This is a genomic window from Methylobacterium frigidaeris (genome assembly GCF_022179185.1).
Lineage (GTDB): Bacteria > Pseudomonadota > Alphaproteobacteria > Rhizobiales > Beijerinckiaceae > Methylobacterium > Methylobacterium frigidaeris.
Window position 1 is genome coordinate 171,646 of sequence record NZ_BPQJ01000006.1, and the last position, 55,739, is coordinate 227,384.

Annotated in this window: 51 protein-coding genes (2 of these 51 only partly in view); 28 read left to right on the forward strand and 23 right to left on the reverse strand. The window is 71.4% G+C overall.

Translation table 11 applies throughout. The features are described 5' to 3' along the window. Positions 1–185, reverse strand: the 5' end (the start) of a protein-coding gene (gene mfd, locus MFF64_RS08770) for a transcription-repair coupling factor (RefSeq protein ID WP_099899140.1). The gene continues 3,418 nt to the left of window position 1, outside the view; the window shows 185 of its 3,603 coding nt (coding positions 1–185); it begins with the start codon at positions 183–185; its stop codon lies off the left edge, out of view. A 278-nt stretch (positions 186–463) separates the two neighbouring features. After that, complete coding sequence (locus MFF64_RS08775) at positions 464–760, reverse strand: FAD assembly factor SdhE (RefSeq protein ID WP_099899142.1); 297 nt, start codon at positions 758–760, stop codon at positions 464–466. Between the two features lie 180 nt (positions 761–940). Between MFF64_RS08775 and recG the strand changes: the two genes are divergently transcribed. Then, positions 941–3,055: an ATP-dependent DNA helicase RecG gene (gene recG / locus MFF64_RS08780; protein WP_238190460.1), complete on the forward strand. Its 2,115-nt coding sequence runs from the start codon at positions 941–943 to the stop codon at positions 3,053–3,055. Positions 3,056–3,135: 80 nt separating this feature from the next. On the opposite strand, the gene MFF64_RS08785 is transcribed toward recG, so the two are convergent. Further along, entirely contained in the window at positions 3,136–3,480 is a 345-nt protein-coding gene (locus MFF64_RS08785) for a hypothetical protein (protein WP_099899144.1), read from the reverse strand. A 195-nt stretch (positions 3,481–3,675) separates the two neighbouring features. After that, a complete protein-coding gene (locus MFF64_RS08790) occupies positions 3,676–5,046 on the reverse strand; it encodes an AMP-binding protein (protein WP_238190462.1) in 1,371 nt (456 codons plus the stop codon). Between the two features lie 299 nt (positions 5,047–5,345). Here MFF64_RS08790 and MFF64_RS08795 point away from each other — a divergent pair, with 299 nt between their 5' ends. After that, positions 5,346–6,095 carry an invasion associated locus B family protein gene (locus tag MFF64_RS08795; RefSeq protein WP_099899148.1) on the forward strand — a complete coding sequence of 250 codons (750 nt, stop codon included), beginning with the start codon at positions 5,346–5,348 and terminating at the stop codon, positions 6,093–6,095. A gap of 183 nt (positions 6,096–6,278) precedes the next feature. Here MFF64_RS08795 and MFF64_RS08800 read toward each other — a convergent pair whose 3' ends face one another. The 3 genes from MFF64_RS08800 to MFF64_RS08810 form a co-directional block, all read right to left on the reverse strand. Then, positions 6,279–7,088, reverse strand: coding sequence for a class I SAM-dependent methyltransferase (locus MFF64_RS08800; RefSeq protein WP_099899150.1), 810 nt, complete (start codon positions 7,086–7,088; stop codon positions 6,279–6,281). Positions 7,089–7,346: 258 nt separating this feature from the next. Continuing rightward, the gene (gene hspQ / locus MFF64_RS08805; protein WP_099899152.1) at positions 7,347–7,712 is read right to left on the reverse strand and encodes a heat shock protein HspQ; all 366 of its coding nucleotides are present in this window, start codon (positions 7,710–7,712) and stop codon (positions 7,347–7,349) included. Between the two features lie 143 nt (positions 7,713–7,855). After that, positions 7,856–8,911, reverse strand: coding sequence for an HpcH/HpaI aldolase/citrate lyase family protein (locus MFF64_RS08810; RefSeq protein WP_099899154.1), 1,056 nt, complete (start codon positions 8,909–8,911; stop codon positions 7,856–7,858). Between the two features lie 519 nt (positions 8,912–9,430). Here MFF64_RS08810 and MFF64_RS08815 point away from each other — a divergent pair. The 3 genes from MFF64_RS08815 to MFF64_RS08825 all read left to right on the forward strand — a co-directional run bounded on the left by MFF64_RS08815 (position 9,431) and on the right by MFF64_RS08825 (position 13,612). Continuing rightward, a complete protein-coding gene (locus MFF64_RS08815; RefSeq protein WP_238190464.1) occupies positions 9,431–10,714 on the forward strand; it encodes a patatin-like phospholipase family protein in 1,284 nt (427 codons plus the stop codon). 451 nt (positions 10,715–11,165) lie between these two features. After that, entirely contained in the window at positions 11,166–12,476 is a 1,311-nt protein-coding gene (locus MFF64_RS08820) for a lipopolysaccharide biosynthesis protein (RefSeq protein ID WP_238190466.1), read from the forward strand. Continuing rightward, positions 12,473–13,612, forward strand: coding sequence for a GNAT family N-acetyltransferase (locus MFF64_RS08825; RefSeq protein ID WP_099902938.1), 1,140 nt, complete (start codon positions 12,473–12,475; stop codon positions 13,610–13,612). The genes MFF64_RS08820 and MFF64_RS08825 overlap by 4 nt, the downstream gene beginning before the upstream one ends. Here the strand turns inward: MFF64_RS08825 and tsaA are convergent. Beyond that, on the reverse strand, positions 13,590–14,117 hold the full coding sequence (gene tsaA, locus MFF64_RS08830) for a tRNA (N6-threonylcarbamoyladenosine(37)-N6)-methyltransferase TrmO (protein WP_099902940.1): 528 nt from the start codon (positions 14,115–14,117) through the stop codon (positions 13,590–13,592). The two genes, MFF64_RS08825 and tsaA, sit on opposite strands and share 23 nt — an antisense overlap. 93 nt (positions 14,118–14,210) lie before the next feature. Here tsaA and MFF64_RS08835 point away from each other — a divergent pair, with 93 nt between their 5' ends. The 3 genes from MFF64_RS08835 to MFF64_RS08845 all read left to right on the forward strand — a co-directional run bounded on the left by MFF64_RS08835 (position 14,211) and on the right by MFF64_RS08845 (position 18,826). Further along, entirely contained in the window at positions 14,211–15,701 is a 1,491-nt protein-coding gene (locus MFF64_RS08835) for an AMP nucleosidase (protein WP_369010713.1), read from the forward strand. A 4-nt stretch (positions 15,702–15,705) separates the two neighbouring features. After that, on the forward strand, positions 15,706–16,209 hold the full coding sequence (locus MFF64_RS08840; protein WP_099899441.1) for a hypothetical protein: 504 nt from the start codon (positions 15,706–15,708) through the stop codon (positions 16,207–16,209). 271 nt (positions 16,210–16,480) lie between these two features. After that, positions 16,481–18,826, forward strand: coding sequence for a putative bifunctional diguanylate cyclase/phosphodiesterase (locus MFF64_RS08845; RefSeq protein WP_238190470.1), 2,346 nt, complete (start codon positions 16,481–16,483; stop codon positions 18,824–18,826). A gap of 47 nt (positions 18,827–18,873) precedes the next feature. On the opposite strand, the gene MFF64_RS08850 is transcribed toward MFF64_RS08845, so the two are convergent. The 3 genes from MFF64_RS08850 to flhA form a co-directional block, all read right to left on the reverse strand. Next, complete coding sequence (locus MFF64_RS08850) at positions 18,874–19,404, reverse strand: gamma carbonic anhydrase family protein (protein WP_099899443.1); 531 nt, start codon at positions 19,402–19,404, stop codon at positions 18,874–18,876. 116 nt (positions 19,405–19,520) lie between these two features. Beyond that, positions 19,521–20,645, reverse strand: a complete 1,125-nt coding sequence (locus tag MFF64_RS08855) for a Gfo/Idh/MocA family protein (RefSeq protein WP_165795511.1) — start codon at positions 20,643–20,645, stop codon at positions 19,521–19,523. A 252-nt stretch (positions 20,646–20,897) separates the two neighbouring features. Beyond that, positions 20,898–23,030: a flagellar biosynthesis protein FlhA gene (gene flhA, locus MFF64_RS08860; protein ID WP_099899445.1), complete on the reverse strand. Its 2,133-nt coding sequence runs from the start codon at positions 23,028–23,030 to the stop codon at positions 20,898–20,900. A gap of 338 nt (positions 23,031–23,368) precedes the next feature. On the opposite strand from flhA, the gene MFF64_RS08865 reads away from it, so the two are divergent. The 4 genes from MFF64_RS08865 (at position 23,369) to MFF64_RS08880 (ending at position 26,695) form a co-directional block, all read left to right on the forward strand. Then, entirely contained in the window at positions 23,369–23,761 is a 393-nt protein-coding gene (locus MFF64_RS08865; RefSeq protein WP_099899447.1) for a hypothetical protein, read from the forward strand. Positions 23,762–23,811: 50 nt separating this feature from the next. Continuing rightward, positions 23,812–24,612: a hypothetical protein gene (locus MFF64_RS08870; protein ID WP_099899449.1), complete on the forward strand. Its 801-nt coding sequence runs from the start codon at positions 23,812–23,814 to the stop codon at positions 24,610–24,612. Positions 24,613–24,892: 280 nt separating this feature from the next. Continuing rightward, positions 24,893–25,516, forward strand: a complete 624-nt coding sequence (locus MFF64_RS08875; protein WP_099899451.1) for a LysE family transporter — start codon at positions 24,893–24,895, stop codon at positions 25,514–25,516. Between the two features lie 63 nt (positions 25,517–25,579). After that, positions 25,580–26,695: an NHL repeat-containing protein gene (locus MFF64_RS08880; protein WP_238190471.1), complete on the forward strand. Its 1,116-nt coding sequence runs from the start codon at positions 25,580–25,582 to the stop codon at positions 26,693–26,695. Between the two features lie 6 nt (positions 26,696–26,701). Here MFF64_RS08880 and MFF64_RS08885 read toward each other — a convergent pair whose 3' ends face one another. Continuing rightward, the gene (locus MFF64_RS08885) at positions 26,702–27,826 is read right to left on the reverse strand and encodes an FUSC family protein (protein WP_099903665.1); all 1,125 of its coding nucleotides are present in this window, start codon (positions 27,824–27,826) and stop codon (positions 26,702–26,704) included. Positions 27,827–27,974: 148 nt separating this feature from the next. On the opposite strand from MFF64_RS08885, the gene MFF64_RS08890 reads away from it, so the two are divergent. After that, complete coding sequence (locus MFF64_RS08890; RefSeq protein ID WP_099903667.1) at positions 27,975–28,739, forward strand: transporter substrate-binding domain-containing protein; 765 nt, start codon at positions 27,975–27,977, stop codon at positions 28,737–28,739. A gap of 204 nt (positions 28,740–28,943) precedes the next feature. Here the strand turns inward: MFF64_RS08890 and MFF64_RS08895 are convergent, their stop codons facing one another. The 7 genes from MFF64_RS08895 to MFF64_RS08925 all read right to left on the reverse strand — a co-directional run bounded on the left by MFF64_RS08895 (position 28,944) and on the right by MFF64_RS08925 (position 36,659). Next, positions 28,944–30,827: a TRAP transporter large permease gene (locus tag MFF64_RS08895; protein ID WP_238190473.1), complete on the reverse strand. Its 1,884-nt coding sequence runs from the start codon at positions 30,825–30,827 to the stop codon at positions 28,944–28,946. Positions 30,828–30,839: 12 nt separating this feature from the next. Beyond that, entirely contained in the window at positions 30,840–31,853 is a 1,014-nt protein-coding gene (locus MFF64_RS08900; RefSeq protein ID WP_099904852.1) for a TRAP transporter substrate-binding protein, read from the reverse strand. 265 nt (positions 31,854–32,118) lie between these two features. After that, positions 32,119–33,009, reverse strand: coding sequence for an NAD(P)-dependent oxidoreductase (locus tag MFF64_RS08905; RefSeq protein ID WP_099904854.1), 891 nt, complete (start codon positions 33,007–33,009; stop codon positions 32,119–32,121). Next, the gene (locus MFF64_RS08910) at positions 33,000–34,052 is read right to left on the reverse strand and encodes a transketolase family protein (protein ID WP_099904856.1); all 1,053 of its coding nucleotides are present in this window, start codon (positions 34,050–34,052) and stop codon (positions 33,000–33,002) included. The genes MFF64_RS08905 and MFF64_RS08910 overlap by 10 nt, the downstream gene beginning before the upstream one ends. After that, positions 34,049–34,918, reverse strand: coding sequence for a transketolase (locus MFF64_RS08915; protein WP_099904858.1), 870 nt, complete (start codon positions 34,916–34,918; stop codon positions 34,049–34,051). Before MFF64_RS08915 ends, MFF64_RS08910 begins: the two co-directional genes overlap by 4 nt. 11 nt (positions 34,919–34,929) lie before the next feature. Next, the gene (locus tag MFF64_RS08920; protein WP_238190475.1) at positions 34,930–35,679 is read right to left on the reverse strand and encodes an SDR family NAD(P)-dependent oxidoreductase; all 750 of its coding nucleotides are present in this window, start codon (positions 35,677–35,679) and stop codon (positions 34,930–34,932) included. A gap of 497 nt (positions 35,680–36,176) precedes the next feature. Continuing rightward, positions 36,177–36,659, reverse strand: a complete 483-nt coding sequence (locus MFF64_RS08925; protein WP_099906600.1) for a peroxiredoxin — start codon at positions 36,657–36,659, stop codon at positions 36,177–36,179. A 325-nt stretch (positions 36,660–36,984) separates the two neighbouring features. On the opposite strand from MFF64_RS08925, the gene MFF64_RS08930 reads away from it, so the two are divergent. Further along, on the forward strand, positions 36,985–37,530 hold the full coding sequence (locus MFF64_RS08930) for a YqgE/AlgH family protein (protein WP_238190528.1): 546 nt from the start codon (positions 36,985–36,987) through the stop codon (positions 37,528–37,530). 76 nt (positions 37,531–37,606) lie between these two features. On the opposite strand, the gene MFF64_RS08935 is transcribed toward MFF64_RS08930, so the two are convergent. Beyond that, positions 37,607–38,602 carry a hypothetical protein gene (locus tag MFF64_RS08935; protein WP_099906598.1) on the reverse strand — a complete coding sequence of 332 codons (996 nt, stop codon included), beginning with the start codon at positions 38,600–38,602 and terminating at the stop codon, positions 37,607–37,609. A 388-nt stretch (positions 38,603–38,990) separates the two neighbouring features. On the opposite strand from MFF64_RS08935, the gene dnaK reads away from it, so the two are divergent. The 3 genes from dnaK to MFF64_RS08950 all read left to right on the forward strand — a co-directional run bounded on the left by dnaK (position 38,991) and on the right by MFF64_RS08950 (position 43,066). Next, positions 38,991–40,910 carry a molecular chaperone DnaK gene (gene dnaK, locus MFF64_RS08940; RefSeq protein WP_099906596.1) on the forward strand — a complete coding sequence of 640 codons (1,920 nt, stop codon included), beginning with the start codon at positions 38,991–38,993 and terminating at the stop codon, positions 40,908–40,910. A gap of 147 nt (positions 40,911–41,057) precedes the next feature. Then, a complete protein-coding gene (dnaJ, locus tag MFF64_RS08945; protein ID WP_099906594.1) occupies positions 41,058–42,227 on the forward strand; it encodes a molecular chaperone DnaJ in 1,170 nt (389 codons plus the stop codon). A 194-nt stretch (positions 42,228–42,421) separates the two neighbouring features. Continuing rightward, positions 42,422–43,066 (forward strand): class I SAM-dependent methyltransferase, encoded by a 645-nt coding sequence (locus MFF64_RS08950; RefSeq protein ID WP_238190477.1) that lies wholly within the window; start codon positions 42,422–42,424, stop codon positions 43,064–43,066. A 236-nt stretch (positions 43,067–43,302) separates the two neighbouring features. Here MFF64_RS08950 and MFF64_RS08955 read toward each other — a convergent pair whose 3' ends face one another. Then, positions 43,303–44,352: a hypothetical protein gene (locus MFF64_RS08955; protein WP_099904103.1), complete on the reverse strand. Its 1,050-nt coding sequence runs from the start codon at positions 44,350–44,352 to the stop codon at positions 43,303–43,305. 181 nt (positions 44,353–44,533) lie between these two features. Between MFF64_RS08955 and MFF64_RS08960 the strand changes: the two genes are divergently transcribed. The 6 genes from MFF64_RS08960 (at position 44,534) to MFF64_RS08985 (ending at position 50,456) form a co-directional block, all read left to right on the forward strand. Further along, positions 44,534–45,850, forward strand: a complete 1,317-nt coding sequence (locus tag MFF64_RS08960; protein ID WP_099904101.1) for a replication-associated recombination protein A — start codon at positions 44,534–44,536, stop codon at positions 45,848–45,850. A gap of 101 nt (positions 45,851–45,951) precedes the next feature. After that, entirely contained in the window at positions 45,952–46,782 is an 831-nt protein-coding gene (locus MFF64_RS08965; protein WP_099904099.1) for a ParA family protein, read from the forward strand. 60 nt (positions 46,783–46,842) lie between these two features. Further along, a complete protein-coding gene (locus tag MFF64_RS08970) occupies positions 46,843–48,336 on the forward strand; it encodes an RluA family pseudouridine synthase (RefSeq protein WP_238190479.1) in 1,494 nt (497 codons plus the stop codon). 127 nt (positions 48,337–48,463) lie between these two features. Beyond that, complete coding sequence (locus MFF64_RS08975; RefSeq protein WP_238190481.1) at positions 48,464–48,901, forward strand: hypothetical protein; 438 nt, start codon at positions 48,464–48,466, stop codon at positions 48,899–48,901. A gap of 60 nt (positions 48,902–48,961) precedes the next feature. Next, the gene (locus tag MFF64_RS08980) at positions 48,962–49,624 is read left to right on the forward strand and encodes an HAD-IA family hydrolase (protein ID WP_099904824.1); all 663 of its coding nucleotides are present in this window, start codon (positions 48,962–48,964) and stop codon (positions 49,622–49,624) included. Between the two features lie 43 nt (positions 49,625–49,667). Then, positions 49,668–50,456 carry an ATP12 family chaperone protein gene (locus MFF64_RS08985; protein WP_099904822.1) on the forward strand — a complete coding sequence of 263 codons (789 nt, stop codon included), beginning with the start codon at positions 49,668–49,670 and terminating at the stop codon, positions 50,454–50,456. A gap of 34 nt (positions 50,457–50,490) precedes the next feature. On the opposite strand, the gene MFF64_RS08990 is transcribed toward MFF64_RS08985, so the two are convergent. After that, entirely contained in the window at positions 50,491–50,781 is a 291-nt protein-coding gene (locus tag MFF64_RS08990) for a hypothetical protein (RefSeq protein ID WP_099904820.1), read from the reverse strand. Positions 50,782–50,871: 90 nt separating this feature from the next. Next, on the reverse strand, positions 50,872–51,189 hold the full coding sequence (locus MFF64_RS08995) for a hypothetical protein (RefSeq protein WP_238190482.1): 318 nt from the start codon (positions 51,187–51,189) through the stop codon (positions 50,872–50,874). Between the two features lie 465 nt (positions 51,190–51,654). Here MFF64_RS08995 and MFF64_RS09000 point away from each other — a divergent pair, with 465 nt between their 5' ends. From MFF64_RS09000 to MFF64_RS09020, 5 genes are all read left to right on the forward strand, one after another. After that, positions 51,655–52,842 carry an aminotransferase class V-fold PLP-dependent enzyme gene (locus MFF64_RS09000; RefSeq protein ID WP_099904818.1) on the forward strand — a complete coding sequence of 396 codons (1,188 nt, stop codon included), beginning with the start codon at positions 51,655–51,657 and terminating at the stop codon, positions 52,840–52,842. A 200-nt stretch (positions 52,843–53,042) separates the two neighbouring features. Next, positions 53,043–53,981: a D-2-hydroxyacid dehydrogenase gene (locus tag MFF64_RS09005; protein ID WP_238190484.1), complete on the forward strand. Its 939-nt coding sequence runs from the start codon at positions 53,043–53,045 to the stop codon at positions 53,979–53,981. 79 nt (positions 53,982–54,060) lie between these two features. Then, complete coding sequence (locus MFF64_RS09010; RefSeq protein WP_099906365.1) at positions 54,061–54,921, forward strand: NADP-dependent methylenetetrahydromethanopterin/methylenetetrahydrofolate dehydrogenase; 861 nt, start codon at positions 54,061–54,063, stop codon at positions 54,919–54,921. Next, positions 54,921–55,550 carry a methenyltetrahydrofolate cyclohydrolase gene (gene fchA / locus MFF64_RS09015; RefSeq protein WP_099906367.1) on the forward strand — a complete coding sequence of 210 codons (630 nt, stop codon included), beginning with the start codon at positions 54,921–54,923 and terminating at the stop codon, positions 55,548–55,550. Before MFF64_RS09010 ends, fchA begins: the two co-directional genes overlap by 1 nt. A 130-nt stretch (positions 55,551–55,680) precedes the next feature. Continuing rightward, positions 55,681–55,739: the start of a malate--CoA ligase subunit beta gene (locus MFF64_RS09020; protein WP_099906369.1), read on the forward strand. It continues 1,111 nt past the right edge of the window; 59 of the gene's 1,170 nt are visible here — the first part of the coding sequence; it begins with the start codon at positions 55,681–55,683; its stop codon lies off the right edge, out of view.

The following is a 55,739-nucleotide window of genomic DNA, read 5'->3' on the forward strand; positions in this document are numbered from 1 at the left end:
GCGAGGTCGGCCACCACCAGGGCGTCGAACCCGTCCGGCACGCGCGCCAGCGTCGCGCTGTCGCCGGCCTTCAGCGCCTCCACCGCCCGGGTCAGGGCCGCGGATTTCGGCAGGGCGAAGCGGGCGACCGTGGGCTTCTTGGGCGGGACGGGCGGGGCGGGGGGCTTGGGAGCGGGCTTGGCCATCGGGTCTTGCGGAGTCTTCGAACAGGCGGGGCGTGGATGGAGTCGGTCGAGGTCGATCAACGCTTCAGGATGAAACGCGCAAACCCTCCCCCCTCTGCGGGGGAGGGTGCCCCACGAAGTGGGGCGGGAGAGGGGACGCTGCTTCCGGAGAGGTCGCGACCGTGGTGACGGGCGCCACCTGGATCAGCGTCGCGCTGCCCCTCTCCCGGCTCGCTCCGCTCGCCACCCTCCCCCGCGGAGGGGGGAGGGTTGACCCGTGCCTCACCGCGAAGCCTCTCTCACAGATCCACGGGCGCCCCGTTCTGATGGAACGCCTTCAACCGCCGAAAGACCGGCGTGTCGTAGTTCGACGGCGTCTCGGCCTCGTCGGTGATCCAGCGGAACAGGTCGCGGTCCGGCACCTCGATCAGGAGCTCGAAATCGTCGAGCTCGTCCTCGGTCAGGGTGCCGATCTCGGCATCGGCGAAGCGGCCCATGATCAGGTCCATCTCGCGGATGCCCCGGTGCCAGGAGCGGTAGAGGGTGCGGCGGCGGCGCGGATCGAGGTCGGCGCTGGTGCGGGTGGTGCCGGTCATCGCGAGACAAATCCTCGGGCTGGTCCGGTGCGGCTTTACCGCCCGGGGCGCGGGTGCGAAACCCTTCGCCTGATATGGGGCGTGAGGCGTGGGATGCGACACTCATTTGGCGAGCCGGCGCGCCCGCACCGGCCACGCCGTGGTGTATAGAGCCCCCGATTCCCCTCCGTTCCCGTCCCGATGTCGCTGCGTCCCTCCCTGCTCGATCCCCTGTTCGCCCCCGCGACCGTGCTGCCGGGGGCCGGTCCCAAGGTCGCCGTGCTGATCGACAAGCTCGTCGGCACGCCGGAGCGCCCGGCCCGGGTGGTCGACCTGCTGTTCCACCTGCCCCAGCGCGGCATCGCACGGCAGCTGCGCGGCTCGATCGCCGAGGCACCGCCCGGCGAGCCGGTGACGCTCGGCGTGACGGTGGTGGCGCACCGCCCGCCGCAGATGACGGGCGGGCGAAAGCCGTTCCGGGTGCTGGTCGAGGACCAGACCGGCGACATCACCCTGGTGTTCTTCAACCTGCCGCGAGCCCGCATCGAGAAGATGCTGCCCCTCGGCAGCCACCGCTACGTCTCCGGGCGGATCGAGCTCTGGGACGGCTTTCGCCAGATGGTGCATCCGTCCCGCATCCTCGACGAGAAGGGCCTGGCCGACCTGCCGGCGGTGGAGCCGATCTACGGCGCCACCGAGGGGCTGACCTCGCGGGCGATCGGCAAGCTCGCGGTCGCCGCCCTCGACCGGTTGCCGACACTCCCGGAGTGGCAGGACCGGTCCTGGCTCGACCGCCAGGGCTGGCCGGCCTTCGCCGATGCGCTCCGCACCGAGCACCGCCCGGCGGAGGCCGCCGAGACCGAGGAGGACCTGAAGACCCCGGCCCGACGTCGCCTCGCCTACGACGAATTGCTCGCCTCGCAGCTGGCGCTCGCGCTGGTGCGCAGCCGGATGCACCGCCCGCCGGGCCGCACCAATGTCGGCGACGGCACCCTGTCGCGACGGATCGAGGCGGCCCTGCCGTTCGGCCTCACCGGGGCGCAGACCCGGGCGCTGGCCGAGATCCGCGGCGACATGGGCTCGGACCGGCGCATGCTCCGCCTGCTCCAGGGCGATGTCGGCTCGGGCAAGACCGCGGTGGCGCTGCTGGCCATGGCCTCGGCGATCGAGGCCGGGCGCCAGGCGGCGATGATGGCGCCGACCGAGATCCTGGCTCGCCAGCACGCCGAGCGGCTGCGGCCGATGGTGGAGGAGGCGGGGTTGCGCCTCGCGCTGCTGACCGGTCGCGACCGGGTGGCGGAACGGCGCGCGACGCTCGCCGGCCTCGCCGACGGCTCGATCCATATCGTGGTCGGCACCCACGCCCTGTTCCAGGACGACGTGGCGTTCCACGATCTCGGCCTCGCGGTGGTGGACGAGCAGCACCGCTTCGGCGTGCACCAGCGCCTGGCGCTCGGGGGCAAGGGCGCGGCGGTCGACATCCTGGTGATGACCGCGACGCCGATTCCCCGCACCCTGGCGCTGACCTGTTTCGGCGACATGGAGGTCTCGGTCCTCGACGAGAAGCCGGCCGGCCGCCAGCCGATCAAGACGGTGCTGGTCTCGACCGACCGGGTCGAGGAGGTGGTGCTCGGTCTCGAGCGGGCGCTCGCCAAGGGCGACAGGGTCTACTGGATCTGCCCGCTGGTCGCCGAATCCGAGTACGTCGACCTCGCCGCCGCCGAGGAGCGTTTTTCGGCGCTCCGCGAGCGCTTCGGCGACGCGGTCGGGCTCGTCCACGGCAAGATGCCGGGCAAGGACAAGGACGAGGCGATGGAGCGTTTCGTCGTCGGCGACACCAAGATCCTGGTCTCGACCACGGTGGTGGAGGTCGGGGTGGACGTGCCGCAGGCCACCGTCATGGTGATCGAGCATGCCGAGCGCTTCGGCCTCGCGCAATTGCACCAGCTGCGCGGCCGGGTCGGTCGCGGCTCGGGCGCCTCGACCTGCCTGCTGCTGTTCAAGGGGCCGCTGGGCCAGGTGGCCCGAGCCCGGCTCGAGATGATGCGCGAGACCGAGGACGGCTTCCGCATCGCCGAGGAGGATCTGCGCCTGCGCGGCGAGGGCGAGGTGCTGGGCACCCGCCAATCCGGCCTCGCCGCGTTCCGCCTCGCCCGGCCGGAGGCGGACGGGGACCTGATCGTCGCGGCGCGCGACGACGCTCGGCTGACCGTCGAACGCGATCCGGGGCTCAAGTCGGAGCGTGGTCAGGCCTTGCGGGCGCTGCTCTACCTGTTCGAGCGGGATGCGGCGGTGAAGCTGCTGCAGGCGGGGTGAGATTGTCGGAGATCCAGAATCAAAGACCTACGCACATCCCACTCTCGCCCTCATCCTGAGGTACGATCCCGACGAGTTCCTCAGAATTCCGGCTCGTTCAGCACACGCGTGCCGATGCGGCTCTGCAGGTCGATCGGCGCGCCCGTCTGCTGGCCTGCGGCGTCGACCTCGATCACCGGGACGCCAGCGCCGCGCATCCGCTCGCGGAGGCGCTCCGACAGCATCCGAAAGGCACCGCCGGTGTCGCGGGGCGGAACGTGCAACAGAACTGCCGCCGGACGCGGCATCATCGCCAGGACGTCGTCCGCCGCCTCCAGGGAGGCGGTGACGCTTGCATAGCCCAGCTCGGCCAGTTCGGCGGAGAGGGCCCGGTCGACGGCGCGGTGGCCGTCGTCGACGACGAGAACTTTTTGCAGCGCACCCATGTTCAAGCGTTAACCGATCGCGCGCCTCTCGTGAAGGCACCGCGGCAGTAACGTCGTGCGCCGACGAAGGTTCACCGCTGCCGCTGGGTGAGAACCGCCGGACGGCCCGGGACCGGCCGCGGCATCGTGCTGCCAAACGACTGGCGGAGCAAGCGTTTTCCCGATTTTGAGGGGCAGAAAAAATGTGCCGGTGCGCTACGGGATCTCCGTGATGGCGGTTGCGACGCCGGCGAAGAGCGACGCGCGGAAGCGCGAGGTCATCCACCCGTCCGGATTTTCGTCCGCGGTGATGCCGCGGCGCAACATGCGGGCGGCGCAGGCCGGACCGCGGAAGCTGAGGCGCCCGTCGGGATCGCGGCGGAGCTGGATCAGGCCGCCACGGTCCGACGCCGGAGCCGCCCGCTCCGGGACCAGGGCAGCTCTTTCCGGGGCCGCCAGGACGAGGCCGACATCCTGGGCGTCGCGTCGGCCGGAGAGCAGGGCGACCTCGTCGAAGGCCACGATGTCGACCACGCCGGGGCGGCCCGGCAGGCGGGTGCTGAGGCGGCAGGGCGCCCGATGGACGTAGGCCAGGGTGCGCAGCCGGCCCGGCACGGTGGTGCGGGAAAAACCCGCCTCCATCCAGGCTGGCGCGACGAGGTGGGTCGGCACCGGCTGGTCGAGAGCAGCCGAGAGGGTGCCCGCATCGAAGACCGGGTGGCATTCCAGGGTGGCGCCGGCGAGCAGGGCGGCGGCGAGCCCGGTGGCGAGGCCCTTCAGGTCGCTCGGCGGCAGGAGGCTCAGGATCCGCTCGCCCGGCTCGACCCGCAGGGGCACCAGGCAGCCGGCGGCGGCGGCCGTCAGCGCCTCGGCCTCACGCCGCACCGGCAGGGGGGCGCCCTCGGGCTCGGGCGGGGGTGCGGAGGTGCGGGCCGGCGCGGGCCCCGAGGCGCCGCCCGGACAGGCGAGGGTGACGAGGCCGGCGGCCGGCCCGGTGCCGAGCGACGCGGCGTCGCCGCGGTGGTCGAGGACGACCTGATCGAGGCCGAGCACGCCGTCCGGCACGTGCGGCCCGAAGGCGGCGATGAAGCGCAAGGGGAAGTAGCGCATCGCGACCCGGCACAGCGTCTCCGCCGGCCGCTCGGCGCCGAGCACGCCTTGGGTCAGGACGGCGAGAATCTGGGCCGCCTCGACGGCCTGGAGCAGGCGGTCCTCGTCCCAGGTGACCGGCAGCGGGCAGGGGATGTGGCCCGCCTGCTCGATGGCCAGGAAGGCGAGATGCGCCTCGGCCATGCCGGCCATGCACAGGCCGACGGGACTCCGCGGCGGCAGCCGCAACTGCTGCAAGCCTTCCGCCAGGCGGGCGGCGATCTCGCGGGCGGCGGCGTAGGTCCAGGCAATGGCGGGACGGCCGCACCAGACGGGCTTGCTCGCCTGGTCGATGAACGCGATGCGGGCGGGGTGCCTGTCGGCGACGGCGGCGAGGAGTGCGCCCAGGCCCATCGGGGCCGGAACCGGCGCCTCGTTTCCGGCCGGGACGGTCGCCTGTGCCGGACCGGGCCGGGACGACGCGTCGTCCCGCCTCATCGTCGCCTGAGCCGCCAAAGCCGTCACCCCGTCCGCCTACCGCACCGGGCATCCTGCCCGCACATGGTTAAGGGCGTTTTAAGCCTGCGGGCCCCTCGCGGTCCGCGATGGGATCGGCTAAGGGGCCCTCGGTCGGGGGCCGAGGCCTTGCCTTCGCCTCAATCCGGGGGAAAGCAGGCGCCCCGGAGGCCGGGCGGAGCCCTTCGGCCGCGCTCCGCCTGCTGCCGGCGCACCCGCATCCCAGCGGGCTACGCGCGCAAAGGCCACCGACGTCCTGCCGTTTGAGGGGTCCACTCCTGATGTTCTTCGCGAATCGTCCCGCGCGCCCGAACCAGGCCGCCATCGCTTTCGCCCTGGCCGGCCTCGGGCTCGGTCTCGCGGCCGCCCCGGCGCTCGCCCAGCCCAAGAAGCCCGCCGCCCCCGCGCCGGCTCCCGCCCAGCAGGCCGCTCCGGCCGCGCAAGGCCAGCAGACCGGCCCGATGGTCGTGCAGGTGAAGCCCGAGCCGTCCCAGGCGGACTGGACCAAGGTCTGTGGCAAGGACCAGGGCAGCGGCAACGAGGTCTGCTACACCACCCGCGACTTCGTCTCCGACCAGGGCCAGGCGGTGCTGGCCGTGGCGGTCTACGACATGAAGGGCCCGCAGGGCGCCAAGGTCGTGCGCTTCCTGATGCCGCTCGGCCTGCTGCTGCAGCCCGGCATCCGCTTCACGGTCGACAACACCCAGCCGACGCCCGGCCGCTACGCCGTCTGCTTCCCGAACGGCTGCTTCGCCGAGGCCCCGGGCCTGAAGGACGAGGTCGTCGCCGCGATGAAGAAGGGCACGACCCTGAACGTCAGCGTGCAGAACCAGATGCAGCGCGAGGTCACCTTCGCGGTGCCGCTGGCCGGCTTCGGCAAGGCCTTCGACGGCGCCCCGATCGACCCGAAGGTGCTCGAGGAGCAGCAGAAGAAGCTCCAGGCCGAGCTCGAGAAGCGCAGCGAGGAGATGCGCAAGCAGCTCGAGCAGAAGGGTGGCGCCGCCCCGGCCGCCGCGGCTCCGGCCAAGTAATACCGCCGCGCCTTCGAACGGGCACCGGCGCTGATGCGCCGGTCGCCGTCGCATCGACGTGTCGATGCGAAGGCGGGAGAGGGTAAAAAGGTCGCGGCCCGCCGGGCCTCAAGCACAAGCGCCTCCCTCGGGAGCCCCCGCATCCCCGCCCCCCTGCCGGGGCGTCCGCGCGTGGCCGAAGCCTCACCGCCGCAGGCCGCGTGTCACCCAGTATTCGCGGGGCACGCAGATGCCGAGCGGAGTGGCGAACCGGGCGTGGAAGGCGACGAAGTCGCGGCGCAGCTCGGCCCGGCGGCTCTCGTCCAGGCTGGCGGCCAGGGCCTTGGTCGGCCCATAGCCGGTGGAGAAGGTCTCCCAGGCCGCGTCCGGGCTCGGCTCGCGGTAGAACGAGACGCCCCTCTCGAAGGCGAGGTCGAAATCCCGGCCCAGCAGCTCCGCGATCCGCTCGGTGCGGCCCCACTCGAACGGCGAGGGCGGGGCCGGCACGGGCGGCGGCGGCATGTAGGCTTTCATCACCCGGAACATCTCGAACACGGCGCCGTCCGGCGTCCAGGTGGTGAGGGCCACGCGGCCGCCCCGGCGGCAGACCCGCGCCAGCTCCGCCGCCGCGTCCTCCGGACGGCTGGCGAACATCACCCCGCAGGTCGAGATCACCGCGTCGAAGGCGCCGTCCTCGAAGGGCAGGCTCTCGGCATCGCCGACCCGGTAGGTGACGGACAGGCCCTCGGCCCGGGCCTGCTCGGTCGCGAAGGCGATCAGGTCGGCGCCGAGATCGACGCCCACGACCTCCGCCCCGCGGCGGGCGACCTGGCGCGAGGTCCAGCCGGTCCCGGTGGCGAGGTCGAGGATCCGCTCGCCCGGCTGCGGATCCAGGCGCAGCACGCAATGCGCGATGCTGTCGGCGATCCCCCGGCTGATCTCGTCGTAGCGGCCGCCGCCGGAATTCCAGATTCCGGCCGGCCGGGCATTGTGGGGCTGGATCCCGCTGCTCATGACCATCTCCCGGTCGCGCAGGAAACATCACCGCGACGATCGATACAATCGCCGCGATCAGTGACGGACAGTCGAATGCTTGCAGGACTGGTCACCGTGCAAGACCGGTCACAGTCTATGACAAAGCGGCCGATCTTCGTTCACATAAGTTGCTCAGGCATACGGCCGGCACGGACCCGAGACGCGGCACGGGCCGGACAGCGACATCCGCCCCGCGTCATGCCGTGACGACGTCGGAGTGTGCGGGGGCGGGCGGCTTCAATTCGCCGCGTCGCCCCGCATGCGGTACCCACCCTCACCGTCGCGCTCGAACATCTCGGCGATGCGGGCGTGGCGCAGGGCCTCGCCGGAGCGGTCCGGCACCAGATTCTGCTCCGAGACGTAGGCGACGTACTCGGTGTCCTGGTTCTCGGCGAGGAGGTGGTAGAACGGCTGGTCCTTGGACGGCCGCACCTCCTCGGGGATCGCCTGCCACCATTCCTCGGTGTTGGCGAAGACCGGGTCGACGTCGAAGATGATGCCGCGGAACGGGTAGATCCGATGGCGCACCACGTCGCCGATGTTGAACTTGGCGAGGCGGATGACCGCGCCGGACGGCGCGGCGTCGGGCTGCGGGGCGGGCATGGCGGAGGAGGTCTGTCCGGAGGGCATGGGCGTCACATAGGGTAACGAGGGCGGGATTGCACCAGCGCGAGGCCTGCACGCGGCGCAAAGGCCCGCCCCCGGGGGGCTCAGGGCACCAGGAGGTCGGCCTCGTCCCGGAGGCCTCAAGCGTCGAGGCCGTAGGCCCGGGCGAGATCGGGATCCTTGGCGGCGACGAGCCGGGCGAGGTTCACGATCACGCTGGCCTGCTTCCAGGTGGCGTCGTCCTGCATCTTGCCGTCGAGCATGACCGCGCCGGTCCCGTCGGGCATCGCCTCGAGGATGCGCTTGGCGAAGGCGACCTCGGCCGGATCGGGCGCGAAGACGCTTTTCGCGATCGCGACCTGGCTCGGATGCAGGGTCCAGGCCCCGGCGCAGCCCATCAGGAAGGCGTTGCGGAACTGCACCTCGCAGGCGGCCGCATCCGAGAAGTCGCCGAAGGGGCCGTAGAACGCCTTGATGCCGTTGGCCTGGCAGGCATCGACCATCCGGGCGATGGTGTAGTGCCAGAGGTCCTGCTGCACGCTCGCCCGCTCGGCGATGCCGGGCGTCGGATCGGCGATGACCCGGTAATCCGGGTGCCCGCCGCCGACCCGGGTGGTCTTCATGCCGCGCGACGCGGCGAGATCCGCCGGGCCGAGGCTCATCCCGTGCATGCGCGGCGAGGCGCAGGCGATGGCGTCGACATTGGCCACGCCCTCCGCCGTTTCCAGGATGGCGTGGACCAGGATCGGCTTCGTGACGCCGGCCCGGGCCTCGAGCTGCGCGAGGAGCTGGTCGACGTAGTGGATGTCCCAGGGCCCCTCGACCTTCGGCACCATCACGACGTCGAGCTTGTCGCCGACCTCGGCCACGATCTCGATCAGGTCGTCGAGCAGCCACGGGCTGTTGAGGGCGTTGACGCGGGTCCACAGGCCGGTGCCGTGAGCGGCGAAGTCCGTGTCCCGCGCCATGGCGATGAAGCCCTTGCGGGCATTGAGCTTCTGGTCGGCCGGGACCGCGTCCTCGAGGTTGCCGAGGACCACGTCGACCTGGGTCGCCAGCTCCGGCACCCGGGCCCGCACCTTGTCGTTGTGCGGCGGCACGAAGTGGATCATGCGCTCCAGGCGCACCGGCAGCTCGCGGAACGGGGCCGGGGCCCCGGAGGCCAGGGGCTGGAAGAAGCGGCGCGGCAGTTTCATGGGCGTGTCTCCAACCTCCGGCACGGCGCGCATCACGGATGCCCAGCCGTGCCGGAGGGTTAGTGCAGGGGCGGCTCGGCCGTAAAGGGGCCGCATCTCGGCAGATGGTCGTGCCCGCACGAAAGCCGGCGCCGGATCGCCCGCGCGAAGCAGGTCCGGGGCGGATGTATCGCCTTCGGCGTAGGCGCGACCTCCCGCTTTCGAGGCATCGTCCCGGTCCCGTACTCATCGAGAGACGCCCGGAGCTCATCACGACTTGGTTTCAAGTCTTTTCCGCAAGTCACCGCATGTCGACTTGCGGCGCTTGATTTCGGCGTTATCATCGTGGCGGCCGGGAGGGGACAGCAGAACCCGGACGGTGCGGCGGCCGGATTGATCGTCGGCGAAGGACCTCGGCGCCATGACATGGCGAGCATCGAGGGAAGACCTGTGCGCGGGTGCCTTTTCGCACATGCGTGATGGAACGCGCGCATACTCCCGGCGTTCACCGGGCGAGGCGGGCGGCGGAGGACACGAACCATGTCCCGAGTGATGGATCGGCGCGGGTTTGCCGGCGCCGCGATTCTGGTGCTCGCCCTGGGCGCCGCAGGGCCGGCCGGGGCCGGCACGGTGGCGGACCGGCAGCGCTCGACCGTGCGGGCGAGCTTCACGGCGGGGGACCTCGCGGCGGCGCGGCCGGAGGGACTGCCCGCCTCGGTGCGGCTGCCGGGCGACGACCCGGCGGCGTTCCGGGCCTTCCTCGACGGCGCCCCGATGGCCTCGCGCGCGCCCTGGCTCGCCCTGTCCGGCGGCGGCGAGAACGGCGCCTTCGCGGCCGGTCTGCTGAAGGGCTGGACCCGGTCCGGCACGAGGCCGGATTTCGGCGTCGTCACGGGCGTCTCGACCGGTGCGCTCATCGCCCCCTTCGCCTTCGTCGGCGCCTCGCAGGACGAGGCCCTGGAGAAGGCCTATACGGAGACCTCCGCGGCGGACGTGTTCGAGTTCGGTGGCGGTCAGGAGAGCCTCACCGACACCTGGCCGCTCAAGCGCGGCATCGAGCGCAGCATCACGCCCGCGCTCCTCGAGGCGGTGGCGGCGGAGCACCGCAAGGGCCGGCGCCTCCTCGTCGTCACCACCGAGCTCGACTCCCTGCGCCCGACCCTGTGGGACATGGGCGCCATCGCGGCGGCCGGCGGCCCCGCCGGGCTCAAGCTCTTCCGCGAGGTGCTGCTGGCCTCGGCGGCGATCCCCGGCATCTTCCCGCCGGTGATGATCGATTCGATCGGCCCCGGGGCCAAGTCCTCCCAGGACAAGTCGTCCCAGGATAGGCCCTCCCAGGACAAGTCCTCGCAGGGGAAGCGCTTCCAGGAGATGCACGCCGATGGCGGCGCCACGGCGCCGTTCTTCGTCGCCCCCGGCCGCATGCTGCTCGCCCCGATGACTGGCGCCCCCGCCGGGGAGGACCGCCTGCCCGCGCCCGAAGTCTACGTCGTCGTCAACACCTCGCAGGCGCCGGACTTCCAGGTCGCCCAGCGCTCGATGCTGAGCATCCTCGGCCGCTCGCTCTCTGCGATGATCAAGGCCCAGACCAGCGGCGCCATCGCGGTGACCAGGGCGTTCGCGGCGCGCACCGGCACGGCCATCCACATCGCCACCATCGACCAGCGCTTCCCCCAGACCTCGCAAGCGCCGTTCGAGCAGGGCTACATGCGGGCCCTGTTCGCCCATGGCGAGCGGCTGGGGAGAGCCGGCACCGCCTTCGACTGGTCACCCGACACCATCACCACCAGCGCCACGGGGCGTAGCGCCAGCAACACGCCGTAGAGCATGGTCCGACGAAGCGCATAACAGCTCACCGGAGAACGACGGGCAGATCAAGACTCCCGAGCGCCCCCCCTGCCGCCACGTCATAGCGCATGACGGCGAGGGGTGACCGCATCGGCGGAGGCGCCCGCATGATGCCCCCGTTCCCGGAGGACGGGAGCGAAGCGGGGGGAGATCCGGAATCCAGCACAAAAGGCCGCGAAGCGTCCGCATGTCGGCAACGGGGCGTCGTACAGAGCCGCTTCGCAGCACTCCCTCTGCGGATCCCGGATCTTCTTCTGCTGACGCGCGTCGTGCGGAACGGGGATCGGGCAAAACGGAGCCGTTTGCCGGTGTGACACGGCCGCATGCCGCTGGCGTGCCAGTGCGCGGACGTTTTGCGCGGTGCACTTAACCCCCCCGCAAGCCCGACCCGCTAACCAGGAGCCTCGCGCGGCGAAGGAGCAGCGGGATGGCGGCCGGGGCTTCTCTCGGCGAGGCGGAGGCGGGCGGTGGCGCCGGCACCGCGCTCGCGGTGTTCGGCGTGCGGATCGCCGCGGCGGGCTGCGCCTTCGTGGCCCAGGTGCTGATGGCCCGGCTGATGGGCAGCGAGGAATACGGGATCTTCGCCACGATCTGGGTCTGGACCACTCTGCTCGGCCACGCCTCGACCTGGGGCCTGTCGCAGGCCGCCTGCCGCTTCCTGCCGACCTACCGGGCGCAGGGCGCCGCGGGGCCGGAACGCGGCTTCCTCGCCTTCGGGGCCTTGTTCTCGCTGGCCGCCGCCGCATGCCTGGCGGGACTCGGCGCGGCCCTCCTCTGGTTCGTCCCCGGCCTCGTCCCCGGCGACTATGCCGGCCCGCTGCTCGTGGCGGCCCTGGTGCTACCGCTCTTCGCGCTCCAGGATTTCTGCGAGGGCGTGGCGCGGGGCCGCAACTGGACGCTGCTCGCCGTGGCGCCGCCCTACCTGCTGCGCCAGGGACTGATCATGGCGCTGATGCTGGCGGCGGTCGGGTTCGGCGCGCCGGCCGAGGCCGCGATCGCCGTCGCCTGCACGCTCGCCGCCACCGCCCTGTCGCTGGCGCTCCAGGCCGCGATCCTGATGCGGCGCCTGTGGGAGGAGCGGTCATCCGTGCGCCCCCTCTACCCTTACCGCGACTGGCTGCGGGCGGCCCTGCCGATGGCGCTGATCGATCTCGCCGGCTCCGGCTTCAATTTCGTCGACGTGCTGGTGCTCGGTTTCCTGCTGCCGCCGGCGGAGGTCGGGGCGTATTTCGCGGCGACGCGGCTCGTGCAATTCGTGGTCTTCGTCCAGTACGCCGCCTCCTCGGTCACCGCGCAGCGTTTCGCTGAGGCGCAGGCGCGGGGCGACCGGGCCGGGCTCGAGACCCTGGTCCGGCGCTGGTCGCGGCTGACGCTGCTGGCCACGGTGACGACGGGCCTCGCCGTGGTGGCGGCGGGACCGCTGCTGCTGGGCCTGTTCGGGCCGGATTTCCGCGCCGCCCTGCCGCTCCTCGCCCTGCTCGTCGCCGGCCACGGCCTCGCCGCCGCCTGCGGGCCGGCGGAAGACCTCCTGACCATGCTGGGGGCCGAGCGCGCCTGCGCCGCCGTCACGGTCGGTCTCCTCGTGGCGGCCATTCTCCTCACCCTGGCGCTGGTCCCGCTCCTCGGCCTTGCCGGCGCGGCCCTGGCCGCCGGCCTGGTGACCGCCGGACGGGGCGTCGTCCTGGCGGTGCTCGCCTATCGCCGTCTCGGTCTCCTCACTCCGGCCTTCGCCCGATGAACGCGCACGCGATCCCGCTTCCCACCATCGCCCTGGCGCCGACCTGCGGCCTCACGACCCTGGCGCGCTTGAGCCGGGAGCCCGCGGCCTGGGACGCCCTGGTCGCCCGCGCCGCCGGGCCGACGCCCGATTACGCGCGCCGCGTGCTGGAAGCGCATCGCGACCACGGCCTGGCACCGGCGGACCTGTCCTGCCTCGCGGTGCGCGCCGGCCCGGACCTCCTGGCGCTGCTGCCGTTCCGGATCGGGCGCGGGCCCCTCGGGCTCGGCCGGATCGCCCGGCCCTTCGCCTCGCCCTACCTCACCGTGACGGCGCCCCTGGTGGTCGCCGGCCCCGAGGGCGCCCCGGCCCTGGCGGCGCTCGTCGCGGGCATGCGCGCCCTCGGGCTCGCGTGGTGGTGGCCGCTCCTGCCGACGGAGGGGCCCGTCCTCGCTGCGCTCGCCCGCGACAGCTGGAGCATCGCCGAGGTCTCGGGTTTCTCGCGCCCGGTGCTCGACCGGCGCGCGAGCCACGACGCGTTCCTGCGTGAGCATCCCCACAAGGGCCGGCTCAAGGACCTGCGGCGGCGGCGCCGGCGCCTCGACGAGGCCGGCACCGTGACGGTCGAGGCGGTCGGGCCGGACGGGAACCTGGTGGGCGCGGTCGAGGAGTTCCTCACGCTGGAGCAGCGCGGCTGGAAGGGGCGGGCCGGCACCGCGCTCGCCTGCCGGCCGGAGACCGTGGGTTTCGCCAAGACCCTCTTTCGCGCCGGCGACGGGCCGGTGACGGCGCGAGCCGACCTCCTGCGCCTCGACGGACGGGTGGTCGCCGCGAGCCTCGCGCTGGTCTGCGGCGGGACCGCGACGCTGCTCAAGACCGCCTATGACGAGGATCTGCGCGCGCTCGCCCCGGGCGTGCTGCTCGAGGCCGAGATCGTGCGGGCCCTGCACGAGACCCGCTTCGCCGACCGGCTCGATTCGGCGACGCTGGCGAGCGCGGTGCTCGACGACCTCTACCCCGAGCGCACCCGCATCGTCGGGATCGTGGTCTCGCCCCCGGGCGGCCCCTCGCCGGAGCGGATCGCCGTGCGGGCCCGGCGGCAGCACGCCGCGAAGGCCTGGATCAAGGCGCGGCTCACGCGCCTTCGCGGTCGCTGACCGCGGCGTCCCGCTCCGCCTCGCGCCAGCCGACCCGGGCCTGCGGCCGTGCGTCGGTCGAGGCGAAATAGGGCTTGATGTCGAGGAGCGGCGTGCCGTCGAGGCAGTCGAGCCCGCGTACCTGCACGGTGCCGCCCTCGATGCCGAGGAGCTCCACCACCGAGACCGCGACCGGGTTCGGGCGGGCCGGCGAGCGCAGCGCGAAGGTGCCGCGGGGCGCCGGTGCGTGGCGGGGCTGCTGCGCCACGAGGTTCCGCGGCGCCCGGTCCATCCAGTAGAGCACGATCAGGTGGGTGGTGCCCGCGAGGCTCCGGAGGGCCGGGACGAAGCGGGGATCGACCTCCAGGGTGCAGACCGCGTCCGACTGCGCCGAATTGCGCGGGCACTCCGCCCGCACGGTCCAGGGCGTGCGCACCCGGCCGACGAAGTAGAGCCCGGCGTCGAACGCCGCCGGCAGGTCGACGCTCTCCTCGCCCGGCCGCGGGCCGAAATCCGCTTGCGTCATCTGGCATCCCATCGATGCAGGCGGGATCCGGGTCGCCCCGCCGCTCCTCCCAGTATAGGCTGGCCCCCAGGGCATCAGGGAGACCGATCGACCGTGTTCGCCGACGAGCTGAGACCGATGGAGACGGTAGCCGACCCCGAGACGGCGGTCGACCGCCTGGCGGCGCTGCACGCCGCCGCCACCGGGAGCCTGCGGGACGCGCTGACCCGCTTCCTCGCGGACGGTGTGCCCCCCGACGCCGCCGAGCGGCTGACCTTCCGCTACCCCGAACTGCGCCTGACCTACCGCCCGACGGGCCCGCTGCCGCGCATCACCCGCGCGACCGCGAAGTTCCAGGGACCGGGTGTCTACGCCACCACCCTGACCCAGCCGGCGCATTTCCGCGCCTACCTGCTCGAGCAGCTGCGCCCGCTGGTGCAGGATTACGGCGCCACGATCGAGGTGGGCCTGAGCGCCCAGGAGATCCCGTACCCCTACGTGGTCGAACCCGGGGCGGAACTGGCCCGCGGCGTCACCTCGAGCGACCTCGCGCGCTACTTCCCGACCCCGATGCTGTCGAGCGTCGGCGACGAGATCGCCGACGGCTTGTGGCTGGAGTCCGGCGACGAGCCCCGGCCGCTCGCCCTGTTCGACGGGCCGCGGGTCGATTACTCGCTGCGCCGCCTCGTGCACTATACCGGGGCCGACTGGCGCCAGATCCAGCCCTGGATCCTGCTCACCAACTATCACCGCTACGTCGACCAGTTCGTGCGGGTCGGCCTGAAGGCGCTCGCCACCGAGCCGGAGCGCTACGCCCGCCTGGTGCTGCCCGGCGGCATCGCGGTGGAGGCCGGGGAGGCGGCCGGCGCGCAGGCCGACGCGCTCATCGCCGCCTCGCCCTGGCACCGGTTCCAGATGCCGGCCTACCACCTCGTCGCACGGGACGGGCAAGGACAAGGACAGGGGACCAGCCTCGTCAATATCGGCGTCGGCCCCTCCAACGCCAAGACGATCACCGATCACCTCGCGGTGCTGCGGCCGCATTGCTGGCTGATGGTCGGCCATTGCGGGGGCCTGCGCCAGTCGCAGACGATCGGCGACTACGTGCTGGCCCACGGTTACCTCCGCCGCGACCGGATCCTCGACGAGGTGGTGCCTCCCGACGTGCCGATCCCGGCTCTCGCCGAGGTGCAGGTGGCGTTGCAGGAAGCGGCCGCCAGCGTCACCGGCGAGCGAGAGGAGGCCTTGAAGCAGCGCCTGCGCACCGGCACGGTCGTGACGTACGACGACCGCAACTGGGAGCTGCGCTGGTCGCAGGAGCGGCGGAGGATCAACCTGTCCCGGGCGATCGGCGTCGACATGGAGAGCGGCACCATCGCGGCTCAAGGATATCGCCTGCGGGTGCCCTACGGCACCTTGCTCTGCATCTCCGACAAGCCGCTGCATGGCGAGATCAAGCTGCCGGGCGCCGCCAACGCCTTCTACGAGCGGGCGGTGGGCGAGCACCTCCTGATCGGGCTCGCGACCCTCGATTCCCTGCGGCGCAACCGCCACGGCTTGCACTCGCGCAAGTTGCGCAGCTTCGACGAGCCGCCGTTCCGGTAGCCCCGTGCCGCTGCCGATCTCGAACAGCCGCCACGTCGCCGTGGCCGAAGGCGGCCTGACCCGCGTCGTGGCGGTCGCCGACCTCGCCGCGTCCCTGGGCGTCGACGCGCTGATCCGCCTGCACGAGGAGGATTTTTCCGGTCTCGCCCAGATCGGCCGCGACCTCGTCCACTTCAACCTCGAGCGCACGATCAACCGGGTCGGTCTGCGCTACGCGCTGCTGCCGATCCTGCGGCCCGGATTCCGGCGGTCGGGCGGGCCCGAGGAATTGCCGGTCCTCGATCCGACCCGGTTCCGCACCGGCCTCTGCGTGGAGGTGCGCCAGCGCGTGCCCGTGACGGCAGTGACGCCGGAGTCGTTCGGAGCCTCGCTGCCGGCGATCCGCGACGCCGGCGCCCTGTCGGCGGCCCTGGTGCGCCGCTACGCCGGCCTGTTCCCCGACCTCGACCCTTCGGGCCTCGTTGCGCGGGGCTGCGCGATCACGCGGCTGCGACTTCAAGAGCGCTGAGCGTCGATCCGCGCGGTCGATCCGTGCGTCCCCCGATGACGAGACGCGATCTTCCTCTGGGTTATATCTCGGCTGCAGCTGGGCGAGGTTTTGCTCCTGACCATGCGTCCGTCTCCCCGGCGGCGGGACATCCGTCGCCGCCCACTCAATCTAAACGGTGCAAGTCTGTGCCGTTCGCGCCTGATCGACGGAATTCACCGGCCTATTTTACCGCTTCGCAACCGGCTCTCCGCCACGGTAGGGGAAGCCGAGGCTGGATCGCGAACCTCCCATGCTGCAGACCGCCCACTCCCTGCTCGCCCTGCATGAAGGGCGGCTCATCGGTCTGTCGCTGCTGATCGGCGTCCTCACGGCAATCACCACGATCGACCTGCTCCACCACGCCCGCGCCACGAGCGGCGGCAGCCGGGGGATCTGGATCTCGGCCGCCGCCATCGCCGGCGGGTTCGGGCTGTGGGCGAACCAGTTCATCGCGCAGGCCTCGATTCGCCCCGCCGCCGAGATGCTGCGCGGGAGCGAGACGCTGCTGCTCAGCCTCGTGCTCGTGGTGCTCCTCGCCGGGGCCGGCCTGCGGGCCGCCGTCTCGACGCCCCGGCGCGTCGGGCCCGCCCTCGGCGGGGGCCTGATCGGCTCAGGGCTGGCGGCGGTCGGCGCCGCGGTGTCGGCGAGCCTGCCCGGGGCGGGCGGGCCGGCCTGGGTCGCGGGCCTCCTTTTGTCCGGCGGCGCCGGAATGGTCCTGTCCGGTCTCGCCTTGGGCTTCAGCCTGCGGGAGAGCCCGGCGAGCCGCGCGGCCGGGGCCCTGTTCCTGTCCTGCGCCGCGATGCTGCCGCACGCCGTCGGCCTCGTCGCGGCCGGCGGCGGGCTCGTCCCCGTCGCCGTCGACGGCGAGTTCGCCGCCTCGCTCGGCTTCGCCAGCCTGACGCTGCTCGTCCTCGCCTTCCTGGGCCAGACCCTGGACGTCCGCGCCCGTCGCCGGCGCGAGTCGCAGGACCTGATGAGCAGCCTCGCCGATGCCGCGGTCGAGGGCATCGCGATCTGCGAGGGCCGGCGCATCGTGACCGTCAACACCAGCCTCGCCGAGCTGATCGGCCGGGCGCCGGCGGCGCTGACCGGTCGGTCCGTCACCGAGATCCTGCCCGAGGCGGCGGTCGCCCGCCTCGAGGCCGGCCCGGACGGCCAGGCGATCGAGGCCGAGCTCGTCGGTGCGGCCGGCGAGGCGCTGCCGGTCGACGTGATCCGCCGGGGGCTCGGCAGCCGCCCCTGCCACGCGATCGCCGTGCGCGACCTGCGGGCGCGGCGCCAGGCCGAGCGGGACATCCAGTTCCTGGCCCACCACGACACCCTGACAGGCCTGCCGAACCGGGCGACCTTCCGCACCCGCCTCGACGAGGAGATCGCCCTGGCGCGGGCCGGGGGCCGGCTGGTGGCGGTGCTCTGCCTCGACCTCGACCGGTTCAAGGACGTCAACGACCTCTACGGCCACGCCATGGGCGACGCGCTCCTCCAGGCCCTGGCACGCTGGGTCGCGCCGGTGCTCGGGCCGCGGCAGATGATGGCGCGCCTGGGCGGCGACGAGTTCGCGATCCTCCTGCCGGATGTCGAGCGGGACGAGGCCCGCCGGGTCGCCGAGGAGATCCTGGGCGTGATCCGCGAGGGCAACCTCCGGGCGGGGAGCGGGCCGGTCCTGGCGACCAGCATCGGCATCGCGCTCTGCCCGACCGACGCGGAGGACGGGCAGACCCTGCTCAACCACGCCGATGCCGCGCTCTACTGCGCCAAGAACCACGGACGGGGCGTGCACCGGTTCTTCGAGCCGATCCTCGCGGCGCAGATCCGCGATCGGCGCTCCCTCGAGCACGACCTGCGCCACGCCGTCGAGCGGAACGACCTTTGGGTCGTGTACCAGCCGCAGATGGCGATCGACACCCGCGTCGTGGTCGGATTCGAGGCGCTCCTGCGCTGGCGCCACCCGGAGCGCGGCACCGTCCCGCCCGACCTGTTCATCCCGATCGCCGAGGAGACCGGCAGCATCCTCGGCATTGGCGAGTGGGTCCTGCGCGAGACCTGCCGCGAGGCCGCCTCCTGGGCCAACCCCCTGCGCATCGCCGTCAACGTCTCGGCGGTGCAGCTCCACGCCCCGGGCTTCGCCGAGCTGGTGCACGAGGTGCTGTTCACCACCGGCCTCGCGCCCGCCCGCCTCGAACTCGAGATCACAGAGACGGCACTGGTGCGCGATCCCGTCCGGGCGTTGTCCACGCTGCGGCGGATCAAGGCGCTGGGAGTGCGGATCGCCATGGACGATTTCGGCACCGGCTACTCGTCCCTGTCGAACCTGCGCGCCTTCCCGTTCGACAAGATCAAGATCGACCGGTCGTTCATCCGCGCCATCGACGTCAACCGGGAGACCGCCGCGATCATGCGGGCGGTGCTGGGGCTGGGCCGGGGCTTGGGCCTGCCGGTTCTGGCCGAAGGCGTCGAGACCTCGGCCGAGCTCGCCTTCCTGGGGGCCGAGCACTGCCACGAGGCGCAAGGCTACCTCCTCGGTCGCCCCGGGCCGATCACGCAGTTCGCGGATCATACCGGCGAGGCGCCCGGCGAAGAGGCCGCGGCGGCGTGAGCCGGCTGCGCCGCCCGAGCAGCGGCCCGGATCGCGGGCTCGTCCGGTCAGTCCACCCGCCGCAAGCCCTGCGCGAAGCGCTTGGCATTGGCGACGTAGCGGTCGGCCGAGGCGCGCAAGCCGGCCACCGCCGCCTCGTCCAGCACCCGCACCGCCTTGGCGGGGGCGCCGACGATGAGGCTGTTGTCGGGAAACTCCTTGCCCTCGGTGACCAGCGCGTTGGCGCCGACGAGGCAGTTGCGGCCGATCCTGGCGCCGTTGAGGATCGTCGCGCCCATCCCGACCAGCGAATTGTCGCCGATCGTGCAGCCATGCACGATGGCACCGTGCCCGACCGTGATGCCCTCGCCGAGGGTGAGGGGGAAGCCCGCATCGGTGTGGAGCACCGCGCCTTCCTGGATATTGGTGCGGTCGCCGACCGTGATCGGCTCGTTGTCGCCGCGGATGACCGCCCCGAACCATACTCCGACCTCGCGGCCGAGCCGCACGCGACCGATCACGTGGGCGTCGGGCGCGACCCAGGCGCTGCCGTCATCCGGCAGGATCGGGCTGACGGTGTCGAGGGCGTAGAGCGGCATCGCGGGATCCTCCTTGTGTTGGGACTCCTTTCGCATGCCGGACGGGCGCCGTCAGCCCGATCATCCCGTCATCCCGTCGCCTGATCCCTCCATGACCCGATCATTCCATCACCCGATCATTCCATGGCCCACGGCATCGGCGCCACCGCACCGGCCCGGGAGGCGATCACCTGGTGGCCGGTGCCGTCGCCGGCGCTCTGGATCGCCAGGGCCACCTCGGTGAGGTGCAGGGCGAGGTCGGCATCGAGCCGGCTCGCCCGGCCTTCCGCTTTCGCCGCCAGCATCTCCTGCGGCCCCAGGGCGAAGTTCATCGCCGTCGCCCCTTTTCGCCCGACCTTGGCGTGGGTGGGCTTCCCGACCCGCAGGCGGCGGGTGAGGGGGGAATCGATCAGGCGCCGCCGCACCACGTGCCGGCGCCGCAGCCGGACCGGCGCGTCGTTCGACCAGCACTCGCCCACCTCCAGGATGCCCTCGTCGCCGAAGATGCGCAGGGAATGGTCGTGCGGCGCCACCACCGAGCAGGTGAGGCGAGCCACCACCCCGCTCTCGAAGAACAGCGAGGCGCAGGCATAGGTCGGCGCCGCCGCCGCCCCGTCGGCGAGGGTCAGGCCCAGCACCTCGGCGGAGGCCGCCGCGACCCGGGTCACCGAGCCGAACATCGCGATCAGCCAGGTCAGGTAGTAGCCGGCATGCTGGAGGGCGCAGCCCACCGCCAGTTCGTCCTGCACCGGCCAGGGCGCGCCGGATTCGCTGCGCCAGGTCTCATGCGGCGCGCGGATCAGGAAGCCGTCGTCGATCTCGGCATAGACGAGCCGGGGCGTGCCGATGACGCGCTCGCGCAGGGCCTTCCAGACGATCTGGGCGCTCTCGCCGAGGGCGCTGCAGGGGGCCGAGGCGAGCATCACGCCCCGCTCGGTCGCGACCCGGTGCAGGTGGCGGGCGTCGTCGAGCCGGGTGGCGAGCGGCTTCTCCGAGTAGACCGGCAGCCCGGCCTCCAGGCAGGCCAGGCTCACGGCGTAGTGCGAGCCGGGATTGGTCAGGTTGAGGATCAGGTCCGGCCGCCGGCCGATCAGGTCGTCGAGGCTCGCCGCGGCCGGAACGCGCCAGTACTTGCGGAAGGCGTGCAGCCGGTCGAGGTCGATGTCCCAGGCCCCGGCGACCGTCACCTCCGGCAGTGTCGCCAGGGAGCGCATGTAGTAATCGGCCACGAATCCCGTGCCGACGATGCCGATGCTCGCCACCTGACCTGCTCCCCGATCGCGTGTTGCGCCGCGAAGGCTAGACCAGGGTGCGGCAAGTCGGGCGGGCGCAAAGGGCCGAGGAGCGGACCACACTCAGGAGAGGATTAAGTCGCCCCTTACCGCTTTCGGAGCAACGGGCACGAGCCGCCAGGACAAGTGGAAACAGCCATGGAGTATATAGTCTAACGAATGATGGGATCGCAACCGTGTGTGGCAAGTGGAGGCGACGGCGTCTCGGCTCGAGGCTGCCGCCTAGACCGAGCCGACGGTCTTCAGCCGCGCCCGCGGGTGGATCTCCGCCTGGCTCATCACCGGGGTCTCGCGGCGGAAGCGCTCGATGATCGAGCGCACGAAGGGCCGGGCCTGGACCGAGGTGACGAGGACCGGCATCTCGCCGAGGCGCGCCGCCTCCTCGAAGCGGTCGCGCACCGTGGTGACGAAGTCGGACAGCTTCGAGGGCTGCATCGCCAGGTGGCGCTCGTCGCCGTGGCCGACGATCGCCTCCATGAAGGCGCTCTCCCAGGTCGGCGAGAGGGTGATGATCGGCAGGACGCCGCCCGGACCCTGGTACTGGGCGCAAATCTGGCGGCCGAGGCGGGCACGGACGTGCTCGACGATGTCGCGCGGGTTCTTGATGTGGCCGGCCACCTCGGCAATGCCCTCGACGATGGTGCCGAGGTCGCGGATCGAGACCCGCTCGGCGAGGAGATATTGCAGCACCCGCTGGATGCCCGTGGTGGCGATCTGGCCGGGCACGACTTCCTTCAGCAGTTCGCCGTGCTCCTTCGGCAGCTCCTTCAGGAGCTTGTGCACCTCGACGTGGTTGAGGAGGTCGGCGACGTGGGCCTTGATCACCTCGGTGAGGTGGGTCGAGACCACGGTGGCGGCATCGACCACGGTGTAGCCCTTGAGCTGGGCCTCGTCGCGCAACGCCGCATCGATCCAGGTCGCCGGCAGGCCGAAGGTGGGTTCCATGAGGTGCTGGCCGGGCAGCTGCACCTGGCCGCCCATCGGGTCCATCGCCATGAACTGACCCGGGAAGACCTGGCCCGATCCGGCCTCGATCTCCTTGACCCGCACCACGTAGGTGTTGGCGTCGAGCTGGACGTTGTCGAGGATGCGCACCGAGGGCATCACGAAGCCGAGCTCGGCGGCGAGCTGCCGGCGCAGGGCCCGGATCTGGTCGGTGAGCCGGTCCTGGCCCTCCGGGCCGTTGACGAGGGCGAGCAGCGCGTAGCCCATCTCGAGCTTCAGGTCGTCGAGCTTGAGGAGGTCGGCCGCGGTCTCCTCCTTGGCCGGGGCGCCGGCCCCGGCCACGGCGCCGTCGGCCGACGGCGCGCCGCCGGAGGCCTCGTCCTCGGCCGGCTTCGGCAGGAGCGCGATGCGGCGGGCGAGGTAGGCGGCGCCGAGCCCGAGGGTCAGGAAGGGCAGCATCGGGATGCCGGGCAGGAGCCCGATCAGGAGCATCACCCCGGCCGACATGCCGAGCGCCTTGGGGTAGTTGGCGATCTGGCGCCCCAGCGCCCGGCCCGCAGCGCCGCGCACGCCGGCCTTGGAGACGAGCAGGCCCGCCGCGGTCGAGACGATCAGCGCCGGCACCTGGCTGACGAGGCCGTCGCCGACGGTGAGCAGGGTGTAGGTCTTGCCCGCGTCCGCGAAGCTCATGCCCTGCTGGGCGACGCCGATGATGATGCCCCCCACCACGTTGATGACGGTGATGAGGAGCGCGGCGATCGCGTCGCCACGCACGAATTTCGAGGCGCCGTCCATGGCGCCGAAGAACGAGGATTCGTCCTCGAGCGACTGACGGCGGGTCCGGGCGGTCTTCTCGTCGATCAGGCCGGCCGAGAGGTCGGCGTCGATCGCCATCTGCTTGCCCGGCATCGCATCGAGGGAGAAGCGGGCCGCCACTTCCGCGATGCGTCCCGAGCCCTTGGTGATGACGACGAAGTTCACGATGATCAGGATCGCGAAGACGATGATCCCGATCAGGAAGTTGCCGCCCATCACGAAATGGCCGAACGCCTCGATGACGTGGCCGGCCGCCGCCGTGCCCTCGTGGCCATGGCCGAGGATCAGCCGCGTCGAGGCGAGGTTGAGCGCCAGCCGCAGCATCGTGGTGATCAGGAGCACCGTCGGGAAGACCGTGAACTCGAGCGGGTTCTCGATGAACAGGCCGGTCATCAGGATCAGGACCGAAAGGATGATCGAGACCGCGAGCAGCAGGTCGAGCAGCAAAGCCGGCAGCGGGAAGATCAGCACCACCAGGATGGCGAGCACCGAGACGGCGAGCACGAGATCGCTGCGGCGCGTCAGCGCCATCAGGTCCGCCCGCGTCGGCAGGGCGAAGATGCGGCCCGCGCCGAGTGCCCCGGTCTCGCTCATCGAAGATCCACCTTCCCGTCGACCCGGCAAGTTCTGCCGGGTGCATGGTTAGGGAAGCGTTAACGGCACCGCCGGTACCGGCTCTCGGCCGCGACGGCGCCCGAGTGCGCCGCACAATCAAAGAATGTTCATTTTCCGAAGGGAACAATCTTTGCGTTCTATTTTTGTGCGGTGCGATACGAACGAAAAAACAAAGATACCATCCTACACGGTCAAGCTCTGTCGGATCCTTCGCGAAGTGCGTGGATCTTATCCGGTTCAACGTTCCTCCTGCGGAACCAAGCCGCTCGGCAACGATTGAGATGGCATCGATCGGTCAGACAAGGTTCGAGGAGACCATGCGCAAGACCCTCATCACCCTCGCGGCTCTCGGCATGCTCGGGGCCGGCGCGGCGCAGGCCCAGACCACCGTGACGGGCGACCCGGCCCGCGACGCCAAGCCCAGCACCCAGTCGCAGGGCCAGGAAGCGGTGACGCGGCCCAACACCGACATGATGGACAAGAACAACCCGGGCACCACCGGGACGGTCTCGACCAACGTCAAGCTCGAGCCCGGCGCCAACAGCTTCACCGAGGCTCAGGCTCGCAGCCGCATGGAACAGGCCGGCTTCAAGGACGTGAAGGACCTGAAGAAGGACGACCAGGGCATCTGGCGCGGCCAGGCCATGCAGGCGGGCAACACCGTGATGGTCGGCCTCGACTTCAAGGGCAACGTCTCGACCGCCCGCTAAGCGCAGTCAGCCTGCGCATTCCCGACACTCGACACATGAGGACGACGCCCATGGCGACCCGTACCATCTCGGCCCTGTTCGACAGCTACGACGATGCCTCCGCGGCGGTGCGGAAGGTGGAGGCGGCCGGCGTGCCGCATTCCGACATTAGCATCGTGGCCAACAACCAGGGCGAGCGCTATTCCGGCCATATCGGCCGAGACGACACGACCACCGGCGAGACCGCGCACGACGCCTCCAATGGCGCCGGAGCCGGTGCCTCGCTCGGCACCGTGCTCGGCGGCGGCGCCGGCCTGCTCACCGGCCTCGGCCTGCTCGCCATCCCGGGCGTCGGCCCGGTGGTCGCCGCGGGCTGGCTCGTCGCGACGCTCACCGGCGCCGGCGTCGGCGCGGCGGCGGGCGGGTTGATCGGCTCCCTCACCGGGGCGGGCCTGAGCGAGGAGCACGCCCACACCTACGCCGAAGGCGTGCGCCGCGGCGGCACCCTGGTCACCGTGCGGGCGGACGACGCCCATGCCGACCGGGTCAACAGCATCCTCAAGGAGCACGGCTCGGTCGACATGGACGACCGCACCCGCGGCTGGCGCCAGGAGGGCTGGACCGGCCGCCACGACGAGACCGCTCCCTCGCTGACCAATCCGGCGGCGGTCGCCGGCGGCTCGTCGGCGGTGGGCGCGGCTGGCAGCACCACCACCGGCCTCAATACCGGCGGCATGCCCTTCGCGGCCGGCGCCCCGCCGACCACCCAGGCGGTCGATGCCGGGCTGCCCGGCACCACCCGCGAGCGCCATGTCGGCATCGAGGACGAGCTGCCCCCGGCCCGTCAGCCGATGGGCACCGAGCGGCGCTGAACCGCACTCCATCGACGTGAGCATGCGGCGGCAGGGGCGACCCTGCCGCCGCTTCCTTTTGCGCGCCACGTAGCCGGTGCGCCAATCCCCGGACCGCCGGATTGCCTCTCGACTGTCCGCGCGGCGGGAGCGGACGCCGTCGATTGATGGAAAACTTGCCCTCGACATCGCTGAACTGTGCGCCCGCGCACCCCGTCTCCTTCAATCGAATGACGCGCCACGACGGGTTTGGCATCTTTATGGCACCTGAGCGCCGCCGCAGGCGCCGGGGGAATGCCGGATGTTCGACGCCGATGCGTGGCCCGCCCTGCTGGGGCCGCTCGTCACCGCCTATGCCCCCGTCCTCGCCGCGCCCGGGCCCAACCTGCTGGTGGTGCTGCGCGCGAGCGTCACGGCGCCTGGGCGCGGCCCGGTCGTCGCCGCGCTCGGGGTCGCGTGCGGCGCCGGGCTGGTGGCGGCGTTCGCCGGGCTCGGCGCCTCGCTCCTGCCGGCCGGGCGGCTCGTCACCGTCGTCGGCACCGTGGTGTTCGCACTGCTGATGCTGCGCGCCGCCTATCGGCTGGCGAGCGGCCGGGCCGGCCTTCCGGACGATCCGGCGCGGCTCGTGCCGGGGCGCGATGCCGGTACCTTCGCCCTCGGGCTCGGAGCGGCGGTGACCAACCCGGTCAGCTTCACCTTCTTCGCCGGCTTCTTCCTGGCCCATCCGGACCGGGCGGCCGTGCCGGTGGCGGGGGCCGCGGTGTTCTGCATGGCGGCGGCGTGGTTCGGCCTCGTTGGCTTCGTCCTCGCACGGCCGGCCTGCCGGGCGCGTCTCGCCGGCACCGGGCGCCTCGCCCGCCTCGTCCTGGCGGGGCTCCTCGTCGCCTGCGCGGCGCTCGCGATCTGGCGCGCCCTCCCAATGTGAGCGCTGGCACGATCCGGTGATCCTCCCTTACAGTGGCGGCAACAACCATACCGGGAGGAACCCATGCGCTGGATCGCCGTCCTCGTCGCCCTCGTCTGCGCGGCTCCCTGCGCGGCTCCGGCCCTGGCCGAGGAGCCGCCGACGTTCCGGGTCGACCCGTCCTGGCCGAAGCCCTTGCCGAACAACTGGATCATGGGCCAGGCCGCGGGCGTCGCGGTGGATGCCGAGGACCACGTCTGGGTGATCCAGCGCCCGCGCACGCTGACCGACGACGAGAAGGCCGCGAGCCTGACCCCCCCGCGCACCCGCTGCTGCGTCCCGGCCCCGCCGGTCCTGGTGTTCGACCAGGAGGGCACCCTCATCAAGTCCTGGGGCGGGCCGGGCCAGGGCTACGACTGGCCGCAGAACGAGCACGGCATCCACATCGACCACAAGGGCTTCGTCTGGCTCGCCGGCAACGGCGAGCAGGACGGGCAGATCCTGAAGTTCACTCGGGACGGCCGCTTCGTGATGCAGATCGGCAAGTCAGGGCCGCAGACCAACAGCCGCGACACCACGCGCCTCGGCCGCCCGGCCAACATGCAGGTCGATCCGGAGACGAACGAACTCTACGTCGCGGACGGCTACTACAATCACCGGGTCATCGTGTTCGACGCCGAGACCGGGGCGTTCAAGCGGATGTGGGGCGCCTACGGCGAGCCCCCGACCGACGAGGCGCAGGGGCCCTACGACCCGGCGGCGCCGCTGCCTCGACAGTTCCGCAACCCGGTCCACTGCATCCAGGTCGCCCGTGACGGCCTCGTCTACGTCTGCGACCGCACCAACGACCGGGTCCAGGTCTTCCGCCGCGACGGCACCTTCGTGAAGGAGTTCCGGGTCGAGCCGCAGACCCGGGCCAACGGCTCGGTCTGGGAGCTCGCCCTGTGGCCGGACGAGGCGCAGACCTACCTGATGAACGCCGACGGCGCCAACAACGAGGTCCGTACCCTGAGGCGGGAGGACGGCACGGTCCTCGGCCGCTTCGGCCGCAACGGCCGGATGGCCGGCGACTTCCACTGGGTGCACAACCTCGCGGTCGATTCCCGCGGAAACGTCTTCACCACCGAGGTCGATACCGGCAAGCGGGCGCAGAAGTTCCTGTTCCAGGGCACCATGGTGCTGCGCAAGCGCACGCCGTGACGGCGCTCACCCCTCGCCGCCGGCCTCTGGCCCGGAGAAGTCGGCCGCCCGCGCCGCGAGGTCGTCGAGGTTGCGCCGGAGCTGCTCCAGGCTGAAGGCGAGCCAGAAGATGCGGCCGACGCCGTCGGTGGACAAGGTCCGGGTCACCTGGCGCTGGCGCATCCCGTCGATGGCCTCGCGATAACCGGCGATCGCCGCCGCGAGGGCCGCATCGTCGCCGGCGGGGCGTCGCCCGGCGCCGAGCGCGTCGGCGAGGTCCCGCAGGCGCGCGGCCGCCGCCCGGGCGGCCACGCCCCAAGCCTCGGCGAGATGGACCCGCAGCACGTCCTCGTCGGCCTCGGCGATGGCGCGGCGCAGGAGCACGAGGTCGTGGCGCAGGCGCATCAGGGTGCGCAGCAGCGGGTCCGGATCGGGGGCGGCCGAGAGCCGGCTGCGGCGCTCGCGGGCGGCCTCGCCCGCCAGGGTCTCGAGGCGCGCGAGGCTCCGGCGAACCGCCGGCGGCAGGGCCTTGGCCTCCGGCGTCTCCTCCGCGTCGAGGCGCGCGAGGGCGTCGAGCTGGCCGGCGAGCAGGCGCGCGAGGTTCGCGGCCTGGCCCGTCACCGCCCGGGCCGCCCTGGCCGGCGCCACCAGGAGCGAGACGGCGAGGCCGACGACGCAGCCGAGCCCGATCTCCAGGATCCGGTCGAGGGCGAAGGCGAGGGGGCCCAGCGTCGAGCCGGTGGTGGAGAGGAGCACGATGATGGCGGTGATCGGCGCGATGCGGAACCCCGCCGAGACCGCCGCCGCGAAGGTGAGGGGCGCCACCGCCACGAACAGGGCCGCGAAGGTCGAGGCGCCGCCGTGATGCGGGATCGCGAAGGCGACCGCGCCGCCGTAGCAGGCGCCGAGGACCGAGCCGAGGAACCGGTCGAGCGCCGCCTTGAGCGAGCCGCCGACGCTGCTCTGCGTGACGATGAGCGCGGTGATGACCGCCCAGTAGCCCTGCGGCAGCCCGCAGGCCTCCGCCAGCACGAAGGTCGCGAGGCTCGCCACGGTCATCCGCAGCCCCTGCGTCAGGCGCGGCCGCTGGCGGCCGAGCCAGCGCCGCAGGCTGTCGGGGAGGCGCCGGAGGCTGTCCGGGAGTGAGGCCATGGCCGGGTCAGAGCGGGTGCGGGCCGCCGAGTCAATCGGCGCAGTGCCGGTTCGGGTGTGATCGCGCCGTCATGCGGGCTTTACCGCACCCGTGCGATATCCGTACGACAGAAGGGTTGACGGCAACGCAAGGGTCAGGGCGGTGACGATGCGCAAGATCGTGGGGGTTGTGGGCGTTCTGGCCGCGCTGGCGGCAGGGCCGGCGGAGGCGCGGTCCTTGTCCGCGATCAAGCAGGACGGCACGCTGCGGGTCGGCCTGACCGGCGACTATGCGCCCTATTCCCTGCGCCTGCCCGACGGCACCATCAAGGGCGCCGACGTGGTCATGGCCGGCGAGCTCGCCAAGGCGCTGGGCGTCAGGGTCGAGATCGTCCCGACGACCTGGAAGACCCTGAAGGACGACCTGCTCTCCGACCGCTACGACGTCGCGATGGGGGGCGTTACCGTCACGCCCGATCGGGCCTCGGTAGGCGACTTCTCGGTACCGGTTCTGACCGACGGCAAGCGCCCGATCGTGCGCTGCTCCGACAAGGACCGCTTCATCTCGATCAAGGACATCGACAAGCCGGAGGTCCGCGTCGTGGTCAATCCCGGCGGCACCAACCAGCGCTTCGCCGACGCCAACTTCCCGCACGCCTCGGTGCGGCTGTTTCCCGACAACCGCGCCATCTTCAAGGAGGTGGCCGAGGGCCGCGCCGACGTGATGGTCACCGACGGCACCGAGGTCGACTACCAGTCGCGGTTGAATGCCGGCGTGCTCTGCCCGGCGGCCGTGCCCGAGGCCTTCAACAAGAACGACAAGGCCCTGTGGATGACCCGCGACCCGGCCCTGAAGGCGGCGGTCGACGAGTGGCTGTCGAAGACCCTGAAGAGCGGCGCCTACGCCAAGGCCTTGGCCAAGGCGGCGGAGTAGACGCAACGCGCGCCCGGCAGCGAGGGGCCGGGCGCGCGTGACGATTCGCGAACGGGACGGAACCACCCTCCGCCCTTTCCGGACGACCGTCGCGAAGCGCAACGAGATCCGGGACAGGGCGGAGAATGTGAAGCAAGGCTTGGAAAACCACGCTGTCCGGACGATCACCGTCCGGACAGCGTCATCGTGACACGGCCCTGCCTCTCACTTCGCCAGGAAGCCGATCGAGATCCACGGCACCAGGATCACCACCACGAGGCCGGCCAGCAGCGCCAGCATGTAGCCGACGATCGGCCGGATGCCGGCATCGGGATGGATCCGGCTGATCGCGCAGGCGGCGTAGTACCCGACGCCGAAGGGCGGCGCGAACAGGCCGACACCCATCGCCAGGATCACCACCATCGCGTAGTGCACCTCGTGCACGCCGACCTGGCGGGCGATCGGGAACAGCAGCGGGCCGAACAGCACGATCGCCGGGATGCCCTCCAGCACCGAGCCCAGGATCACGAAGGCCACCGCCGAGACGATCAGGAAGCCGAGCGCCCCGCCGGGCAGGCTCTTCATCATCACGGCGAGGCTCTGCGAGAACCCCGACTGGGTCAGTGCCCAGGCCATGCCGGTCGCCGCCCCGATGATCAGCAGGATCGCCCCCGACAGCGAGGCGGTCGAGACCAGCATCGGATAGACCCGGCGCCAGTCGAACTGGCGGTAGATCAGCAGGCCGGCGAGGATCGCGTAGACGATGCCGATGGTCGAGACTTCCGTTGCGGTCGCCACGCCTTCCACCACCGCGGCGCGGATGACGAAGGGCAGCGCGATCGCCGGGAAGGCGATGACCAGCGCGCGGCCGATCTCGCCCTTGGTGGCGCGCTTGACGTGGCTCAGGTCCTCGCCCCGGTAGCGCCACCAGACCAGCATGCAGAGCGTGATGCCGAGCACGACGCCTGGCATCAGGCCTCCGGTGAAGAGCGCGGTGATCGACACGCCGGTCACCGACCCGATGGTGATGAGCACCAGGGAGGGCGGAATGGTCTCGGTCTGCGCGCCGGTGGCGGCCAGCAGCGCGACGAGGTCGCCCTCCTTGGCGCCGCGCTTCTTCATCTCGGGGAAGAGCACGGGCGCCACCGCCGCCATGTCGGCGGCCTTGGAGCCCGAAATCCCTGAGACCAGGTACATCGCGCCGACCAGCACGTAGTGCAGGCCGCCGCGGACGTGGCCCAGCAGGCTGGCGAGGAAGCCGACCATGGCCTTGGCCATGCCGGTCATCTCGATGAGCAGGCCGAGGAAGACGAAGAGCGGCACGGCGAGCAGGATGAGGTGGCTCATTCCCTCGTCCATGCGCCCGATCACCACCATGGCGGGGGCCCGGGTCGTCAGCATCAGGTAGCCGAAGGTAGCGAGCCCGAACGCGAAGGCGATCGGCACGCCGGTGAAGACCAGGGCGCCGACACCGAGGACGAAGAAGATCAGCAGGTTCCAATTGCCGAGGGTACGAAGCACCGGTTCGGCGAGCCAGAGCGCCGCGATGATGCCGGCGGTCAGGGCGAGGGCGCCGACTGCGTGGCGCCAGTCGGCGCACTCGATCAGCCGCAGGGTCGCCACGACCAGCATCAGGGCGAAGCCGACCGGCAGGGCGGCGGCGCGCCAGGCATTGGTGATCTCGAGCGCCGGCGTCTGGACGAAGATCTCTTCCTCCGCGAACTCGTAGGCCGGATGCAGCAGCATCACCACGAAGGCGAGGCCGGCAGCGAGCGCCACCGCCTCCAGGAAGGCCTGGGTCCTCGGCGAGGCCATGCTGACGAGCGCGGTCATCCGCATGTGCTCGGCGCGGCGGTAGGCCACCACCGAGCCGAGCATGGCGAGCCACAGGAACAGGATCGAGGCGAGTTCGTCCGACCAGACGATCGGCGCGTGGAAGACGTAGCGGCTGACGACGCCCGCGAGGAGCACCACCACCTCGGCCACCACCAGCAGGGCGGCGGGTATCTCGATCAGCGGGCCGAGGGCGCTGTCGATCGAGCGCGCCCAGGCGCGTTTGGCGGAGGCCGCCGGCAGGGCCGGCGTCTCCGTCGCGATGTCGACGTGCATCGTTTGCCTCCCTCAGGCCAGTTTGCCGGAGACTGCCTCGAGGTGCTCCCAGGCCGCGTCGCCGTACTTGCTCTTCCAGTCCTTGTAGAAGGTCGTGCGGCCGAGCGCATCGCGAAATTTTTGGCGATCGACCTCGATGAAGGTGATTCCCTTGGATCCGAGCTCCTTGATGAGGGATTCGCTGAGCTTGACGATGTCGGCGCGCTGGTCGTCGGCCGAGCGGTCGAGCTCGCGGGACACGAGGGCGCGCAGGTCCTCGGGCAGGCGCTGGACCGCCTTCTTGTTGCCGAGCATCCAGTAGCCGTCCCAGACGTGACCGGTGAGGCTGCAGGTCTTCTGCACCTCGTAGAGCCGGGTCGTGGCGATGATCGCGAGCGGGTTCTCCTGGCCCTCGAAGATCTTGGTCTGCAACGCCGAGTACAGCTCGTTGAAGTTGAGCGGCGCGGCGCCCGCCTCGAACGCCTTGAACAGCGACGTCAGCATCGGCGACGGCGGGACGCGGATCTTGAAGCCCTTCAGGTCCTCCGGGGTGCGAATCTCCTTGGTCGAGGAGGTGATCTGCCGGAAGCCGTTGTCCCAGATCTTCGAGACGGTCTGGATCGGCGTCTTGGCGATCTGCTCGCGGACATACGTGCCGAGGCCGCCATCCATCGCCTTCCAGACCTCGTTGTAGTCCTTGAACGCGAAGCCGGTATTCGGCAGCGCTGCGGCGGGAACGAAGGTCGAGAGGATCGAGGTCGAGAGATTGAAGAACTCGACGCTGCCGTTGCGCACCTGCGACAGAAGGTCGGTGTCGGAGCCGAGCTGGTTGGCAGGAAAGAGCTTGATGTCGAGGCGGCCGTTCGAGGCCTCGCGGATGCGGTTCAGCGCCTCCTGCACCCGGATGTTGACCGGGTGGGTCGGATCCTGGCCGGTGGCGAGCTTGTACTCGAACTCGGCGGCGCGGACCGGCCGGGTGAAGACCGTGGCGAGGGGCAGGGCCGCGGCGCCGGCGAGGAGGGTGCGGCGGGAGAGGGCTTGGCTCATGGGGCTTCCTCGATGAAAGGGGGAGGGCCGGTTGGGTCGGCCTCTGACGCACGTATTCGACACGTCCGCAGCGCAGCTGCAGATTCGGGAAGAACCGGGGGATCCCCTCTCCTGTTTGGGAGAGGATTAGGGGTAGGAGTGGCGCGCTTCCGCAGTAAATCTTTGGCCGTCCTGCTGGCAGCGGAATGATCGAAGCTAGGTTTCGAACGGCCGCCGCCCTCACAGACGCCCCTCTCCCGCACGGGAGAGGGGAGGTGCGCTCTACTTACTTTCCATTCAGGGCCCGGTAGGAGCCGATGACTTGACTATCGTCCTCCGTCCCCGCCCCACGGCTGGACGCCGCGAGGAAGAGCTGGTGGGCGAGCGCCGCGAGGGGCAGGGCGGCCTTCTCGCTGCGGCCGGCCTCGAGCACGATGCCGAGGTCCTTGACGAAGATGTCGACGGCGCTGGTGACCCGCGGAGTCTCCTCGAGCATCCGCGGCCCGCGGTCGCGGAGCATCCAGCTCGAGGCCGAGGAACCGGAGACGATCTCGAGCGCGGTGGCGCCGTCGATCCCGACCTTGGCGGCGAGCGACAGGGCTTCCGCCGCCGCCGCCAGGTTCACCCCGCACAGGAGCTGGTTGACCGCCTTCATGGTGGCGCCCTGGCCGGGTTCGGGCCCGACATGGAACACCTTGTCGCCCATGGCGCCGAGGAGCGAGCGCACCTCGGCGATCACGGCGGCGGGGGCCGCCGCCATGATGGTGAGGGTCCCGGCCTCGGCGCCGACGACCCCGCCGGAGACGGGGGCGTCGACGAAGGCCCGGCCGGTCGCGGTCACGCGCTTCGCGAGCGCCGCCACCGCAGCCGGCGGGCAGGTCGCCATCAGGACGACGGTGGCGCCAGGCGCCAGACGCTCCAGGGCGCCTTCGCCGAACAGGACGCTGTCCGCTTGGTCGGCATTGACGACCATCAGCACCAGGGCCCCGGCGCCCTCGGCGACCGCCGCGATGGTCTCGGCGGGGGTGCCGCCGGCCCCCGCGAAGGCATTGCGCCCTTCCGCCCGCACGTCGAAGCCGCGCACGGGAAAGCCGTGCCGCACCAGGTTGCGAGCCATCGGCAGGCCCATCGAGCCGAGGCCGACGAAGGCGACGGGATGCTCCGCGCTCACAGCCATTCGCGGATGCTCCGCACCATGGCGTTCGTCGAGATGCCGTAGCGGTCGTGGAGGGTCGGCAGGGCGCCGGCATCCAGGAACTCGTCCGGCAGGCCGACCTGACGGAAGGCCTTCGGCACCGTGCCGGAGCGCAGGAGCAGCCCCGCCACCGCCTCGCCCAGGCCCCCGACCACGGTGTGGTTCTCCGCCACCACGACCAGGCGCCCACCCTTGCCGGCCTCGCGCAGGATCGTCTCGGTGTCGAGGGGCTTGATCGTCGGCACGTGCAGCACCGAGACGTCGATCTTGTCCTGGCGCAGGGCGTCGGCCGCCTCGAGGGCCCGCATGGTCATCAGGCCGGTCGAGATGATGAGGACGTCGTTGCCGTCCCGGATGGTCTTCGCTTTCCCGAGCTCGAACGTGTAGCCGTACTCGTCGAGCACCAGAGGCACGTTGCCGCGCAGGAGCCGCATGTAGACCGGCCCCTTGTGATCGGCGATGGCCGGCACGGCTTGCGCGATCTCGTGCGCGTCGCAGGGGTCGAGGATCGTCATGTTGGGCAGGCCGCGGAAGATCGCGATGTCCTCCGTCGCCTGGTGGCTCGGGCCGTAGCCGGTGGTCAGACCGGGCAGGGCGCACACGATCTTGACGTCGAGGTTCTCCTCCGCGATCGCCATGCAGATGAAGTCGTAGGCGCGCCGCGCCGCGAACACCGCGTAGGTGGTCGCGAAGGGCTGGAAGCCCTCGCGGGCCATGCCGGCGGCGGCGCTGATGAGCAGCTGCTCGGCCATCCCCATCTGGTAGAAGCGCTCGGGGTGCTTCTGGGCGAAGATGTGCAGGTCGGTGTACTTGCCGAGATCGGCGGTGAGCCCGACGATCTCGGGCCGCTCCTCGGCGAGCTTCGCGAGCGCGTGGCCGAACGGCGCCGGCGCGGTGCGCTGGTCGGGGCCGGCCAGCGAGGCGATCATCGCCGAGGTGGTGAGCCGCGGCTTGTCCGCCGTGCCCTGGCCGCCCTCGCCCTGCTCGCCGAGCCAGGCCGGACGCGTGTATTTCGAGCGCTTCATGCGGGCCTCCCGGCATCCAGGATCTTGATCGCGTCCTGCCATTCCTGCGGCTCCACCCGCAGGAAGTGGTTGCGCTCGCGCGCCTCGAGGAAGGGGATGCCCTTCGCCATCTTGGTGTCGCAGATGATGATCCGCGGCTTCGGTTCGGTGCAGGCCTTGGCCGCGTCGAAGGCCTGGACGAGCGCGTCGATGTCGTTGCCGTCGACCCGCTGGACGTGCCAGCCGAAGGCCTCGAAGCGGGAGGCCGCCGGCTCGAAGCCGGTGACCTGCGAGGCCGGGCCGTCGGCCTGCTGGTTGTTGACGTCGACGAGGGCGATCAGGTTGTCGAGCTTCCAGTGGCTCGCCGACCAGGCGCCTTCCCAGATCGAGCCCTCGCCGAGCTCGCCGTCGGAGATCAGGCAGTAGACGAACGAGTCCGACTTCTTGCGCTTGAGGCCGAGGCAGAACCCGACCGCGAGCGCGAGCCCGTGGCCGAGCGAGCCGCCGGTGATCTCCATGCCGGGGGTGTAGGCGGCCATGCCGGACATCGGCAGCCGGCTGTCGTCGGCCCCGTAGCTCGTCAGCTCGTCCTCCGGGATGATCCCGGCCTCGAGCAGCGCGGCGTAGAGCGCGATGGCGTAGTGGCCGATCGAGAGCAGGAAGCGGTCGCGCCCCTCCCATTCCGGCTCGGCCGGGCGGTAGCGCATGGCGTGGAAGTACGACACCGCCAGCACGTCGGCGATGCCGAGGGCCTGGGCGATGTAGCCCTGGCCCTGGACCTCGCCCATCAGCAGGGCGTGGCGGCGGATGCGGTAGGCCCGCTCCGCGAGCGAAGGGCTGTTGGCCCGAGAATTTGGTTCAATCTGCGGGGCTTGAGTGTCCGGCATGGTCGTCACCCTCAGTGGATCAGCATGCCGCCGTTCACGTCGATGACGGCGCCGGTGATGTAGGAGGAGAGGTCGGAGGCCAGGAACAGGCAGGCATTGGCCACGTCGTCGGCGACGCCGAGACGGCCGAGCGGGATGCCCCTGGCGATCTCGCCCTTCAGCTCGTCGGTGAGCTTGCCGGCGGTGATGTCGGTCTGGATCAGGCCCGGGGTGATGCTGTTGACCCGCACCGTGTCGGGGCCGAGCTCGCGGGCCATCGCCTTGCCGAGGCCGAGCACACCGCCCTTGGCGGCGCTGTAATGCGGCCCGCCGAAGATGCCGCCGCCGCGCTGCGCCGAGACCGACGACATGCAGACGATCGAGCCCGACTTCTGCTTGCGCATCTGCGGCACCACCGCCTGGCTCATGTAGAGCGTGCCGCGCAGGTTGACGTCGAGCACCGCGTCGTAATTGCCGGGCTCGATCTCCATGAACTTCAGCGGCTGGGTGATGCCGGCGTTGTTGACCAGCACGTCGATACGGCCGAGGCGCGAGACCACCTCATCGGCGGCGGCCTGGCAGGCGGCCTTGTCGGTGACGTTGCAGGCGAGGCCGAGATGGCCTTCGCCGATCTCGCGGGCGGCCGCCTCGGCCTGGCCGGCATCGAGATCGAGGATCACCACCTTGGCGCCGTGCTGCGCGAAGAGCTTCGCGGTGGCGCGGCCGATGCCTCGCAGCGATGCGGCGCCGGTGATCAAACATACCTTGTCGGTCAGCAACATGTCGTCCTCCCTCGCTTGTTCGGCTCAGGCCCACATGTCGGGCCGGCCTTCGGGCACGAGGGAGAGTTGTTCGGCGCCAGGGGCTCACCCCCGCGTCGCCGTCCGTCCTCGACGGATCCTCCCTCGTCTCGTTGCGGACACTGTGCCCGGATGGGGGAGGGCGGACAAACGCGGAAATTGCAGCCGGAGGTGAATGGGATTCATGTGGGGCGGCACGGGTGCAGGCGTGCGGCGATGGTCGATCGCTTCGGCACCTGTTCGACCCGCCTGACGAACCTGACGCCCTCGGTGTCGTCCCGGGGCCGCGCAGCGGAACCCGGGATCCATAACCGCTACCGGTTGAGGCGTGAGCAGAACGCGTCGAGCCCGGTTTTGCAACCTCGGCGGTTAAGGATCCCGGGTTCTCGCCTGCGGCGAGCCCCGGGATGACGTGGAGGATATGAAATCGTCCGGGGCAGGTCGGGCAGCCTCTCGGCTTGCAACCCGGGCCGTCCCCCTCAGAGCGCCTTCAGCAGCGTCTCCGCCCCCGACAGGTCCGCCTTCGACGGCGCGTCCTCGACGTTGAGGACCCGCACGACGCCGTCCTCGACCAGCATGGCGTAGCGCTTCGAGCGCACGCCGAGGCCGAAGCCGGTGCCGTCCATGTCGAGGCCGAGCGCCTTGGCGAAGTCGCCGTTGCCGTCGGCCAGGAACTCGATGCCCTCGGCGCCGGCCGACTTCGACCAGGCCTCGAGCACGAACACGTCGTTGACCGAGGTCACCGCGATCGCGTCGATGCCGCGGGCCAGGATGTCGTCGCGCCGGGTGACGTAGCCGGGCAGGTGGTTGCGGTGGCAGGTCGGCGTGAAGGCGCCCGGCACCGCCACCAGCACCACGCGGCGGCCCTTGAACACGTCGTCGGTGGTCTTGGCCACCGGGCCCTCGGGGCCCATGACACGGAAGGTCGCCTGGGGCAGGTGATCGCCGACCTGGATCGTCATCGTGGCTCTCCTCGCGGAATGGTTCGGGCGGGGTCTAGCGCGGCGGTCCGGGTGAGTCGAGATTGCGAGTCGAGGTTGTGCCGCCGATCTCGTCGCCGCGGCGAGCGGTGCGGGACCCGGCGAGCCTTCCTGCGCGTTCCCGGACAAGCGGACTATGGACAACGCCGGGGCGGAGCGTAGCATGGGCTTCATGCGCAGCAGATTTCCACAGGACCTCCTCTCCCAGGATCTCAGCCCCGCCGGGGCGCCGGACCCGCGCGCCGACGACCGGGAGGGGCCGGCCCGCGGCGCGCCGAGCTACCTCGACGGGCAGCTCCTCGTGGCGATGCCGGGCATGGCCGACGAGCGCTTCTCGCGCTCGGTGATCTATCTCTGCGCGCATTCGGCGGAGGGGGCGATGGGGATCATCGTCAACAAGCCAGCCGCCGACCTCAACATGCCGGACCTCCTGGTCCAGCTCGACATCATCGCCCAGGACGATGCCATCCGGCTGCCGGCCTATGTCGGCCACATGCCGGTGCTGATGGGCGGGCCGGTCGAGGCGAGCCGGGGCTTCGTGCTGCACTCGCCCGACTTCCACATCGACCAGTCGACCCTCTTGATCGACACCGGCATCTGCCTCACCGCGACGATCGAGATCCTGCGGGCGATCGCGGTCGGCAAGGGGCCGGCGAGCGCGGTGCTGGCACTGGGCTATGCCGGCTGGCAGGCCGGCCAGCTCGAGAGCGAGATCCAGGCAAACGGCTGGCTGCACTGCCCCGCCGACCCGGACCTGATCTTCAACACCGCCCTCGAGACCAAGTACGACCGGGCCCTGCGCGGCATCGGCATCGAGCCCGCGATGCTCTCGGCCACCGCCGGCCACGCCTGACCGGCGACCGACCTGGCCGACGAAGCTCCCGCTCGCCGCGGAGGCATCGACGGGGCGGGATACTTGTCGGGGACGCCTACTGGTCCTGCGCGCCGGCCTCGAAGCCGGGATTCATCCCCTCGACGGCCGGGGCTGGCCGCTTGCGCGCCGCGGGACGAGGCGCCGCGCTCGCGGTCGGGGCAGCGCCGGACAGGCCGAGGCGGGTGGCGAGCGACAGGGCACGGGCTTCCGAGAAGCGCAGGTGGCAGAAGCCGTGCGAGCCCTCGCGGACATAGGCGCGGCAGAACTGCTCCCGGTCGGCCGAGAAGGCGGCCTGCTCGGTCACGATCGGCCGCACGTCCTCGCGCCGGGCGCGCTGGGTCATCACCTTGTAGTTCTCGCGCACCGCCTTGTCGGCGGCGCCGCGGGCCGAATCGAATTCCTGTGCCCGCGGCAGCAGGGTGGCGGCGCCGGGCCCCCACAGGCCCTTCGGGGTGGTGGCGCAGTCGGAGGCCGTGAACACGCAGGATTCGGGCTCGGCCAGCGGCGTGACCATCACGCTGCCCTCCAGGATCTCGAACCGCAGCGGGCAGGCGGACCCCGAAGAGGCGATCTGGGTGACGCCGTTGGGCTTGCCCTGGTCGGCGAGCGCGAGCGGCTGCCCGTCGCCGATCGCGACCTTGCAGCTCTCGGTCGGCTGCGAGACCTTCGTGCCGGCGAGGGTGAGACGGGCCGTGAAGCCGCCGCCCGCCCGCTCCAGGCGCAGAGACCCGGCATTGCCGTTCTGCTGCAGCTCCTGGCCGAGGACCGCGTCGTCGTTGGGTGTCTTCAGCACCACGGGCTTCGGGGGCGCCGGCGGAGCGGGCGCGGGCCGGGGCGCGGCCTCCGGCGGCGGCGCCTCGCCGGGTGCCCGCCCGCCCGGCACCGGGGCCGGGGGCACCGGCGGGCGCGCGGCGCGGCCGATGCCGAACAATTCCTCGAGGAAGGACTGGGCCGAGGCCGGGGCCGGCGCCACCATCAGGACCGCCGCGAGGGGCAGGGCCGCCAGCACGGGCAGGGCCACCGGGCGGGGGGAGGGGCGAACGGGCTGCATCAGGCTCCAGGCGAAAGGCGCGGGGCGAAAGGCACCGGGATCGATATCCCACGGGGTCCTCGCAGGGAGTCCTAGCATGGGGTCCGTGGCAGGGGCGTGGCAAGCCCGCAACATTGTCGTGGCGGCTTGACCATACGTCGGAGGAAAAACAATGCCGCGCGGGCCCATGCGGATCGCGATGCGCAGGCCGGCCCGGCTCGCCTTGCGGCCCCGAAACGGCCTTCTTATATCGGGCTCGGCGCGGGCAACGCCCCCGCTCGCCGGTCTCCGGCGATGCGTGGTCCGGTCCGGCCCGCCCCGGATCAAACCATTCGACAAGTACCGCCATGGGCCGAGCTGCTTCGGGGCTCGGCGGTCTGCTTAAAAAACACCAACGAGGGATCCCACCATGGGTAAAGTCATCGGCATCGACCTTGGCACCACGAATAGCTGCGTGGCCGTGATGGAAGGCACGCAGCCCAAGGTCATCGAGAACGCGGAAGGCGCGCGCACCACCCCGTCGATCGTCGCCTTCACCGACGACGGCGAGCGGCTCGTCGGCCAGCCGGCCAAGCGCCAGGCGGTGACGAACCCCGAGCGCACCTTCTTCGCGATCAAGCGCCTCATCGGCCGCACCTACGACGACCCGATGACGCAGAAGGACAAGGGGCTCGTCCCCTACAAGATCACCCGCTCGAGCGGCGGCGACGCCTGGGTCGAGGCGGACGGCAAGTCGTACTCGCCGTCGCAGATCTCCGCCTTCACGCTGCAGAAGATGAAGGAGACCGCCGAGTCGTATCTCGGCCAGCCGGTCACCCAGGCGGTCATCACCGTCCCGGCCTACTTCAACGACGCCCAGCGCCAGGCGACCAAGGATGCCGGCAAGATCGCCGGCCTCGAGGTGCTGCGCATCATCAACGAGCCGACCGCGGCGGCGCTCGCCTACGGTCTCGACAAGAAGAAGTCAGGCCTGATCGCGGTCTACGACCTCGGCGGCGGCACCTTCGACGTCTCGATCCTCGAGATCGGCGACGGCGTGTTCGAGGTGAAGTCGACCAACGGCGACACGTTCCTGGGCGGCGAGGACTTCGACAACCGCATCGTCGAGTACCTGGCGGCCGAGTTCAAGCGTGAGCAGGGCATCGATCTGACCAAGGACAAGCTCGCCCTCCAGCGCCTCAAGGAGGCCGCCGAGAAGGCGAAGATCGAGCTGTCCTCGGCGACCCAGACCGAGATCAACCTGCCCTACATCACCGCCGACGCGAGCGGCCCGAAGCACCTGGCGCTCAAGCTCAGCCGCGCCAAGTACGAGTCGCTGGTCGACGACCTGGTGCAGCGCACGATCGAGCCGTGCCGCAAGGCGCTCAAGGACGCCGGCGTCTCAGCCTCCGAGATCGACGAGGTGGTCCTGGTCGGCGGCATGACCCGCATGCCGAAGGTCCAGGAGCAGGTGAAGACCTTCTTCGGCAAGGAGCCCCACAAGGGCGTCAATCCGGACGAGGTCGTGGCGATCGGCGCCGCGGTGCAGGCCGGCGTGCTCCAGGGCGACGTCAAGGACGTGCTGCTCCTCGACGTGACCCCGCTGTCGCTCGGCATCGAAACGCTCGGCGGCGTGTTCACCCGGCTCATCGACCGCAACACCACCATCCCGACCAAGAAGTCGCAGGTGTTCTCGACGGCGGAGGACAACCAGAACGCGGTCACCATCCGGGTCTTCCAGGGTGAGCGCGAGATGGCGGCCGACAACAAGCTGCTCGGCCAGTTCGACCTCGTCGGCATCCCGCCGGCCCCGCGCGGCCTGCCGCAGATCGAGGTGACCTTCGACATCGACGCCAACGGCATCGTCAACGTCACGGCCAAGGACAAGGCGACGGGCAAGGAGCACCAGATCCGCATCCAGGCCTCGGGCGGCCTGTCCGACGCCGACATCCAGCGCATGGTGCAGGAGGCGGAGGCCAACGCGGCCGACGACAAGAAGCGCCGCGAGCTGGTCGAGGTGAAGAACCAGGGCGAGAGCCTGATCCACGCCACCGAGAAGTCGGTGACGGAGCACGGCGACAAGGTCCCGGCCTCCGACAAGGCTGCGATCACCACCGCCATCGACGCCCTGCGCCAGTCGCTGGCCGGCGAGGACGTCGAGCAGATCAAGGCCCGCACCACCGACCTGATGCAGGCCTCGATGAAGCTCGGCGAGGCGATGTACGCGGCGAGCCAGGCCGCCGGCCCGGACGCCGCCGCCGGCGCTCAGGCGGGTGAGGCCAAGAAGGACGACGTCATCGACGCCGACTTCCAGGAAGTCGACGACAAGGACCAGAAGAAGCGGGCGTAAGACGCCTTGAGGTTGCCGCACGGATCTGAGATCCGTGCGGCCCAGTGATTTGCAGCGCGATCCGGTCCTCGGCGCCCGACAACGGCGCCGGGGACCGGACGTGTGTGGACGATGCCCGACGGGGATACGGCGGGGCCGGGGACAGGAATGTCGAAGCGCGACTATTACGAGGTGCTGGGCGTCGCCCGGACCGCGACCGACGGCGAGATGAAGTCGGCCTTCCGCAAGCTGGCGATGGTCTACCACCCCGACCGCAACCCCGGCGACAAGGAGGCCGAGCTCAAGTTCAAGGAGCTCAACGAGGCCTACCAGTGCCTCTCCGACGGGCAGAAGCGCGCCGCCTACGACCGCTTCGGCCACGCCGCCTTCTCGCAGGGCGGCCAGGGCGGCCCCGGATTCGGCAACGAGTTCGGCGACTTCATGTCGGACATCTTCGACACGTTCTTCGGCGACGCCCGCGGCGGCGGCGGGCGCCCGGGTGCGGGCCCGGGCGGGCGCGCCGGCGGCGGCCGCGAGCGCGGCGCCGACCTGCGCTACAACCTCGAGATCAGCCTTGAGGAGGCCTTCACCGGCAAGACCGAGACGATCCGGATGCCGACCTCTGTCACCTGCGAGGTCTGCGCCGGCTCGGGCGCCAAGGCCGGCTCGAAGCCCAAGACCTGCCCGACCTGCGCCGGCTACGGCCGTGTGCGGGCGGCGCAGGGCTTCTTCGCCATCGAGCGCACCTGCCCGAACTGCCAGGGCCGCGGCGAGATCATCGAGGATCCGTGCCCGGCCTGCTCGGGCGCCGGCCGCGTCACCCGGGAGCGCACGCTCTCGATCAACGTGCCGGCGGGCGTCGACGACGGCCTGCGCATCCGGCTCGCCGGCGAGGGCGAGTCGGGCCTGCGCGGCGGGCCGGCGGGCGACCTCTACATCTTCCTGTCGATCAAGCCGCACCCGTTCTTCCAGCGCGACGGCGCCGACCTGTTCTGCCGCGTGCCGATCTCGATGGTGACGGCGGCGCTCTCGGGCGAGATCACCGTGCCGGTGATCGACGGCTCGCACACCTCGGTCCGGGTCCCCGCCGGCACCCAGACCAACAAGCAGTTCCGCCTCAAGGGCAAGGGCATGCCGGTGCTGCGCTCGCGCGACGTCGGCGACCTCTACATCCAGGTCTTCGTCGAGACGCCGCAGAACCTCACCAAGCGCCAGCGCGAGCTGCTGCAGGAATTCGACACGCATGGCAGCCAGGCCGACAACCACCCGGAGAGCGCCGGCTTCTTCTCCCGGGTGAAAGAGTTCTTCGACGGCCTGAGCGGGTCGGGCCGCGCGTGACCCTCCGATGCTGCGGCTCGGGTCGCGCCTGATCGCACGTGCTCGCGAACCAGAGCAGCCCTCGCGCGTTCTCACGCGCGGTGGGATTGCGTGGTTCGTGGGGCTCGTGCGGGCGCGTCAGGCTTGACGGCAGCGCGCCTTTGAACGACAGCCGTTCACCAACCAATCCTTCGCGTGTTCAAGGGTCTTCGGTCTTGCCTTTGCCTCACCGATCCAGGGCCAAAGCCGTCGCGGTCTCGAGCCCGCTGCCTCATCCGCAGCCTCAGAAGAAGCGCGACATCCTGGAGGACGAGGCGCGGTTCCTGCGCTCCTGGTTCGAGCGCCCCCTAGTCACCGGCGCCGTGACGCCGTCGGGTCGGATGCTCGCCCGCACCATGGCGTCCTACGTCGATCCGCGCCTGGCCGGGCCGGTGATCGAGCTCGGGCCCGGCACCGGCCCGGTGACCGACGCGCTGGTGCGCCGCGGCATCGCGCCGGAGCGCCTGGTGCTCGTCGAGTACAACCCGGATTTCTGCAAGCTGCTGCGCCGGCGCTTCCCGAAGGCCACGGTGCTGCAGGGTGACGCCTACAACATCCGCGCCACCCTGGAGGGCGTGGTCGCCGAGCCGGCCTGCGCCACGATCTCGAGCCTGCCGCTGTTCACCAAGCCCCTGGAGCAGCGCCTGGATCTCTTGAACGCCGCCCACGACCTGATGCATCCGGACGCGCCGTTCGTGCAGTTCACCTACGCGGTGGTGCCGCCGATCCCGGCCAAGTCCACGACCTACACCGCCAGCCGCTCGAACAAGGTCTGGCTGAACCTGCCGCCGGCGCGGGTGTGGGTGTATCGTCGGCCCTGACGGGCCGGTGCTGGCACGACCTTCCTATCAGTGGGCCTCGACGTCACACGGGGCTCGACGCAGTCGGGCGCCCGGGGTCGACAATAACCGCTGGAGACTGAGGAAGGGGCGAGCAGCGTTCCGCTGCGGCCTGCACCGTCAGCGGTGATGGATCCCGGGCTCCGCTGCGCGGCCCCGGGATGACGATGGAGGCTCGACGTCTATGGGAGAGCCGAGCACGACATCTGGCCGGCGCCTCACGCCTTCTCCCACTGCTTCTCGATGATGGTGTAGACCTTGTCGCTGAGGTTGATGTCCATCTCGACGAGGCCGATCGTGGCCTTCACCCGGCTCAGGGTCTCGGCGAGTTCCAGCACCGGCTCGGGCACCCGGCGCTCCGGCACGGCTGGTCCTTCGAGCTTTAGCACGTCGGCCAGCATCGCCGTGTAGGCGCCCCAGAAATGCTGGTGGCCGATGACGTGGAAACGCGACAGCGCCTCGATCGCCAGCGTCCAGTGGCCCGGCTTCATCGCCTCGCCGGGGACGGTGCAGGAGAGGTCGCGGGTGAGCGGGTTCTCCAGCCAGGCATAGGTCTCGAGATCGATGCGGTCGAAGCCCTTGCGCAGGGCCGAGACGCTGCCGAGGTCGAGGCCGGCGGCGAAGGCGCAGGGCCCCTGGAGGTGGTCGACGCGCCAGCTCTGGGCCGGATCCTTGCCGATCTCCGCCATCCGGCGCAACCACAGGAGGCGCTTGGCCAGCTCCACGTACGGATCGACCACCAGGATCGTCTTCACGTACTCGCCCGTCTGGATCACGTCCTCGTAGCGCTTCAGCAGCAGGCTGCCCTGCAGCAGCAGCGAGTCGCTGTACTTGATGTCGATGATGCAGCGCAGGAGGTCGAAGTGGATGTCGTGGATGCCGAAATACGCCATCGCGAACTCGGGAAAGAGCATGTCGCGGGCGGCGTTGTCCTGGTTGATCGTGTAGTCGAGCGAGAGGACGCGGGCCGCGCGATGCGCGGCGTCGGCGCGGTGCCGGTAGAGCAGGATGTTGGTGTCGGCATCGAAGATGTCGTAGCGCACGGCCTGATCCAGGCCGGGGCAGCTCTGACCATCGAGCTTGAAGCCGCAGACGCCGTGGGCGTGCCAGCCGAACTCCTTCAGCTGCGGGTAGTGGACCCAAGCCTCGATCACGGTCTCCTGCGTCCGGTCCATGACCACGCGGATGCGCGGCGTACGGCGCATGTCGTCGGGGGCGATCCAGAGCTCGAAGCTCGCCGGGCCGACGACGTTGAAGTTGAATCGCATGCTGCTTGCTAGGCTGAAGACGGCGTCGCGGCAAGGTCGCGGCGGGCGCGCCGGCGCGACCGGAGATCGCGCCGGCAGTCTAGCAGCTCCGGCCGGCGGGATCACCTCGAGGATCGCCCTGGCGGTGGGCGGATGCCCGGGGGCCCTTGCGGCCTCGCGCCCGGCGGGTGTTGATGCGGCCATGTCCGACCTGTTCGCCACCGCCGGCCTCGACCGCGACGCGCCCCGTCCCCTCGCCGACCTCTTGCGGCCGACGAGCCTCGCCGAGGTGGTCGGCCAGGAGCACCTGACCGGGGAGGGGGGCGCGCTGACCCGGCTGCTGCGCGGGCGCAACCTCGGCTCGCTGATCCTGTGGGGACCGCCCGGCACCGGCAAGACCACGGTGGCCCGTCTGCTCGCCGGCGAGACCGACCTGCATTTCGAGCAGATCTCGGCGATTTTTTCCGGCGTCGCCGAACTCAGAAAGGTGTTCGAGGCGGCGCGCGCCCGGCGGGCGGCGGGACGGGGCACGCTGCTCTTCGTCGACGAGATCCACCGCTTCAACCGCGCCCAGCTCGACGCCTTCCTGCCGGTGGTCGAGGACGGCACGGTCACGCTCGTCGGCGCCACCACCGAGAACCCCTCCTTCGAGCTGAACGCCGCGCTCCTCTCCCGTGCCCGGGTGCTGGTCTTCCGCGCCCTCGACGAGGCGGCGATCGCCAAGCTCCTCGACCGGGCCGAGGCGGTGACCGGGCGGGTGCTGCCCCTCGACGCGGAGGCCCGGGCGGTGCTCGTGCGGATGGCCGACGGGGACGGGCGGGCGGCGCTGACCCTCGCGGAGGAGGTCTGGCGCTCCGTCGGCCCCGACGAGACCCTGGATGCGGCCCTGCTGCAGGAGCTGATCCAGCGACGGGCCCCCGTCTACGACAAGGCGCAGGAGGGCCACTACAACCTCATCAGCGCCCTGCACAAGACGATCCGCGGCTCGGACCCGGACGCCGCCCTGTACTATCTCTGCCGCATGCTCGATGCCGGCGAGGACCGGCTGTTCATCGCCCGCCGGCTGGTGCGGGCGGCGGTCGAGGATATCGGCCTCGCCGATCCGCAGGCCCTCGCGGTGGCGAACGCCGCCAAGGAGGCGTTCGATTTCCTCGGCTCGCCGGAGGGCGAGCTGGCGCTGGCGCAGGCGGCGGTCTACCTCGCCACGGCCCCGAAATCGAACGCCCTCTACACCGCCTACAAGGCCGCGACCCGCAAAGCCAAGGAGCACGGCTCGCTGCCGCCGCCCCGCACCATCCTCAACGCGCCGACCAAGCTGATGCGCAAGCTCGGCTACGGCGAGGGCTACCGCTACGACCACGACGAGCCCGACGCCTTCTCGGGCCAGGATTACTGGCCCGAGCGCTTGGGGAGACAACGCTTCTACGCACCGACCGACCGGGGCTTCGAGCGCCGCGTCGCCGAGCGTCTGGAGTGGTGGGAGGCCGCCCGGCGGGACCGCTCCGGCGAAGAGTCGTGACGACTGTGTGAACAACCTGACCGACGGGCGTTGACGCGCCGCTCTCCGTTAGGTCAACTTGGGGGAATGAGACAGGACCTCCTCCCGCACGGTCCATCAGGATGACGGCGCGGGTTCTCTCCATCGCCAACTGCAAGGGCGGCACCGGCAAGACGACCTCCGCGGTCAACCTCGCGGCCGAACTCGGCGCCCGGGGCTACCGGGTCCTGGTGGTCGACCTCGACCCGCAGGGCCATGCGGGGCTGGGTCTCAGGGTCACGGCGCGGCTCGGCTCGCCCAACGCCCACACGCCGCTGCGGCGATCGCCGTCCAGCCTCGATGGCGCCGCCCAGGCCACCGAAGAGGACAACGTGTCGGTGGTGCCGGCCGACCGGGGCTTCGACGGGCAGCTCGGCAACAGCGACATCCACTGCTTCGCCAACGCGCTCGCGCCCCTGCGCCACGTCTACGACCTGGTGCTGATCGACGTGCCGCCGGCGGCGGCCGCGCTCACCGTCTGCGCCCTGATGGCGAGCGACGGGGTGGTCATCCCCACCACCCTCGATCCGCTCGGCCTCGAGGGCGTGCGCCAGTTCGCCCGCTCCTACCACGACACGATGCTGCGCTTCCGCGCCGCGCCCCTCGGGCTCGCCATCGCGCCGATGCGCATCGACCTGCGCACCAATGTCGAGCGCGAGACGCTGGGCCAGCTTCGCACCGCCTTCGGGCCGGGCCAGATGGTGCGGGGCGTGCGCACCGACGTGGCGGTGAGCGAGGCCTTCGCCCGGCGCCAGCCAGTGCGGCGCACCCGCCCCCGCGCCCGCGCCGTCGAGGACTTTTCGGGCCTCGCCGACGACCTGGTGCAGCGCTTCGGCATCGACTGCGCCGCCGCCTTCGCGGAGCCTTCCTGCGGCCGGGCGGAGGGTTTTTCGCGCGGGATCTCCTGGAGATGAGGGGGCGGCACTGATTCGCCGGGCGTGACGGGGAGGGCTGCGGGTGCTACGAGCCGCCGCATGACGAAGCCTCCTTCTCGCGGCGGTTCCGGGCGGTCGCGGACCGGCCCGGGCGGACCCGCCTCGGGCCGCCCGCCGCGGGCCCGCACCGGACCGCGGAACACCGCCCGCGATGCCGCCGAGCGCGCCGCCGGCCTGGCCATCTCCAGCCGGGCCGCTCCCGCCCGCGCCGCCTTCGGCCGCGACATGAGCGACGCGGCACCCTGGGAACGGGACGAAGGGCCGAGCCGCGCGCCGGCCAAGGCACCCTCCCAATCGCCGGCCAAGCCGAAATCCGACCGGCCAAAGTCCGACCGGCCGCGCGCCAGCGCGGCGGAACGGCCGGCCGGCCGTTCTGCGAGCTCAAGGCCCGCGACCCGCGATGCTGCCGAGGGCCGTCCGGCGACCCGGACCCGCCGTGACGAGCGGCAGGATTCCGAGGCCCCGCGGAGCCGCGGACCCGCGGAGCCCAAGGCTCCGACCCGGCGCGCCCTGCGCGAGGCGACCGCCGAGGCGCTGGCCACCGGCGTGCAGACCCTCGAGGTGACACCGGACGAGGCCGGGATGCGGATCGACCGCTTCCTCTCGGCCCGCTTCCCGCAGCTTCCCTTCACCCGCATCCAGAGCCTGGTGCGCAAGGGCGAATTGCGCGTCAACGGCAAGCGCGCCAAGGCCGCCGACCGGGTCGAGCCCGGCGCCAGCGTCCGCGTGCCGCCCCTGAGCCTGGAGGCGCGCCCGCCAGCCCCGAACTCCCCCCGGGCGGAGGGCGACCTCGCCTTCCTGCGCTCCCTGATCCTCTACGAGGACCAGGACATGATGGTGCTCAACAAGCCCTTCGGCCTCGCGGTTCAGGGCGGCTCGGGCACCACCCGCCACGTCGACGGCCTGCTGGAGGCGATGCGCGACAAGGACGGCCAGAAGCCGCGCCTCGTCCACCGCCTCGACAAGGACACGGCGGGCTGCCTCATCATCGCCAAGACCCGGCTCGCCGCGGCCACGCTGGCCAAGACCTTCCGGTCGCGGGCGGCGCGCAAGATCTACTGGGCGCTCGCCGCCGGGGTGCCGAAGGTGCGCCAGGGCCGGATTTCGACCTACCTCGCCAAGGAGGAGATCGGCGACGCCGATGCCCGCATGCGGGTGGCCAAGCACGGCGACGAGGGGGCCAGCCACGCGCTCACCTACTACGCCGTGGTCGACCAGGCCGGGCAGAAGCTCGCCTGGCTGTCGCTGAAGCCGGTCACCGGGCGCACCCACCAGCTGCGCGCCCACGCGGCCCATATCGGCCATCCGCTGGTCGGCGACCCGAAGTACTTCGACATCGAGAACTGGGAGCTGCCCGGCGGCCTGCAGAACCGCCTGCACCTGCTCGCCCGGCGCATCGTCATCCCGCATCCGCGCACCGCCAAGCCGATCGACGTCACGGCGCCGCTCCCGCCCCACATGGCGCAGAGCTGGAACCTGCTCGGCTTCGACGCCGCCCGCTACGACCCGATCGTCGAGGCGCCGGAGGCGTGACGCTGCGGCCATCCGGCCCCGGGGAAACCCTTGGCAGGACGGCCGCGCGCCTTATTCTCAAGGTGGGCCGCCGCGACCACGGCACCAGCGCGGGCTTAGCGGCCCGTCCGGGAGTGAGACAAGCCAGATGAGACCCGCCGCGCTCGCCAGCCTCGGCCTGATCGGATTCCTCGCCTGCGCCGGGACGGTGCAGGCGCAGCCCACCCCTGCGACACCCGCACCCGCCGCAACCCCGGCAGCTCCTACCATCCCCCCGGCGGGGCCTGCCACCTCCCCGGCGGGGCCTGCCGCTCGCCCGGACGGCAAGGCCACTTCGGTCCGGCAAGACGGGCGCCACCAGGACGGCCGCACGATGCCCGCGGACGGCAACGGACCGGCCGCCCGGCCCGCGACGCCTGAGCGGGCGGCGACGCCCCGCCGCCGCCGCCCGAGCTACGCCGCCTGCAACCGCGCTTCGCAGCGGCGTAGCCTGAAGGGCGGCGCACGGCGCCGCTTCCTGATCCGCTGCCGCCTGGGCTATGAGCGGATCCAGCCGGGCCAGCAGCCGGCCCGCGCCAGACCCTGACGGCCGGCGGGCCGCACCCGGCGCGACAGCGAGGCGGCCCGAACCAACCATGATCCTGCAATGATCCTGATCGTCTTCGACGTCGACGGCACCCTCGTCGACAGCCAGCACCTGATCGTGGCGGCGCAGGCCGAGGCCTTCGCAGCGGTCGGGCTGCCGGCGCCGACGCGGGAGCGCTCGCTGTCGGTGGTCGGGCTGTCGCTGCCGCAGGCCTTCACCGCCCTCGTCGGCGCCGACGGGCCGGTGGTGGCGCTGTCCGAGGCCTACAAACAGGCCTTCGGCCGGTTGCGGGCCCGGGCCGAGATCCGCGAATCGCTGTTTCCTGGTGCAGCGGATCTCCTGGCGAGGCTCAACCGCGAGCCGGCGGTGCAGCTCGGCATCGCCACCGGCAAGTCCCGTCGCGGGGTCGACCATCTCGTCGCCGTCCACGGCTGGGAGGGCTGGTTCTCGACCGTGCAGACCGCCGATGACGCGCCGTCGAAGCCGCATCCGGCGATGCTCGAACAGGCGATGGCCGAGACCGGGGCCGATCCGGCCCGGACGGTGATGATCGGCGATTCGACCTACGACATGGTGATGGCGCGCGGCGCCCACGTCACCGCCCTGGGGGTCGCCTGGGGCTATCACGCGCCCGAGGCTCTGCGGGCTGCCGGGGCGCACGCGGTGATGGAGAGTTTCTCGCAGCTCGAGGCCGCCCTGTACGCGCGGATCGCAGCGGTCTGACGGCCGCCTCGCAACCGCCGGCCCGGAGCCCTATCTGATACCCATGACCAACGACGTGACCCGCGACTGGCTCGGAGATCCGGAGGCGACGCCCGATCCGGTCCGCGCCGCCCGCCAATCGGCGAAACCCGCGCTGCCGAAGCGCTTCTACAAGGAGGCCGGCGTGGCGCAGGCCGAGGACGGCTACCGCCTCGTCCTCGACGGTCGCCCGGCCCACACTCCCGCCCGTCGCCGCCTCGCGGTGCCGCAGGCGGCCCTCGCCGAGGCGCTGGCGGCGGAATGGGGCGCGCAGGAGGAGTTCATCGATCCGGCGCGGATGCCGCTCACCCGCCTCGTCAACTCGGCCCTCGACGGGGTGGCCGAGCGGCGCGAGGCGGTGGTCGAGGATCTGTCGGCCTATGCGGGCACCGACCTCGTCGTCTACCGGGCCGGCGACCCGGCCCGCCTCGTGGCGGCTCAAGGTGCGGCCTGGGACCCCGTGCTGGCCTGGGCGCACGACACCCTGGGGGCCCGGTTCATCCTGAGCGAGGGGGTGATGCACGTCACCCAGCCGGCGGAGTCGGTCGCTGCCCTGCGCCGCGCCATCGAGGCGGTGGAGAGTCCGACCGCGCTCGCGGGCCTTCACTCGATGACGACCCTGACCGGCTCGCTGCTGATCGCACTCGCCGTTCTCCACGGCCGTCTGACGCCGCAGGAGGGCTGGGCGGCCGCCCATGTCGACGAGACTTTCCAGACCGAGGTCTGGGGTCGGGACGCGGAGGCCGAAGACCGCCTCGCCCGGCGGCGAGTGGAGTTCGAGGCCGCGGCGCGGGTCGCAAGCCTCAGCGGCTGAGGGACCGGGGCGCAAGGGCCCTGGCCGCGCGCGCTCACTTCTTCAGCGAGCCGGTCGCGATGTCGGCGTTCGGATCGACCATCTGCGGCACGGACGGGCCGAAGGCCACGAGGCCGCTGGCATCGATGCCGCGCACCTCCACCTCGGCGCCCGGCGCCATCCGGGGCAGGGCGGCGAAGAGCGGCATGCCGGCCGGCACGCTGTCCGAGAAGCCCGGCACGTCGAGGGCCGGGATGCCGGCCTGATCGAGGCTGGTGCCCTCGGCGCGGGCGGCGGCGGAGCCAGCCAGGATGAGGCCGGCCGCGATGACGGTCTTGAGAAGCATCTCGGGGTCTCCCGTGCGGGGGCAAATCTTGCCAAAGCGTTGCTTGGCAAGACAATGCGCGAACCCCGGCCGCGGTTCTCCGAAAAATGCCTACCCGGCAGCGCGCCACGCTGCTTCGGGTGCCGCTGCGACGGCCGGCAGCTGGTGGAACAGGTGGAAGCCGCAAGTCTCGGCGCCGCGCTCCGCCACTTCGGCCGAGAAGCCGGGCGGCGCCTCGGACGGGGCGTTGATGCTGCCCGCATAGGTCCAGGCCTCGCCGGTGACGAAGCCCGGTACCGGAAAGTCGTTCGGCACCGCGCAGACCAGATCCGGCTCCTCGCGCCGGCGAAACAGGTTGTAGGTCGGCCAGCGCCGCACGGTGCGCGGCCACGCGCGTGTGAACCCTGAGCCCACGCTGCTCGCGTTCATGACTAGTCTCCCCCCGGGTCCGACCCGTTGCATCTTTGGGCCGATGCATATCCGCCGTGATCGGAACCGCTGATCACATTCGATAAGGTTTGCGACTTTTCTGGGCAATACTGCCGATACGGCAAAGCCTAGATTGCGCCCTGCGGCGGAAGGCGCAGCCGCCTACCCCTTTCGGCCAAGCTGCGTGGCGGTGTTTCAAATTTTTGAAGGTGAGCCTCAGTTTTTTCAGTTTTCCTTGCCGCGTGGCGGCCCGCATAGTCGCTCCCGACACGGCGATCCGGGGCAGCACGCGGCGATGAGCCGCCGCCTGGTCTTCCGATCACCGCGCCCGCGCCGATCAGAACCGATCGGTTCAAACCGAGATTTTGCCGGCGCCGTCGCGGCGGCCGGCGGCGCGCACCCGATTCACGACACCGGACGAGGCAACGTCCGGATTGGTCAGCCCGCAGGGCCGGAGGAGACACCATGGCTGGATCGAGACGTCCGGGACGCAACTTTCTCTTCGTTCCGGGCCCGACCAACGTGCCGGAGCGGGTCCAGCGCGCGATGATCGTGCCGATGGAGGACCATCGCTCGCCCGTCTTCCCCGACCTGACCCTGCCGCTGTTCGAGGAGACGAGAAAGATCTTCAAGTCCCGGGACGGCCAAGTCTTCCTGTTCCCGTCGAGCGGCACCGGGGCCTGGGAAGCGGCGCTCACCAACACGCTCTCCCCGGGCGACCGGGTCCTGGCGCCGCGCTTCGGCCAGTTCAGCACCTTGTGGATCGACCTCGCCCAGCGGGTCGGCCTCGACGTCGAGATCCAGGACGAGGCATGGGGCACCGGCGCCGATCCGGCGCGGATCGAGGAGGCTTTGCGGGCCGACCGCGAGCACCGGATCAAGGCGGTGCTGGTGGTCCACAACGAGACCGCGACCGGCGTCACCTCCGATATCGGCGCGGTGCGCCGGGCGATCGACGCGGCCGGCCACCCGGCGATGCTGTACGTCGACGGCGTGTCCTCGATCGGCAGCATCGACTTCCGGGCCGACGAGTGGGGCGTCGATTGCGCCATCACCGGCTCGCAGAAGGGCCTGATGCTGCCCGCCGGCCTCGGCATCGTCTGCGCCAGCCAGCGGGCGCTGGCGGCCTCCAGGACCGCCGAGTGTCGCCGGGCCTATTTCGATTTCGCCGACCAGACCAAGGCCAACGCCACCGGCTACTTCCCCTACACGCCGCCCCTGCCGCTGCTCTACGGCCTGCGCGAGGCCCTGCGCTGCCTGGAGGAGGAGGGGCTGGAGCAGGTCTTCGCCCGCCACCGGCGGCTGGCCGACGGCGCCCGCGCGGCGGTCCGGGCCTGGGGCCTGACGCTGTGCGCGCGTGAGCCGAAGTGGCACTCCGACACGGTGAGCGCCGTGATGGTGCCGGAAGGGATCAACGGCGCCGAGGTCATCAGCCTGGCCTATCGCCGCTACAACCTCGCCCTCGGGGCCGGCCTGTCGCAGGTGGCGGGCAAGCTCTTCCGCATCGGTCATCTCGGCGATCTCAACGAGCTGATGCTGCTCGGCGCCCTCTCGGGCTGCGAGATGGCGATGCGGGATGCCGGCATCCGCATCGAGCCCGGCAGCGGCGTCGCCGCGGCGCAGGAGCATTTCCGGGAAACCCGGGAGAGTTAGGCACTTCCCCCCTGTGGGGAGGGGCCAGGGTTGGTGCCGCGCAAGGCGCGAGCGTCATCCGGCACCACCCCCACCCCTGAGCCCCTCCCCACAAGGGGGAGGGGTGATGCTGCTCACACCCAAGACCGGCTGCCACACCCCCGCCCACCATGCCATTCTGCCGCGCCATGCCCCGCCAGGCCGGGGCGCCGGAGACCGACATGTCCCACCGCATCGTCTTCCTCGACCGCGAGACCCTGGATGCCGAGCTGCGGCGCCCGAGCTTCCCGCACGATTACGCCGAGCACCCGGTGACGGCGCCTGAGGAGATCGTCGCGCGGCTCCAGGGCGCCGACATCGCCATCATCAACAAGGTGCCGATGCGGGACGAGACCTTGGGCCAGCTGCCGGACCTGAAGCTGATCGCGGTCGCGGCGACCGGCACCGACGTGGTCGACAAGGCGGCCGCCAAGGCGCGCGGCATCACCGTCGTCAATGTCCGCAACTACGCCTTCAACACCGTGCCGGAGCACGTGATCGGGCTGATCTTCGCGCTCCGCCGGGCGATCGTGCCCTACGCCAGCTCGGTCCGGCGCGGCGACTGGGGCAAGGCGCGGCATTTCTGCTACTTCGACTACCCGATCCGCGACGTCGCCGGCTCGACCCTCGGCATCGTCGGCTACGGCGCGCTCGGCAAGTCGATCGGCCAGCGGGCCGAGGCGCTCGGCATGCGGGTGCTCGCCTACGACGTGATGCCCCAGCCCGGTCTCGTCGACCTCGACACGATCATCCGCGAGAGCGACGTCATCACCCTGCACGCGCCGCTGACGCCGGAGACCCGCAACATGATCGGGCGGGACGAGCTGGCGCGGATGAAGCGCGACGCGATCCTCATCAACACCGCCCGCGGCGGCTTGGTCGACGAGGCGGCCCTCGCCGAGGCCCTGCAAGCCGGCACGATCGGAGGCGCCGGCTTCGACGTGCTCACCAGCGAGCCGCCGCGGGACGACAACCCGCTCCTCGCCCTCGACCTGCCGAACCTCATCATCACCCCCCACGTCGCCTGGGCGAGCAAGCAGGCGATGCAGATCCTCGCCGACCAGCTCGTCGACAACATCGAGGCCTTCGTGGCCGGCCGGCCGCAGAACGTGGTGGAGTAGGGCGGGAGGGGACGCTAACCCGCTCCGGTACCAAAGAGACCCCGCGCCGGCTCGGATGCCCGCGGCGGAAAGGACGACGATGAAGAAGCTCCTGTTCCAGTTCGACACCGACCCGATGCCCAGCGTGTTCGACACGGTGGTGGGCTACGATGGCGGCGCCGACATCATCACCGGCTATCCCAACGTCACGCCTGACAATGTCGGCGCGCTCGTCGACGGCACGATCTACACCCGCGGCGGATCGGAGAAGAAATCGACCGCGATCTTCGTCGGCGGCGGCAGCATGGCGGCCGGCGAGGCGGTGTTCAAGGCGGTGCGCAAGCGCTTCTTCGGCCCGTTCCGGGTGTCGTGCATGCTCGACTCCAACGGCTCGAACACCACGGCGGCGGCGGGCGTCGCCCTCGTCGCCAAGGCGGCGGGCTCGCTCGAAGGCAAGCGCGCCCTGGTGCTCGCCGGCACCGGCCCGGTCGGCATGCGCTCGGCGGCGCTGCTGGCCAAGGAGGGCGCCACCGTGACCCTCGCCGGGCGTCAGCTCGCCAAGGCCGAGGAGGCCGCGAAGGCGATCGAGGCCCGGTTCAAGGTCGCGATCCGGGCGATCGAGACCCCGGATTCCGAGGCCCGCGGCGCGGCCGTGGCCGAGGCCGACGTGGCGTTCTCCGCCGGCGCGATCGGGCTCGAACTCGTCTCCGAGGCGCAGTGGACGGCTGCGAAGACTCTCGCGTTCCTCGCCGACTACAACGCGCAGCCGCCGCTCGGCTTCGGCGGGATCGAGGCGACCGACAAGGGCAAGGAGCGCCACGGCAAGACGGTGTTCGGGGCACTCGGCATCGGCGGGCTGAAGCTCAAGCTGCACCGGGCCTGCGTCGCCAAGCTGTTCGAGAGCAGCGAACTGGTCCTCGACGCGGAAGAGATCTACGCGCTCGCGAAAGAGATGGCGTGATGGCGCATTCTGAGGACACGATCCCGGGCTTCCTCGACGCGCTGGCGAGCGAGCGCCCGACCCCCGGCGGTGGCGGCGCGGCGGCGATCTCCGGCGCCATGGGTGCGGCCCTGGTCTCGATGGTCTGCAACCTCACCATCGGCAAGAAGAAGTACGCCGAGGTCGAGGCCGAGATGATCGCGACCCGCGACCGGGCCGAGCGCTTGAGGGCCGAACTCACCGGCATGATCGCCGAGGACGTGAGCGCCTTCAACGCGGTGATGGGCGCCTACGGGTTGCCGAAGGCGAGCGACGAGGAGAAGGCGGCCCGCGCGGCCGCGATCCAGGACGCCTTGAGGCTCGCCACCGACGTGCCGCTCGCCTGCGCGAAGACCTGCCGGGCGGTGATCGACCTCTGCGAGGGGATCGCCGAGCGCGGCAACCTCAACGTCGTCAGCGACGCGGGCGTCGCCGTGCTGGCGGCCCAAGCCGGCCTGCGCAGCGCCGCCCTCAACGTCTACGTGAACGCCAAGGCGATCGAGGACCGGACCTTCGCGGAAGGCCGCCTCGCCGACCTCGCCCGCGCCCTCGACGGGGCCGACGCCCTGACCGAGCGGGTCTACGGTCTGGTGAAGTCGAAGCTGACCTGACGGTCGGCACCCGCCCGGCACGATAACCGGGCGAACAGCCGAAGCAACGCACCGCGCTTTTTGAGCCGGGCGCGAGGAATCCCCTCGCGCCCGGAACGGGAAGCCTTTGCCCAACATCCAGGAGGACGCCATGGACGTGCACGAGTACCAGGCCAAGGAGCTGCTCGCGAGCTTCGGCGTGCCGATCCC

Excerpts from the sequence above, each read along its gene's own strand:
- MFF64_RS09000 (WP_099904818.1), top strand. The coding sequence starts at position 51,655 with ATGGCTGGATCGAGACGTCCGGGACGCAACTTTCTCTTCGTTCCGGGC.
- MFF64_RS08870 (WP_099899449.1), top strand. The coding sequence starts at position 23,812 with ATGGCGACCCGTACCATCTCGGCCCTGTTCGACAGCTACGACGATGCC.
- MFF64_RS08800 (WP_099899150.1), bottom strand. The coding sequence starts at position 7,088 with ATGAGCAGCGGGATCCAGCCCCACAATGCCCGGCCGGCCGGAATCTGG.
- MFF64_RS08990 (WP_099904820.1), bottom strand. The coding sequence starts at position 50,781 with ATGCTTCTCAAGACCGTCATCGCGGCCGGCCTCATCCTGGCTGGCTCC.
- MFF64_RS08875 (WP_099899451.1), top strand. The coding sequence starts at position 24,893 with ATGTTCGACGCCGATGCGTGGCCCGCCCTGCTGGGGCCGCTCGTCACC.
- MFF64_RS08795 (WP_099899148.1), top strand. The coding sequence starts at position 5,346 with ATGTTCTTCGCGAATCGTCCCGCGCGCCCGAACCAGGCCGCCATCGCT.
- MFF64_RS08935 (WP_099906598.1), bottom strand. The coding sequence starts at position 38,602 with ATGCAGCCCGTTCGCCCCTCCCCCCGCCCGGTGGCCCTGCCCGTGCTG.
- MFF64_RS08850 (WP_099899443.1), bottom strand. The coding sequence starts at position 19,404 with ATGCCGCTCTACGCCCTCGACACCGTCAGCCCGATCCTGCCGGATGAC.
- MFF64_RS08925 (WP_099906600.1), bottom strand. The coding sequence starts at position 36,659 with ATGACGATCCAGGTCGGCGATCACCTGCCCCAGGCGACCTTCCGTGTC.
- dnaK (WP_099906596.1), top strand. The coding sequence starts at position 38,991 with ATGGGTAAAGTCATCGGCATCGACCTTGGCACCACGAATAGCTGCGTG.
- MFF64_RS08955 (WP_099904103.1), bottom strand. The coding sequence starts at position 44,352 with ATGCGATTCAACTTCAACGTCGTCGGCCCGGCGAGCTTCGAGCTCTGG.
- dnaJ (WP_099906594.1), top strand. The coding sequence starts at position 41,058 with ATGTCGAAGCGCGACTATTACGAGGTGCTGGGCGTCGCCCGGACCGCG.
- MFF64_RS08995 (WP_238190482.1), bottom strand. The coding sequence starts at position 51,189 with ATGAACGCGAGCAGCGTGGGCTCAGGGTTCACACGCGCGTGGCCGCGC.
- MFF64_RS08985 (WP_099904822.1), top strand. The coding sequence starts at position 49,668 with ATGACCAACGACGTGACCCGCGACTGGCTCGGAGATCCGGAGGCGACG.
- MFF64_RS08820 (WP_238190466.1), top strand. The coding sequence starts at position 11,166 with ATGGCGGCCGGGGCTTCTCTCGGCGAGGCGGAGGCGGGCGGTGGCGCC.
- MFF64_RS08845 (WP_238190470.1), top strand. The coding sequence starts at position 16,481 with ATGCTGCAGACCGCCCACTCCCTGCTCGCCCTGCATGAAGGGCGGCTC.
- MFF64_RS08965 (WP_099904099.1), top strand. The coding sequence starts at position 45,952 with ATGACGGCGCGGGTTCTCTCCATCGCCAACTGCAAGGGCGGCACCGGC.
- MFF64_RS09010 (WP_099906365.1), top strand. The coding sequence starts at position 54,061 with ATGAAGAAGCTCCTGTTCCAGTTCGACACCGACCCGATGCCCAGCGTG.
- MFF64_RS08810 (WP_099899154.1), bottom strand. The coding sequence starts at position 8,911 with ATGAAACTGCCGCGCCGCTTCTTCCAGCCCCTGGCCTCCGGGGCCCCG.
- MFF64_RS08930 (WP_238190528.1), top strand. The coding sequence starts at position 36,985 with ATGCCGGGCATGGCCGACGAGCGCTTCTCGCGCTCGGTGATCTATCTC.
- MFF64_RS08815 (WP_238190464.1), top strand. The coding sequence starts at position 9,431 with ATGTCCCGAGTGATGGATCGGCGCGGGTTTGCCGGCGCCGCGATTCTG.
- MFF64_RS08825 (WP_099902938.1), top strand. The coding sequence starts at position 12,473 with ATGAACGCGCACGCGATCCCGCTTCCCACCATCGCCCTGGCGCCGACC.
- flhA (WP_099899445.1), bottom strand. The coding sequence starts at position 23,030 with ATGAGCGAGACCGGGGCACTCGGCGCGGGCCGCATCTTCGCCCTGCCG.
- MFF64_RS09005 (WP_238190484.1), top strand. The coding sequence starts at position 53,043 with ATGTCCCACCGCATCGTCTTCCTCGACCGCGAGACCCTGGATGCCGAG.
- MFF64_RS08895 (WP_238190473.1), bottom strand. The coding sequence starts at position 30,827 with ATGCACGTCGACATCGCGACGGAGACGCCGGCCCTGCCGGCGGCCTCC.
- MFF64_RS08885 (WP_099903665.1), bottom strand. The coding sequence starts at position 27,826 with ATGGCCTCACTCCCGGACAGCCTCCGGCGCCTCCCCGACAGCCTGCGG.
- MFF64_RS08905 (WP_099904854.1), bottom strand. The coding sequence starts at position 33,009 with ATGGCTGTGAGCGCGGAGCATCCCGTCGCCTTCGTCGGCCTCGGCTCG.
- tsaA (WP_099902940.1), bottom strand. The coding sequence starts at position 14,117 with ATGACGCAAGCGGATTTCGGCCCGCGGCCGGGCGAGGAGAGCGTCGAC.
- MFF64_RS08790 (WP_238190462.1), bottom strand. The coding sequence starts at position 5,046 with ATGAGGCGGGACGACGCGTCGTCCCGGCCCGGTCCGGCACAGGCGACC.
- MFF64_RS08915 (WP_099904858.1), bottom strand. The coding sequence starts at position 34,918 with ATGCCGGACACTCAAGCCCCGCAGATTGAACCAAATTCTCGGGCCAAC.
- recG (WP_238190460.1), top strand. The coding sequence starts at position 941 with ATGTCGCTGCGTCCCTCCCTGCTCGATCCCCTGTTCGCCCCCGCGACC.
- MFF64_RS08900 (WP_099904852.1), bottom strand. The coding sequence starts at position 31,853 with ATGAGCCAAGCCCTCTCCCGCCGCACCCTCCTCGCCGGCGCCGCGGCC.
- MFF64_RS08920 (WP_238190475.1), bottom strand. The coding sequence starts at position 35,679 with ATGTTGCTGACCGACAAGGTATGTTTGATCACCGGCGCCGCATCGCTG.
- MFF64_RS08910 (WP_099904856.1), bottom strand. The coding sequence starts at position 34,052 with ATGAAGCGCTCGAAATACACGCGTCCGGCCTGGCTCGGCGAGCAGGGC.
- hspQ (WP_099899152.1), bottom strand. The coding sequence starts at position 7,712 with ATGCCCGCCCCGCAGCCCGACGCCGCGCCGTCCGGCGCGGTCATCCGC.
- MFF64_RS08890 (WP_099903667.1), top strand. The coding sequence starts at position 27,975 with ATGCGCAAGATCGTGGGGGTTGTGGGCGTTCTGGCCGCGCTGGCGGCA.
- MFF64_RS08975 (WP_238190481.1), top strand. The coding sequence starts at position 48,464 with ATGAGACCCGCCGCGCTCGCCAGCCTCGGCCTGATCGGATTCCTCGCC.
- MFF64_RS08880 (WP_238190471.1), top strand. The coding sequence starts at position 25,580 with ATGCGCTGGATCGCCGTCCTCGTCGCCCTCGTCTGCGCGGCTCCCTGC.
- MFF64_RS08970 (WP_238190479.1), top strand. The coding sequence starts at position 46,843 with ATGACGAAGCCTCCTTCTCGCGGCGGTTCCGGGCGGTCGCGGACCGGC.
- MFF64_RS08785 (WP_099899144.1), bottom strand. The coding sequence starts at position 3,480 with ATGGGTGCGCTGCAAAAAGTTCTCGTCGTCGACGACGGCCACCGCGCC.
- MFF64_RS08775 (WP_099899142.1), bottom strand. The coding sequence starts at position 760 with ATGACCGGCACCACCCGCACCAGCGCCGACCTCGATCCGCGCCGCCGC.
- MFF64_RS08865 (WP_099899447.1), top strand. The coding sequence starts at position 23,369 with ATGCGCAAGACCCTCATCACCCTCGCGGCTCTCGGCATGCTCGGGGCC.
- fchA (WP_099906367.1), top strand. The coding sequence starts at position 54,921 with ATGGCGCATTCTGAGGACACGATCCCGGGCTTCCTCGACGCGCTGGCG.
- MFF64_RS08980 (WP_099904824.1), top strand. The coding sequence starts at position 48,962 with ATGATCCTGATCGTCTTCGACGTCGACGGCACCCTCGTCGACAGCCAG.
- MFF64_RS08960 (WP_099904101.1), top strand. The coding sequence starts at position 44,534 with ATGTCCGACCTGTTCGCCACCGCCGGCCTCGACCGCGACGCGCCCCGT.